The organism is Flavobacterium oncorhynchi (assembly GCF_002217355.1).
Classification (GTDB): domain Bacteria; phylum Bacteroidota; class Bacteroidia; order Flavobacteriales; family Flavobacteriaceae; genus Flavobacterium; species Flavobacterium oncorhynchi.
In genome coordinates, this window is the sequence record NZ_MUHA01000021.1 from 57,672 (window position 1) to 115,342 (window position 57,671).

37 protein-coding genes (1 of these 37 only partly in view) are annotated in these 57,671 nt (G+C 34.7%); 18 read left to right on the forward strand and 19 right to left on the reverse strand.

Features of this window, described 5'->3' with window-relative positions:
- The first annotated feature begins 54 nt into the window (after positions 1-54).
- The 11 genes from B0A75_RS13560 to B0A75_RS13610 all read left to right on the forward strand — a co-directional run bounded on the left by B0A75_RS13560 (position 55) and on the right by B0A75_RS13610 (position 25,591).
- Entirely contained in the window at positions 55-1,917 is a 1,863-nt protein-coding gene (locus B0A75_RS13560) for a sialidase/neuraminidase family protein (protein WP_089054813.1), read from the forward strand.
- 185 nt (positions 1,918-2,102) lie between these two features.
- Positions 2,103-4,883, forward strand: a complete 2,781-nt coding sequence (locus B0A75_RS13565; RefSeq protein ID WP_089054901.1) for a glycoside hydrolase family 78 protein — start codon at positions 2,103-2,105, stop codon at positions 4,881-4,883.
- A 150-nt stretch (positions 4,884-5,033) separates the two neighbouring features.
- On the forward strand, positions 5,034-6,452 hold the full coding sequence (locus B0A75_RS13570; protein WP_089054814.1) for an acetylxylan esterase: 1,419 nt from the start codon (positions 5,034-5,036) through the stop codon (positions 6,450-6,452).
- A 259-nt stretch (positions 6,453-6,711) separates the two neighbouring features.
- Entirely contained in the window at positions 6,712-9,162 is a 2,451-nt protein-coding gene (locus B0A75_RS13575; protein ID WP_089054815.1) for a glycoside hydrolase family 95 protein, read from the forward strand.
- Between the two features lie 201 nt (positions 9,163-9,363).
- Complete coding sequence (locus B0A75_RS13580; RefSeq protein ID WP_089054816.1) at positions 9,364-10,932, forward strand: MGH1-like glycoside hydrolase domain-containing protein; 1,569 nt, start codon at positions 9,364-9,366, stop codon at positions 10,930-10,932.
- Positions 10,933-11,153: 221 nt separating this feature from the next.
- Positions 11,154-13,904 (forward strand): glycoside hydrolase family 78 protein, encoded by a 2,751-nt coding sequence (locus B0A75_RS13585; protein WP_089054817.1) that lies wholly within the window; start codon positions 11,154-11,156, stop codon positions 13,902-13,904.
- Positions 13,905-14,047: 143 nt separating this feature from the next.
- Entirely contained in the window at positions 14,048-15,193 is a 1,146-nt protein-coding gene (locus tag B0A75_RS13590) for a sialidase family protein (protein WP_089054818.1), read from the forward strand.
- Between the two features lie 204 nt (positions 15,194-15,397).
- Entirely contained in the window at positions 15,398-16,282 is an 885-nt protein-coding gene (locus B0A75_RS13595; protein ID WP_089054819.1) for a sugar phosphate isomerase/epimerase family protein, read from the forward strand.
- Between the two features lie 105 nt (positions 16,283-16,387).
- Entirely contained in the window at positions 16,388-19,117 is a 2,730-nt protein-coding gene (locus B0A75_RS13600) for an alpha-d-galacturonidase (protein WP_089054820.1), read from the forward strand.
- 272 nt (positions 19,118-19,389) lie between these two features.
- Positions 19,390-22,908, forward strand: a complete 3,519-nt coding sequence (locus B0A75_RS13605) for a malectin domain-containing carbohydrate-binding protein (protein WP_089054821.1) — start codon at positions 19,390-19,392, stop codon at positions 22,906-22,908.
- 265 nt (positions 22,909-23,173) lie between these two features.
- Positions 23,174-25,591: a sugar-binding domain-containing protein gene (locus tag B0A75_RS13610; protein WP_089054822.1), complete on the forward strand. Its 2,418-nt coding sequence runs from the start codon at positions 23,174-23,176 to the stop codon at positions 25,589-25,591.
- 95 nt (positions 25,592-25,686) lie between these two features.
- On the opposite strand, the gene B0A75_RS13615 is transcribed toward B0A75_RS13610, so the two are convergent.
- The 7 genes from B0A75_RS13615 to B0A75_RS13645 all read right to left on the reverse strand — a co-directional run bounded on the left by B0A75_RS13615 (position 25,687) and on the right by B0A75_RS13645 (position 36,026).
- Positions 25,687-26,307 carry a hypothetical protein gene (locus B0A75_RS13615; protein WP_089054823.1) on the reverse strand — a complete coding sequence of 207 codons (621 nt, stop codon included), beginning with the start codon at positions 26,305-26,307 and terminating at the stop codon, positions 25,687-25,689.
- Positions 26,308-26,480: 173 nt separating this feature from the next.
- The gene (locus B0A75_RS13620; RefSeq protein ID WP_089054824.1) at positions 26,481-27,815 is read right to left on the reverse strand and encodes a hypothetical protein; all 1,335 of its coding nucleotides are present in this window, start codon (positions 27,813-27,815) and stop codon (positions 26,481-26,483) included.
- Positions 27,816-27,845: 30 nt separating this feature from the next.
- On the reverse strand, positions 27,846-30,224 hold the full coding sequence (locus B0A75_RS13625) for a TonB-dependent receptor (protein ID WP_089054902.1): 2,379 nt from the start codon (positions 30,222-30,224) through the stop codon (positions 27,846-27,848).
- Positions 30,225-30,542: 318 nt separating this feature from the next.
- Positions 30,543-31,550, reverse strand: a complete 1,008-nt coding sequence (locus B0A75_RS13630; RefSeq protein WP_089054825.1) for an FAD:protein FMN transferase — start codon at positions 31,548-31,550, stop codon at positions 30,543-30,545.
- 90 nt (positions 31,551-31,640) lie between these two features.
- Positions 31,641-33,824 carry a PepSY domain-containing protein gene (locus tag B0A75_RS13635; RefSeq protein WP_089054826.1) on the reverse strand — a complete coding sequence of 728 codons (2,184 nt, stop codon included), beginning with the start codon at positions 33,822-33,824 and terminating at the stop codon, positions 31,641-31,643.
- A gap of 102 nt (positions 33,825-33,926) precedes the next feature.
- Positions 33,927-34,409: a DUF2271 domain-containing protein gene (locus B0A75_RS13640; protein WP_089054827.1), complete on the reverse strand. Its 483-nt coding sequence runs from the start codon at positions 34,407-34,409 to the stop codon at positions 33,927-33,929.
- A gap of 117 nt (positions 34,410-34,526) precedes the next feature.
- Entirely contained in the window at positions 34,527-36,026 is a 1,500-nt protein-coding gene (locus B0A75_RS13645) for an ankyrin repeat domain-containing protein (protein WP_089054828.1), read from the reverse strand.
- Positions 36,027-36,750: 724 nt separating this feature from the next.
- On the opposite strand from B0A75_RS13645, the gene B0A75_RS13650 reads away from it, so the two are divergent.
- Together B0A75_RS13650 and B0A75_RS13655 are read left to right on the forward strand one after the other, a co-directional pair.
- Positions 36,751-37,725 carry a ribonucleotide-diphosphate reductase subunit beta gene (locus B0A75_RS13650; protein ID WP_089054829.1) on the forward strand — a complete coding sequence of 325 codons (975 nt, stop codon included), beginning with the start codon at positions 36,751-36,753 and terminating at the stop codon, positions 37,723-37,725.
- Between the two features lie 14 nt (positions 37,726-37,739).
- Positions 37,740-39,437, forward strand: a complete 1,698-nt coding sequence (locus B0A75_RS13655; RefSeq protein ID WP_089054830.1) for a ribonucleoside-diphosphate reductase subunit alpha — start codon at positions 37,740-37,742, stop codon at positions 39,435-39,437.
- A 237-nt stretch (positions 39,438-39,674) separates the two neighbouring features.
- Here the strand turns inward: B0A75_RS13655 and B0A75_RS13660 are convergent, their stop codons facing one another.
- The 4 genes from B0A75_RS13660 to B0A75_RS13675 form a co-directional block, all read right to left on the reverse strand.
- Complete coding sequence (locus B0A75_RS13660; RefSeq protein ID WP_089054831.1) at positions 39,675-40,529, reverse strand: fatty acid desaturase family protein; 855 nt, start codon at positions 40,527-40,529, stop codon at positions 39,675-39,677.
- 298 nt (positions 40,530-40,827) lie between these two features.
- A complete protein-coding gene (locus B0A75_RS13665) occupies positions 40,828-41,403 on the reverse strand; it encodes a Crp/Fnr family transcriptional regulator (protein ID WP_208861271.1) in 576 nt (191 codons plus the stop codon).
- A 1-nt stretch (position 41,404) separates the two neighbouring features.
- Positions 41,405-42,067, reverse strand: a complete 663-nt coding sequence (gene ribB, locus B0A75_RS13670) for a 3,4-dihydroxy-2-butanone-4-phosphate synthase (protein WP_089054832.1) — start codon at positions 42,065-42,067, stop codon at positions 41,405-41,407.
- 170 nt (positions 42,068-42,237) lie between these two features.
- Complete coding sequence (locus tag B0A75_RS13675; RefSeq protein WP_089054833.1) at positions 42,238-44,589, reverse strand: TonB-dependent receptor; 2,352 nt, start codon at positions 44,587-44,589, stop codon at positions 42,238-42,240.
- Positions 44,590-44,896: 307 nt separating this feature from the next.
- Here B0A75_RS13675 and B0A75_RS13680 point away from each other — a divergent pair, with 307 nt between their 5' ends.
- From B0A75_RS13680 to B0A75_RS13705, 5 genes are all read left to right on the forward strand, one after another.
- Complete coding sequence (locus tag B0A75_RS13680) at positions 44,897-46,498, forward strand: Na+/H+ antiporter (protein WP_089054834.1); 1,602 nt, start codon at positions 44,897-44,899, stop codon at positions 46,496-46,498.
- Between the two features lie 294 nt (positions 46,499-46,792).
- The gene (gene metN / locus B0A75_RS13690; RefSeq protein WP_089054836.1) at positions 46,793-47,824 is read left to right on the forward strand and encodes a methionine ABC transporter ATP-binding protein MetN; all 1,032 of its coding nucleotides are present in this window, start codon (positions 46,793-46,795) and stop codon (positions 47,822-47,824) included.
- Positions 47,817-48,470, forward strand: a complete 654-nt coding sequence (gene metI, locus B0A75_RS13695; RefSeq protein WP_089054837.1) for a methionine ABC transporter permease MetI — start codon at positions 47,817-47,819, stop codon at positions 48,468-48,470. Before metN ends, metI begins: the two co-directional genes overlap by 8 nt.
- A gap of 41 nt (positions 48,471-48,511) precedes the next feature.
- Positions 48,512-49,330: a methionine ABC transporter substrate-binding lipoprotein MetQ gene (gene metQ, locus B0A75_RS13700; protein WP_089054838.1), complete on the forward strand. Its 819-nt coding sequence runs from the start codon at positions 48,512-48,514 to the stop codon at positions 49,328-49,330.
- Between the two features lie 240 nt (positions 49,331-49,570).
- Positions 49,571-50,170 carry a murein L,D-transpeptidase catalytic domain-containing protein gene (locus B0A75_RS13705; RefSeq protein ID WP_089054839.1) on the forward strand — a complete coding sequence of 200 codons (600 nt, stop codon included), beginning with the start codon at positions 49,571-49,573 and terminating at the stop codon, positions 50,168-50,170.
- 206 nt (positions 50,171-50,376) lie between these two features.
- Here B0A75_RS13705 and B0A75_RS13710 read toward each other — a convergent pair whose 3' ends face one another.
- From B0A75_RS13710 to B0A75_RS13740, 8 genes are all read right to left on the reverse strand, one after another.
- A complete protein-coding gene (locus B0A75_RS13710; protein ID WP_089054840.1) occupies positions 50,377-50,823 on the reverse strand; it encodes a CopD family protein in 447 nt (148 codons plus the stop codon).
- Between the two features lie 52 nt (positions 50,824-50,875).
- Positions 50,876-51,604 (reverse strand): anaerobic ribonucleoside-triphosphate reductase activating protein, encoded by a 729-nt coding sequence (locus B0A75_RS13715; protein WP_244284401.1) that lies wholly within the window; start codon positions 51,602-51,604, stop codon positions 50,876-50,878.
- Positions 51,546-51,785, reverse strand: a complete 240-nt coding sequence (nrdD, locus tag B0A75_RS20855) for an anaerobic ribonucleoside-triphosphate reductase (RefSeq protein WP_394335287.1) — start codon at positions 51,783-51,785, stop codon at positions 51,546-51,548. Before nrdD ends, B0A75_RS13715 begins: the two co-directional genes overlap by 59 nt.
- Positions 51,694-53,817, reverse strand: a complete 2,124-nt coding sequence (locus tag B0A75_RS13720; protein WP_089054841.1) for a ribonucleoside triphosphate reductase — start codon at positions 53,815-53,817, stop codon at positions 51,694-51,696. Before B0A75_RS13720 ends, nrdD begins: the two co-directional genes overlap by 92 nt.
- 11 nt (positions 53,818-53,828) lie before the next feature.
- The gene (ric, locus tag B0A75_RS13725; RefSeq protein ID WP_089054842.1) at positions 53,829-54,560 is read right to left on the reverse strand and encodes an iron-sulfur cluster repair di-iron protein; all 732 of its coding nucleotides are present in this window, start codon (positions 54,558-54,560) and stop codon (positions 53,829-53,831) included.
- A 23-nt stretch (positions 54,561-54,583) separates the two neighbouring features.
- On the reverse strand, positions 54,584-56,098 hold the full coding sequence (nadB, locus tag B0A75_RS13730; RefSeq protein WP_089054843.1) for an L-aspartate oxidase: 1,515 nt from the start codon (positions 56,096-56,098) through the stop codon (positions 54,584-54,586).
- An 18-nt stretch (positions 56,099-56,116) separates the two neighbouring features.
- The gene (gene nadA / locus B0A75_RS13735) at positions 56,117-57,049 is read right to left on the reverse strand and encodes a quinolinate synthase NadA (protein WP_089054905.1); all 933 of its coding nucleotides are present in this window, start codon (positions 57,047-57,049) and stop codon (positions 56,117-56,119) included.
- 244 nt (positions 57,050-57,293) lie between these two features.
- On the reverse strand, positions 57,294-57,671 hold the final stretch of the coding sequence (locus B0A75_RS13740; protein WP_089054844.1) for a TonB-dependent receptor domain-containing protein. 1,617 nt of this gene lie beyond the right edge of the window; only the last 378 of its 1,995 coding nucleotides appear in the window; the start codon falls outside the window, past its right edge — the gene reads right to left on this strand; the stop codon is at positions 57,294-57,296.

A 57,671-nucleotide genomic window follows, 5' to 3' on the forward strand; every position in this document is an offset into this window, starting at 1 on the left:
AAACAAAAAAATCTTTTTAATCTGTGTAATCTGTGGCAAAAAAATAAAATACCAATGATTACTTTCCAAGACATAAAAACCAACATCATTACAGCCACAATCTTTTTAGTTTGCACTGCTGTAAAGGCGCAGAACGATACTGTGCGATATGTTGGTAAAACACTTTCAAACATTGATTACCATCACGGACAGTTAAGTCCAGCAGTTGGCGTTCACGCCACACAAATCATGCGTGCGAGCCGTGAACATCCTGAAAAAGCAGATGGATTTGGTTGGACATACAATCACCAGCCGATGATGGCATATTGGAATAATACCTTTTATCTGCATTATTTAAGCGATCCCTCTGGCGAACATATTCCGCCAAGCCAGACTTTTATTATGAATTCTAAAGATGGCGTAACATGGACAAAACCAGAAGTTATTTTCCCTATTTACCGCATTCCTGACGGATGGAAAAAAGAAGGAGTTGAAGGCGTTGCGAAAAACTTAGATGCGATTATGCACCAAAGAATGGGATTTTATACTTCAAAAGACAACAGACTTTTTGCTTTAGCGTATTATGGAATTGCAATGGATGAAAAAGACGATCCAAATGACGGAAAAGGAATTGGACGTGTCATTCGTGAAATCAAGAAAGACGGAAGTTTTGGCGAAATTTATTTCATTAGATACAACAAAACTTGGGACAAATCGAAATCGAAATTTCCATTTTATACCACATCAAAAGACAAAGGTTTGAAAAAAGCCTGCGAAGAAATTTTATCAGAACCATTAGTTTTACAGCAATGGGTAGAGGAAGCCGATCGTGACGATGAATTGATTCCGTTACAGAAGCCATACAAAGCATTTAGCTATTACCATTTACCAAACGGAAATGTAGTAGGTTTATGGAAACATGCTTTAACTTCAATCAGCAAGGATGGTGGAAAATCTTGGGATTATATGCCACTTCGTGCTCCGGGATTTGTAAACAGCAATGCAAAAATCTGGGGACAAAAAACGTCAGACAATCGTTATGCGACACTTTATAATCCTTCAGAATATCGCTGGCCATTGGCTATTTCAACAAGTGACGACGGTTTAAATTATAAAGATTTATTATTGGTTCACGGAGAGGTAAGTCCAATGCGTTATGGTGGAAATTACAAATCGGCTGGCCCTCAATATGTTCGTGGAATTACGGAAAAGAATGGAACTCCGCCAGACGGAAAAATCTGGGTGGGTTACAGCGTGAACAAAGAAGATATTTGGGTGGCATCGATTCCCGTTCCTGTTACTTCTGTGGTTACCGAAAATGTAAATGATGTTTTCAATAATCTTCCTGACGGACAAGAGTTAAAGTTATGGAATACCTACGATCTTTCTTGGGCATCAACAAAAATCGAAAAGAAAGCCGATGGTAAAAAATGGCTGACTTTAAGAGATAAGGATTATTTTGATTATTCCCGTGCTGAAAGAGTAATTCCTTTCGCATCAAAAATGGAAGCCGTTTTCACAGTAAAACCAGAGCAAAACAATCATGGTTTATTACAGATTGAATTCCAAAATAAACAAGGTTTACCATCGGTAAGATTGATTTTTGATTCGGATGGAGAATTAAAGGTAAAAAATGGTGCACGTTTGAGTTCGGTTACAAAATACGAAGCAAACAAAGCATATACAATCACAGTTAAATTAGATGCTAAAAACCGTCAGTACACTATAAAAGTAAACGATGGAAAAGAATCAACAAAGATATTTTATGCGCCAACAGACGGTTTTGAGCGAATCATGTTCCGCACAGGAGAGCAGAGACATTCACCAAACCCAGATACAGCGCCAGACACAGATGATTACGACGATCTGCCTCAAACCGGAAAATTAATCCCAGAAACAGTATTCAATATAGAATCTTTGGTAACTAAAAAATTATAATGATTTTTACCATTAAGAGATTAAGAAAATTAAGGCAGGATGTTTAATTAGACTTATCTTGAGAGCATAAAGCTTTGAGAACGAAAAATGAACGTAACTGAATGCTTAATGAACTTAAGACAAAGTTTCCATCTAGTGAGCTTAATTGACTTAATATCTTAATGGTTCAATTAAAAGTTTATAAAGTGAATATTTCAAAATCCATATTAGCCTTCATTTTTGTTTTTTTCTTTTTCATTTCAAATGGACAAATTCTGCCTGTACGTTTAACAACAGAAATGACAGAAAATCCATTAGCAGTAGTTGAGAATCAGCCGAGATTGAGCTGGCAAATGGTTTCAAAAGAATCCAATGCATCACAAATAGCTTTTATTATTTTAGTTGCTTCTTCAGAAGAAAAACTAAATAATGATGAGGGAGATATCTGGAATTCAGGAAGAGTAAATTCCGATAAAAACCTGCATATTGTTTACAGCGGAAATCCATTAAAAAACGAAACCAAATATTTCTGGAAAGTAAAAGTCTGGAATCAAGAAGGGAAAGTTTCAAAATGGAGCAAAATAGCTACTTTCAGAACCGCTTCATTAGAATCAGATTTAAATCCAACTTGGATTGGTGCGATAACAAAAGCCGATAGTCATTTGCCAGAAGGAAGAAATTATCACACGGCTACTTTCAACAGAGAAAAAAAGAACTCGTTTATCAATGCTTCCGATTCTTTAGCAAGAAGAAGTATTATGTTGCGTAAGCCTTTCGAAGTAAAAAAAGAAATCAAAGAAGCCGTAGTTTACATTTCAGGTTTAGGACATTATGAATTAACCATCAATGGTAAAAAGATTGGAAACAGTCAATTTGCACCACTTTGGACAGATTATGATAAAACCGTTAATTACAATATTTACGAATTAAGCGCAAAAGAATTTCAAAAAGGCGATAACGTAATTGGCGTTTTGTTAGGAAACGGAATGTACAATACGCTTGCCGAAAGATATACGAAATTCTTCGTGAGTTTTGGACCGCCGACTTTGTTCTTTAAAATGAAAATCAAGTATAATGACGGTTCAGAAGAAATTGTAAAGTCAGACGGAACTTGGAAATACAGCAAAAGTCCGATTACCTATAACAGTATATTTGGAGGAGAAGATTACAATGCCAATTTAGAACAAAAAGGCTGGAATAGAAAAGGTTTCAAAGATTCGGACTGGAAAAAAGTAGTCATTCAGGAAGCACCAAAAGGAGTTTTAAGACCGCAGACGGCACCACCAGTTACAATTCAAAAACAATACGAAGTTAAGACAGCAAAAGAGCTTAAACCGAATTTCTATGTTTTTGATATGGGACAGAATCTTTCGGGATTTCCAACCATCAAAGTAAAAGGAAAAAAAGGACAAACGATTCGTGTTTGGGTTGCCGAAGGATTAAATGAAGAAGGCACAATTGCGCAGGGAAGATCTGGAAAACCATACTATTACGATTATACTTTAAAAGGAAAAGAGGTAGAAGAATGGACGCCAAAATTCAGTTTCTACGGCTATCAATATGTTCAAATTGAAAACATTAATTATAAAGAAGATAAGAATAAGGAACTTCCAACTTTGGTAGAATTGAAATCGAATTTTATTTATAATTCTGCAGGAGAAGCAGGAAGTTTTTCATGCTCCAATGAGATTTTTAATAAAACGCACGAACTTATTAATAACTCAATCAAAAGTAATTTTCAAAGCGTTTTTACCGATTGTCCGCAACGTGAAAAGTTAGGCTGGCTGGAAGAAATTCAGTTGAATGGTCCCGGATTAATGTTCAATTACAACCTTCAGAATTTCATTCCTGCAACGATGCAGAATATTTCTGATTCACAACGTGATAACGGTTTAATTCCGACAATTGTTCCCGAATATGTAATTTTTGGAGGCGATTTTACTGATTCTCCAGAATGGGGAGTTACAGGCATAATCCTGCCTTGGATGTATTATGAATATTACGGAGATGCTTCATTGTTAGAGAAATACTTTCCTCTAATGAAAAACTACGTGGATTATTTAGGAACAAAAGCAACAAACCATATCGTTTCGCACGGATTAGGCGATTGGTACGATTACGGAACGCATCCGGCAGGATATTCTAAAAATAGTCCGATTGCGCTTTCAGCTACTTCTCATTATTATTATGGAGCTTATTTAGTAGCAAAAGCATCAAAATTATTAGGTAAAGCGGAAGATTTCGAGAAATACAATACGTTGGCTTCTGAGATTAAAACAGCTTTCAATAAGGAGTTTTTTAATGAAGAAACCAAACAATACGGAACAAATAGTCAGTTTAGCAATGCCGTTCCGATTTTTATGGATATCGTAGAACCGCAGTATAAAGAAGCTGTAATGCAAAATCTCTTAGCTGATATCAAAGATAAAGGAGATCGTTTAACAACGGGTGATGTTGGAAATCGTTACTTATTTCAAACATTGGCAAGAAACGGAGAAAACGAAACGATGTATAAAATGCATAATCATTATGATGCGCCAGGTTATGGTTTTCAGATTAAATTTGGCTTGACAACTTTAACCGAACAATGGGATCCGAGAAAAGGAAATTCATGGAATCACTTTATGTTAGGACAGATTGAAGAATGGTTTTACCAAAGTTTAGCCGGAATTATGTCCGATCCTGAAAAACCGGGTTTCAAACATTTCTTTATTCAGCCAGAAGTAGTTGGCGATATGACTTTCGCAAAAGCGGACTATCAATCGGTTTATGGAAAAATTGCTTCTTCCTGGGAAAAGAAAGACGGCAAATTTATTCTGACAGTTCAGATTCCAGTGAATACAACTGCGACAGTAAAATTACCAGTCGCTAAAAATTCAGAAATAAAAATTGACAATAAAAAGGTTAGGATAGGTTTTGATGAAAAAGTTCAAAAGCCTGTTTTAGAATTAGGATCAGGAATTTATACAATAGAATGCACAATATAATGGAACGCAGATGAAACGGATTTACTTTGTAAAGACGCAGATTTAAACGGATTTTCTTTTTTCAAAAACAAATAAAAAAATCCGTTTAAATCAGCGTTTTCGCAATAGCGAATCCGTTTCATCAGCGTACTAACACACAACAATATCAAAATGAAAAAAATAAAATACATCATATTAGTTTCCATTTTTGCTTTGACATTTGCCAATGCGCAAAGCACTTCTGATACGAATTTTAGAAAACCGGTATCAGAGACTTTAAAGAAAATAGAAACTGTTTTTAACGTCACTATAAACGATGACAGAGGTTTATTAAAAGGAAAAGAACTGGACTATGCCGATTGGAGAATTGAACCTGGAAATTTAGCAATTTCGCTAACGAACATTTTAGCGCCGTTTGAATTGATGTATTTCAAACAACCCGACGGAACCTACATCATACGCAAGTATGAAAACCATAAAGTTTCGGTAGATAAAGGAAAAGAACGTTTGTTTTACTTAGAAAGCCTTTATTCGACCAAAGAAGAATGGGAGAAACGCAAAACGGAGTTAAAAGCCTGTATGATTGCATCATTTGGATTAGAAAAGGCACCCCCAATGCCCAAGTCTAAACCACTTTTAACTCCAAAGAGAATTTACAAAGACTACAGTGTCGAAAATATTGCTTTGGAAATTTTGCCTGGTGTTTATGCGACAGGATCGATTTACAAACCATATCCGTTAAATAAAAAAGCAGCAGTTATTTTAACTCCTGACGGACATTTTGGTGATGGAAGATACAGAAAAGACGAGCAGTACAGATGTGCCATGATGGCAAAAATGGGTACAATTGTGGTAGGTTACGATTTATTTGCCTGGGGAGAATCGTTGCTACAATTTCCAGAAGAAACACATAGAAACAGCATTGCATCTACGGTTCAGGTTTTAACTGGAATTCGTTTCTTGGATTATTTAGCAACGGTTAAAAATGCTGATATGTCAAGAGTTGGTGTTACTGGAGGTTCTGGCGGAGGATCTCACACGATGTTTTTAGCAGCGATTGATGATAGAGTTAAAGTTTCAGCTCCGGTTGTAATGGTTTCGTCTCACTTTTCAGGTGGTTGTCCATGCGAAAGCGGACGTGGTATTCATTTATGTGGAAATGGAACCAATAATGCCGAAATTTCAGCTATGATGGCTCCAAAGCCACAATTGATTGTTTCTGATGGAAAAGACTGGACATTGGCAGTTCCGGAATTGGAATTTCCTTTTATCCAAAGAACGTATGAATTATACGGAAAGAAAGATTTAGTCGAAAACGCTCATTTTGCAAAAGAAGGTCACGATTTTGGAGTTTCAAAACGTATGGCTTTGTATCCGTTTATGGCGAAATATTTAAATCTTGATTTGAATAAAGTGAAGAACGATAAAGGCGAAATCGACGAATCGACTTGTGTGATTGAACCAAAAGAAAAGTTGTTGGTTTTTGGAGATAAAGGGGAAAAACTACCAGCAAATGCTTTAAAAGACATTAACAAATTATATGAAATGTTCGGAGAAAAAAATCTGAAAGTTTACGAGGTTAAGAAGTAATTGAGTTTGCCACTAATTTCACGAATTGGCACAAATTATTTTTTGCCACAGATTAACAGATTAAAAGGAATTTTTATCTCCTTAATCTGCTAAATCTGCGAGAGTAATTTTTTTTTCACGCAGATTTAGCAGATCTGGCAGATTTTTTAATCAGTGGAAATCCATTAATCTATGGCAAATAAATTAGAGAAATTGAAAAAAAAATTAAAAAAGAAATTAGTGCAATTCGTGTAATTCGTGGCTGAAAAAAAAATATACTATGAAGTTAAAAATTAAAATAACGGCAATCTGTATCGGAATTTTTTCCTTAACAGCAAAAGCTCAAAACGACCTGAAATTATGGTACGATAAACCAGCATCAATATGGAACGAAGCTTTGCCTTTAGGTAACGGACGTTTGGGCGCGATGGTTTTTGGCGATCCAGCAGTAGAACGTTTGCAATTGAACGAAGAAACGATTTGGGCAGGTTCTCCAAACAGCAATGCACATTCAAAATCAATCGAGGCTTTGCCAAAAGTAAGACAACTTGTTTTTGACGGAAAATTTGATGAAGCTCAGGATTTGGCTACGAAAGATATTATGTCACAAACCAATGACGGAATGCCATATCAGACTTTTGGAAGCGTTTATATTTCATTCGCAGGACATCAAAAATATACCGATTATTACCGTGATTTAGATATCAGCAATGCGACAGCGAAAGTAAAATACAAAGTAAATGGTGTTGAATTTACAAGAGAAATTTTAACTGCGTTTTCAGATCAGGTAATTTTGGTAAAACTTTCTGCTAGTCAGCCGGGACAAATTACTTGTAACGTTTTCATGAACAGCCCGATTGATAAAACGGTGGCTTCTACAGAAGGAAACCAGATTATACTTTCGGGAGTTGGAACTAACTTTGAAGGCGTAAAAGGAAAAGTAAAATTCCAAGGCCGATTAACAGCTAAAAACAAAGGTGGCCAAATTGATGCCAGCAACGGAGTTCTAAGCATCAACAAAGCCGATGAAGTGACTTTGTACATTTCTATTGCAACCAATTTCAAAAACTATCAGGATATTTCAGGAGATGAAATCGCAAAAAGCAAAGATTATTTAGCGAAAGCCGAAACAAAAGATTTTGAAACGATTAAGAAAGCTCATGTTGACTATTACCAAAAATTCTTCAACAGAGTTGCTTTAAACTTAGGTTCAAATGATTTGGTTAAAAAGCCAACAAACGAAAGAATCAGAGATTTCTCGAAACAATTTGACCCTCAATTGGCGAGTTTATATTTCCAGTTTGGACGTTATCTTTTAATTTCAAGTTCACAGCCAGGCGGACAGCCAGCCAATTTGCAAGGAATATGGAACGATATGGTTACACCACCTTGGGACAGTAAATACACGACAAATATCAATGCCGAAATGAACTATTGGCCGGCACAGGTAACCAATCTACAGGAAATGCACGAACCTTTTGTACAAATGGCAAAAGAGTTGGCTGTAACTGGTGCAGAAACAGCAAAAACGATGTACAATGCCAGCGGATGGGTTTTACATCACAATACCGATATTTGGCGTGTGACCGCTCCAGTAGACTCGGCTGCTTCGGGAATGTGGCCGACAGGCGGTGCTTGGGTTTGTCAGGATTTATGGGAAAGATATTTATATACAGGTGATAAAAAATATTTAGCAGAAATTTATCCCATCATGAAAGGTGCTGCCGATTTCTTTTTGGATTTCATGGTGATAGACCCTAATACAAAATATTTAGTAGTTGTGCCGTCAAGTTCACCTGAAAATACACACGCAGGCGGAACCGGAAAAGCAACAATTGCATCGGGAACGACAATGGACAATCAGTTGGTTTTTGATTTGTTTACGCATGTTATCGAAGCTTCGGCATTGGTTTCTCCAGATGCATCTTATGTGAAAAAAGTAAGCGATGCTTTGGCAAAAATGCCTCCAATGAAAGTGGGAAAACACAATCAGCTGCAGGAATGGCAGGAAGATTGGGACAATCCGAAAGACAATCACAGACACGTTTCGCATTTATATGGCTTGTATCCGAGCAATCAGATTTCGGCAATAAAAACACCTGAATTATTTGAAGCGGCAAAACAATCCTTGATTTACAGAACAGACGAATCTACAGGCTGGTCAATGGGTTGGAAAGTGAATTTATGGGCGAGATTATTAGACGGAAATCACGCTTATAAATTAATTCAAGACCAATTGCATTTGGTAACAGCAGATCAAAGAAAAGGCGGCGGAACTTATCCAAATATGTTAGATGCGCATCAGCCTTTTCAAATTGATGGAAACTTTGGATGTACAGCCGGTTTTGCCGAAATGCTGATGCAGAGTCAGGAAGATGCGATCCATTTATTGCCGGCTTTGCCAACTGTTTGGAAAGACGGAAGCATAAAAGGCTTGGTTGCCAGAGGTGGTTTTGTAATAGATATGACCTGGAAGAACAATAAAGTTTCGGAGTTGAAAATCTATTCGAAAATTGGTGGAAACTGCCGATTGAAAGTTGAGAATACGCTGAAAGGCTCTTCTCTAAAAAAAGCAAAAGGAAAAAATTCAAATCCGTTGTTTTATGATGTAGAAGTGAAGAAACCGATTATTTCTAAAGAAGCAAAATTGCCTAAAGTACAGTTGCCAATTTACAATATTTACGATGTGAATATGAAAGCAGGGCAGACGTATACTTTTACGGGGAATTAAAATAATGAATTAAACCCGACAGGTTTGTAAAACCTGTCGAGTTTACGTACAGTTTGTCATTTCGATCCCGAAGCTTCGTGAGAGAAATCTTCGTTAGAAGCTTGACAAAGATTGGTGACTTGCTTTGCGGAGTTACTTGCGAAGATTTCTCCTTCGTCGAAATGACAAGATTGAGTAAAAAGAATAAAATAAAAACAGAATATGTTACAACATTTCAAACATAAAATAATAGCACTTTCAATTGTAATCGCTTGTGTAAACAGCGGTTGCAAATCTGGTGCAGACCATTATCAAAAAGGAAAATCTGTTATTTTAAAAGAAAAAAACTTCAAACATTATGTTGATTATTTTAACACGATGGAAGATGAAAACTTAAAATTTGCGATTCCGAATGATAGTGCGTGGGCTTGGATGGAAGAGAATATTCCGTTGTTTGAATGTCCACAGCAGAATTTTGAGGAAATCTATTATTTCCGTTGGTGGAGCGTTCGAAAACATATTAAAAATACACCACAAGGGTTTGCGATTACAGAGTTTTTGGTTGACCGTTCGTATGCCGATAAATATAATATGATTAGTTGTGCTTTGGGACATCATATTAACGAATTCAGATGGGTTCATGATCCGAAATACATTGAGCAGGATCTGAAACTTTGGTATAGAGGAAATGATGGGAAACCAATGAACAAATTGTATAAATTCAGCAGTTGGACAGCCGATGCTTTATACAATCGTTATTTGGTGAATAAGGATGAGAAATTCTTATTGGATTTATACCCGGACATGGTTACGGATTATGCCGTTTGGGAGAAAGAGCGTCAGCGCAAGGACGGTTTGTTTTGGCAGCATGATGTGAAAGATGGAATGGAAGAATCCTTAAGCGGCGGGCGTAAGGTGCAAAATGCTAGACCAACAATAAACAGTTATATGTATGGAAATGCTGTAGCAATTTCTAAAATGGCTGAAATGAAAGGCGATAAGGAAGCGGAAGCAAAATTCAAGGCAAAAGCAGATGTTCTGCAACAATTAGTTGAAACCAAATTATGGAACTCAAAAAGTGAGTTTTTTGAAACTTTAACAGAAAAAGATACTTTGGCTCAGGTTAGAGAAGCGATTGGATTTATTCCGTGGTATTTTAATCTCCCTGAAAAAGGGAAAAGTTTTGAAAAAGCCTGGGAACAAATTAAAGACGAAAAAGGATTTTCGGCTCCGTTTGGTTTAACAACGGCGGAAAGAAGAAGTCCAAGATTTAGAACACACGGAACCGGAACCTGCGAGTGGGACGGGGCGATTTGGCCTTTTGCAAGTTCTCAGACGTTAACAGCTTTAGCCAATGTTTTGAATAATTACAATCAGAATTATGTTGCCAAAATAGATTATTTCAAACAAATGGATTTGTATGTTCAGTCGCAATATTACAGAGGGAAACCTTATCTTGGCGAATATTTAGATGAAACAACAGGGTATTGGTTAATGGGCGACAGAGAAAGAAGCCGTTATTATAATCATTCGACTTTCAATGATTTGGTGATTACAGGTTTGGTTGGCTTGCGTCCTAGAGTGGATGAAAAAATTGAAGTAAATCCGTTGATTCCTCAAGAAAAATGGGATTGGTTTTGTCTGGATAATGTTCTGTATCACGGCAATATCATTACGATTCTTTGGGACAAAACAGGAGAAAAATATAAAAAAGGAAAAGGTTTTAGAATCTTTAAAAATGGGATAGAAATTGCGGTTTCTGAGAAGTTGGAACGAGTGATTTCGGAGTAAATATTTAGCCACAGATTTCACGGATTAAACGGATTTACACAGAGTTTTATTTCTCATTTTTGTCATTTCGACGAAGGAGAAATCTTCGCAAGTAACTTCATAAAGTGAATCGCCAATCTTTGTCGAGCTTCTAACGGAGATTTCTCCTTCGTCGAAATGACAAACAAGACTTAAACTTTGAGACAAAAAATAAAGTCTCAAACAGCTTAAAAAACAATACCATGAAAAAGTTTTTTTTACATCTAACAATAATATTTTCACTTTTCACATTTTCGGCGAAAGCCCAAACTAAAATCACTGTTTTGGATTTAAAATGCGAAATGCTGACCAATCCGGAAGGAATTGATGTTTTACAGCCAAGATTGAGTTGGAAAATTAAAGCAAACGTAAATGATGTAAAACAAACTTCGTATCAGATTATTGCTTCTTCAAGTTTAGAGAAATTAAATGCTGGAAATGGAGATTTATGGGACAGCGGAAAAGTAAAAAGTGATGCTTCTGTAAATGTAATTTATAACGGTAAAAAACTAAAAGACCGACAAGATGTTTATTGGAGAGTAATTGTTTTTACAAATAAGGGCGAAGTAAAATCGCTAGAAACAGCGCATTTCAGCATCGGAATTTTGACTTATGCCGACTGGAAATCAACTCGCTGGATTGGATATGAAAAAACGTCTCCTGGAGATAGTATTTCGCAATATTCCAGATTATCAGCCAGATATTTAAGAAAAGAAATTGACTTAAAAAAGAAAGTCAAAAGTGCCAAGGTTTATATCATTGGAATGGGCTTGTATGAGTTGTATATCAACGGAAATAAAATTGGAGATCAGGTTTTAGCTCCCGTTCCAACGGATTATACAAAGAATGTAAAATACAATGTTTTTGATGTGACTTCGCAATTGAAAGAAGGAAAAAACGCATTAGGAACGATTTTAGGAAACGGACGTTTTTTCACCATGCGTCAGGATTATAAACCGTATAAAATCAAAACTTTTGGTTATCCGAAAATGGCTTTGCAGTTGTTTGTAGAATACACAGATGGAAGTAAAGATGTGATTAGAACGGATGATACTTGGAAAATAACAACCGAAGGTCCAATTTTATCGAACAACGAATACGACGGAGAAGAATACGATGCTCGTAAAGAAATGAAAGGTTGGAATGCTATCAATTTTAATGACAAAAAATGGCTTTCAGCAGAATATGTTCAGGAACCAGGCGGATTCTATGAAGGACAGATGTCAGCGAATATGAAGGTGAAACGTGAAGTAAAACCGATTTCGATCAAAGAGACTTCAAAAGGGACTTATATTTTAGATATGGGGCAAAATATGGTTGGCTGGTTACAATTGAAAGTAAAAGGAAATGCAGGCGAAAAAATCACAATGAAATTTGCAGAATCGCTTCAGCCAAATGGTTCGTTGTATATTGCCAATCTTCGTGATGCCAAAACGACCGATATTTATACATTAAAAGGCGAAGGCGAAGAAGTCTGGGAACCTCGTTTTGTTTATCACGGATTTCGATTTGTGGAAATTTCAGGTTTCAAAGCCAAACCAACTTTAGAAAATTTTGTTGGAAAAGTGGTTTATGATGATATTGCCACAACAGGAACTTTCGATTCTTCTAATCCAACTATGAATCAGATTTTTAAGAATGCGTGGTGGGGAATCAGCGGGAATTATAAAGGAATGCCAATCGATTGTCCACAGAGAAATGAGCGTCAGCCTTGGTTAGGAGACAGAACAACGGGCGCTTACGGAGAAAGTTTCTTATTCGACAATCAGACTTTATATGCAAAATGGTTAGATGATATTAAAAATGCACAAACTATCGATGGCGGAATTCCTGATGTGGCACCTGCTTTCTGGCGTTATTACGGCGATAATGTGACTTGGCCGGGAACGTATATCACAGTTGCAGATATGTTGTATCAGCAATTTGGAGACAAAAAAGTAGTAGAAAAACAATATCCATCTATGAAAAAATGGATGGATTATATGGAAGAAAACTATTTGGAAAACGATATTATGACCAAAGATAAATACGGTGATTGGTGTGTTCCGCCTGAATCGCTGGAATTAATTCGTTCCAAAGATCTTGCTCGTTTAACTGACGGCGAATTGATTTCGAGTGCGTTTTATTACCAGCTTTTAAATATCATGAAGAAGTTTGCTGTGATTGCAAATGCTGAAAAAGATATTAAACATTATGACGAATTAGCTTCAAGAATCAAAAAAGCATTTAACGCTAAATATTTTAATGCATCAAAAAACAATTACGCTAATAATACTGTAACAGCCAATTTATTGCCTTTAACATTCGGAATGACTCCAGAAGGATTACAGCAAAAAGTTTTTGAAAATCTGGTACATGAAGTGGAAGTAACAAAAAATGGTCATGTAAGCACAGGTGTTATCGGAACGCAGTTTTTAATGCGAACGCTGACTAATTTCGGTCGTGGCGATTTGGCTTTCAAACTGGCATCCAATAAAACGTATCCAAGCTGGGGTTATATGGTCGAAAACGGCGCCACTACGATTTGGGAACTTTGGAACGGAAACACTGCCGATCCTGCTATGAATTCACAAAACCACGTCATGCTTTTAGGAGATTTATTGATTTGGTATTACGAAAATATGGCTGGAATTAAAAGCAATCCTGAAACTCCGGGTTTCAAGCAAATCATTATGAAACCAGATTTTAATGCTGGATTGACTTATGTAAATGCTTCTTACGAATCGGTTTACGGAACAATTAAAAGTGACTGGAAAAAAGATAGAAAAGCTTTGGTTTGGAATATTACCATTCCTGCGAATACTTCTGCGATTGTGTATCTTCCATCAAGCGATATTACGACTATTTCAATCAATAAACAGATGCTGAATAAGTCATCTTATGCTTACTCTGTAGAAAAAAATCAAACAGTTGTAACTCTTTCGTCAGGAAATTTTGCTATAAACGTTAAATAATTTACATTTTTAGTAATTCGGGACAGTACAGGATACATTGTTAATTTTTTAGTGTTATTTTTACACTTAATAAATGTTTTAACCTAAAAAAATGTTAGGTATGTATTTATAATCGAAAATTTTAATTCATAATAAAATTGAGAATGAAAATAACAAAATTAGCATTTGTCTTGTTTGGACTTTTCTTTTTAGGAAGTTGTAAGTCGGCTTTAGAGAAAAAGACTTGGAAAGAAGGAATTCTTGTAGATGAATTTATTTATGATAAAGCACCTTATCCGTCTTGCCACGCTGTTACAATTGTTGAAGTGACAAATGGTGATTTAGTTTCATCTTGGTTTGGAGGCACACATGAAAGAAACCCTGATGTTTGCATTTATGTAAGTATTAAACCTAAAGGAAGCGATAAATGGAGCGAAGGAGTTAAAGTAGCTGACGGCGTTATGAAAGACGGACCAAGATTACCAACTTGGAATCCGGTTTTATATCAAATTCCGGGAGGCGATTTAATGTTATTCTACAAAATAGGACCAAAACCATCGGAATGGTGGGGTGTAATCAGAACTTCATCTGATGGCGGAAAAACGTGGTCTGAAGCACAAAAAATGCCAGAGGGTTTCTTAGGGCCAATCAAAAACAAACCTGTTTTATTAAGCAACGGAACATTGTTATGTCCGTCAAGTATCGAAGGCGACGGCTGGAGACTTCGTATGGAATCTACTCCAGATTTCGGAAAAACCTGGGTAATGGGCGATACGCTTCCGAGAGGAAAACAAAAAATCAATGCGATTCAGCCAAGTATCTTATTCCATAAAGACGGAAGTATTCAGGCTATCGGAAGAACAAGAAACAGAGCTATTTTCAGCACATTCTCCAAAGATAACGGAAAAACTTGGTCGGATGTAGAATTAATCGGACTTCCAAATAACAATTCAGGAACTGATGCGGTTACACTTAAAGACGGCAGACATTTATTGGTTTACAATCACGTACTTCCTCCAGGAAAAGAAGCAAAAGGACCAAGGACACCATTAAACGTTTCGGTTTCTAAAGATGGAATCAATTGGAATGCTGCATTGGTTTTAGAAGATTCAAAAATCAGTCAATATTCTTATCCTTCAATGATTCAAAGTTCTGATGGAATGGTGCATATTGTTTACACTTGGAGAAGAGAAAAACTGAAATATGTAAAAGTGGATCCAAGTAAATTGATTGCACTTCCAATCAAAAACGGAATCTGGCCGGGCGACGAAGGAAAAGTGGTAACGGCAGTAAAAGCGGAAGAAGAATAATAAAGATATAGCCACAGATTAAAAGGATTAAAATGATTAAAATGATTTTTTATTCTAGTTAATCTCCAAAATCTGCTACCCGAGCGATAGCGAACAGGCGAAGCAAATCTGCGAGAGTAATTTTTTTTTACGCAGATTTAGCAGATGGAGCAGATTTTTTTTATCCATTTAATCTTTATAATCTGTGGCAAAAAATATATAAGTATGAAATCTAAAAGAAATTTAATTGTTGCACTAATTGTTGTTCTATCAACAACATTTAATAGCTGTGCAACGGCTCAGTCTTCCAATAAAAAGCAAAAATATAAAGTGGCGGTTTGCGACTGGATGATTTTAAAAAGACAAAAATTAGGTGCTTTTGGTTTGGCAGCAGAAATAAAAGCGGACGGAATTGAACTGGATATGGGAGGTTTAGGAAACCGACCAACTTTTGACAGCAAACTTGGTGATCCAGTTGAAAGACAGAAATTCTTAGATAAATCGAAAGAAACTGGTGTTGGAATAAGTTCTATCGCGATGTCTGGATTTTATGCACAATCATTTGCTACTAGAGAAATCACACCAATGATTACGGATTGTATTAAAGCGATGAAGGATATGAAAGTAAAAGTGGCCTATCTTCCGTTAGGAACGCAAACCGATTTAGTTAAAAATCCAGAATTGCGTCCAGAAGTAATTAAAAGATTGCAATGGGCAGGAAAGGAAGTTGGGAAAATTGGCGGTGTAATTGCGATTGAAACCTCTTTAGATGCGACAGAGGAGAAAAAACTTTTAGACGAAGTAGGTTCAAAATACATTAAAAGCTCTTTCAATTTTGCAAATGCTTTAGATAATAAAAGAGATATTTCATCAGAATTGAAAATATTAGGAAAGAAATATGTAGCGCAGATTCACGCTTCTAATACCGATCAATTTTGGTTAGAAAATGACAAAGCGATCGATATGCCAAAAATCAAACAAACTTTGGACGAAATGAAATGGAGCGGATGGCTTATTATTGAACGTTCTCGTGACGTAACACAAGTGCACAATGTAAAAGCCAATTACGGCGCAAATGTGGCTTATTTAAAACACATTTTCCAAAACTAAAATCAAAATATCTGCCAAATCTGCTAGATCTGCGGGAAAAAAAATACTCTCGCAGATTTAGCAGATCAAGCAGATTAATCATTTTCCAGAATAAATCATATTACCATGAAATATTTACAATTACTTTTTTTATGTCTTTACGTCTCTTTAGCAACAGCTCAAAACATCACTGTTGTTAGTGATCCGAGTTCACCGAGAGCAAAATTTGGAGCAGAGAAATTATCAGAAACGCTTTCATCTAAAGGTTTCAAAGTAGCTTTTGCTGATAAATTCAAAAAATCAAAAGATAAAGTAATTGTCATTGGTGAAAAAGGAACTGATTTTTGGAAACAAAATGCTAAAAGCGCTAAAATCGACGACAATAAACTGACTAAAAAAGAAGGTTTTCAGATTCGCACTCAAAACAATGTAATTTATATTGAAGGAACAGATGCGAGCGGAGCATTGTACGGAGCATTAGAATTAACAGATAAAATTAAAGCTTCAGGTCAGCTTCCTTCAGAAATTAATGTTGAAGACAGTCCGGAAATGGTTTTGCGTGGAGCTTGTATCGGAATGCAGAAACCTGTTTATCTTCCGGGACGTGATGTTTACGAATATCCGTATACACCAGAAACTTTCCCTTGGTTTTATGATAAAGCTTTATGGGTAAAATACTTGGATATGCTGGTAGAAAACCGCATGAACTCGCTATATTTATGGAACGGACATCCGTTTGCTTCTTTAGTAAAATTAAAGGATTATCCGTTTGCAGTTGAAGTAAGCGATGAGGATTTCAAAAAGAATGAAGAAATTTATAAATTCCTTACAGTTGAAGCAAACAAGCGTGGAATCTGGGTAATTCAAATGTTTTATAACATTCTTGTTTCCAAACCTTTTTCGGAGCATTACAACATTAAAACACAAGATCGTTCAAGACCGATTACACCTTTATTGTCTGATTATACAAGAAAATCTATTGCAGCTTTTATCGAAAAATATCCAAACGTAGGATTAATGGTTTGTTTGGGAGAAGCAATCAATACTGTTGATGATGACGTAGAATGGTTTACAAAAACGATTATTCCAGGTGTTCGTGACGGTTTACAGGCATTAGGGAAAACGGAAGAACCGCCAATTATCCTGCGTTCTCACGATACAGATGGGCCTTTGGTAATGGAAAAATCACTCCCGTTATATAAAAATCTATACACAGAAAGTAAATACACCGGAGAATCGTTAACGACTTATACGCCAGGCGGTCCTTGGGGAGAAACGCATAAACAATTAAGCGCTTTAAAATCAATTCATATTGAGAACGTTCACATTTTAGCAAACTTAGAGCCTTTCAGATACGGTTCGCCGGACTTTATTCAGAAAACCGTAAAAGCCATGCATAGTGTACACGGAGCTAATGCGCTGCATTTATATCCGCAGGCATCGTATTGGGATTGGCCATATTCAGCAGATAAAACAAAAAGTGGCGAGCGTTTATTAGAAATGGATCGTGACTGGATTTGGTACAAAGCTTGGGCGAGATACGCTTGGGACAGCAAAAGAGACCGTAACGAAGAAGTGAAATATTGGGATAAAGATTTAGCTGCGAAATTCGGAACTTCTCAGGAAGCGGCAAATAATATTCTAAAAGCTTACGAAGAAACTGGAGAAATTGCACCAAAAACATTAAGACGTTTCGGAATCACAGAAGGAAACCGTCAGACTTTATTGTTAGGAATGTTCGAAAGTCAGTTGGTCAATCCATCAAAATGGAGAGTTTATCCAGGATTCCACGAATCTTGCGGGCCTGCAGGTGAGTTGCTTTTGGAATATGCTAAAAAAGAATGGAATAAAGAACCGCATTCCGGCGAACTTCCAACGCAGATTATTGCCGAAATTACAGAACACGGAAGATTAGCTGTTGAAGCAATTGACAAAGCGGAAGCCAGCGTAACCAAAGACAAAGAAGAATTTACACGCCTTAAAAACGACATGCATGCTTACAAAGCTTTCGCCGATTTTTTCTCAGAAAAAGTAAAAGCCGCTTTATTGGTTTTAAGATACAGTTATTCCAATTATATTGCTGATTTAGACAAGGCAATGCCTCATTTAGAGAAAAGTATTGAGTATTATGAATTGTTGGTAAAACTAACAAAAGATACCTATTACTATGCCAACAGTATGCAAACAGCGCAACGCCGAATCCCAATTGGAGGAGATGACGGAAACAACAAAACTTGGGCAGAATTGCTACCGCATTACGAACGTGAATTGGCTAACTTTAAAAGAAATCTGGAGAAGTTAAAATCTTCTAAAGATGGTAAAATTGAAACCAAAGAAGGAAAACCTTGGAAATCTGCAGATGTAACTTTCATCGACGAAAAACCGGGAACGTATCTAGTTAAAACAGGAACAAAAGTGTATGGAACAGATATTTCTGAATTAACTAAAATTGCTCCTGAACTTCAAAACCTTAGAGGATATTCGTTTGTAGAAAACGATCAAAACGAAAAAGGAACCCATTTGAAGTTTAGAAACACAAAAGCAGTTAAATTAGTGGTTGGATATTTCAATTCAGATCAAAAGAGATTTTTGCTGCCGCCAAGTTTAGAAACTGATGCTGCAGGAAATGCTCACGGTCAAGCCGAAGTGATTCTGGCAAGTGCGATGAATTTAAAAGAATTACCTCGTGTAAACATTCATACATACACATTTCAACCAGGCGAGAATAAATTAGATTTAGGAAAAGGAAAAGTATTGATTTTAGGTTTTATCGATGCAGATCAAACGATAACACCACGTGATGTCGGATATATCGATGCAGGAGAAAAAGCGGCGATCGACTGGTTGTTTTATTAAGAATAGTGATAAAGTTAAACATGATGGGTTTTTAAAACCTGACAGGTTTGCTCGTAAAATATAAACACAATATTGTCATCCCGAGGAACGGGGGATCTTCGCAAGAAACTCTATATAGTTTGTCATTTGCACGTAAGAAGAAATTCCGTCCAGAAATTTAGCCAATCTTTGTAGAGTTCCGTGTGTGATTTCTCCTCCGTCGAAATGACAAAAAGTTGAGTGAAATAAAAACTTAAAAACAACCTTATAATCACTTATATGGTTTTGAAAATATGAATAGATTAGTTTTTTTTATTTTTTGTTTTTTTTCAAGTATATGCTTTGTTTGGAGTCAAAGCACAAAAGGTTCGGCGAAAGTTCGAAAGGAAGTTTCGCTGAACTCATCTTGGGAAACCATTATTTTGGATAATCCCCAAGACGAGAAATCTTTTGTGGAGAATCCAAAATCAAATCAATGGTTAAATGTAAATATTCCGCACAACTGGGATCAGTATTATGGTTTTCGAAGAACAAAACATGGGAATTTGCATGGTACAGCTTGGTACAAAAAAACACTAAAACTTGATAAAAAAGACAGTTCAAAACAGCATTTTCTTTATTTTGAAGGCGTAAGTTCGTATGCAACTGTTTGGGTAAATGGTAAAAAAGTTGGCGAACACAAAGGCGGAAGGACTACTTTTACTTTAGACATTACAAAAGCAGTTTCTTTCAACAAAGAAAATACTATTTTAGTAAAAGCATTACATCCGTCATTTATTGCCGATCTTCCGTGGGTTTGCGGAGGTTGTTCAGGAGAATGGGGATTTTCTGAAGGTTCTCAGCCAATGGGAATTTTCAGACCAGTTACTTTGGTCGTTACAAACGACGTTAGAATTCAGCCGTTTGGAGTTTATATTTGGAATGATAAATCGGTTTCGAAACAAAAAGCGATTCTTCATACCACTACAGAAATTAAGAATTATGGCACTTTAGATCGAAATGTAACGATTGAAAATATCCTTTTTGATGCTTCAGGAAAGAAAGTTGTTATTATAAAAAGCAATAACAAAATCAATTCGGGAGAAACAAAAAAAATAGCACAGACACTTCCTGAGATTGTAAATCCAAAATTATGGTCGCCATCCAGTCCGTATTTGTATAAATTAGTTACTTCAGTTTATGAAAATGGAAAAATAATAGACCAATTAACAACGCCTTACGGAATTCGTTGGGTGAGCTGGCCTGTTAGTCGTGACGGAAAAGACAATCGCTTTTTTATCAATGATGAACCTTTATTTATCAATGGAACTTGTGAATACGAACATTTAATTGGAAATAGTCATTCGTTTTCAGATGAAATGATTCATTCTAGAATTGAACAGATAAAAGCGGGCGGATTTAATGCGTTTAGAGAAGCACATCAACCTCATAACTTAAAATATCAGGAAGAATTAGACGAAAACGGAATCCTGTTTTGGAGTCAGTTTTCGGCGCATATTTGGTACGATACGCCAGAGTTTAAAGAAAACTTTAAAACTCTTTTAAGAGAATGGATTAAGGAACGCAGAAACAGCCCATCAGTAGTAATGTGGGGATTGCAGAATGAAAGCACGATTCCAAAAGAATTTGCCGAAGAATGCACACAAATTATCCGTGAAATGGATCCGTTATCGGCATCGCAAAGAATCGTAACAACTTGTAACGGTGGAGAAGGAACAGATTGGAATGTCGTTCAAAATTGGTCTGGAACTTATGGCGGAGATCCGTTAAAGTATCATCTGGAAATGACTACTCAGTTATTAAACGGAGAATACGGCGCATGGCGTTCTGCCGATTTACATACCGAAGGAGAGTTTGACCAAAAAGGGACTTTAAGCGAAAATCGTTTTTCTCAGTTAATGGAAATTAAAGTCCGCGAAGCCGAATCGGTAAAAGATAAAATTGCAGGACAATTCAACTGGCTTTTTGCTTCACACGAGAATCCGGGACGTGTTCAAAACGGAGAAGGATTTAGAGATATTGACAAAGTTGGTCCGGTAAATTACAAAGGACTTTTTACAATTTGGGGAGAACCTTTGGATGCTTTCTATATGTATCGAGCTAATTACGTTTCGAATAAAACCAATCCGATGGTATATATTGTTTCGCATACTTGGCCAAGCCGTTGGGAAAAACCAGGAATCAAAAACGGAATTGATATTTATTCGAATTGTGATGAAGTAGAATTGTTTAATGATGTTAATAAATCTTCTTTAGGAAAACTGAAAAATCCAGGAATCGGACAGCATTTTCAGTTTAACAATGTCAATGTTCAATACAATGTTTTGTATGCCGTGGGATATGTAAACGGAAAAGCAGCTGCGAAAGATTATATTGTTTTGAATAACTTGCCCAAAGCACCAAATTTCGATGCTTTAATAACTGATAAAGCCGATATTACAAAAGCGAAAAGCGGTTATAATTATATTTACAGAGTAAATTGCGGCGGTTCTGAATTGACAGATTCATCTGGAAATATTTGGCTTTCTGATACGCACAAAAATGGACAAAATACATGGGGATCATTATCTTGGACAGATAATTTTGAAAAATTGCCAGACTTTTTTGCCAGTCAAAGAACTACTTTCGATCCAATAAACGGAACAAAAGATTCAGAATTATTTCAAAGTTTTAGATATGGAGTTGATAAACTGCGTTACGAATTTCCAGCACCAGACGGCGAATATTTAGTAGAGCTTTATTTCACAGAACCTTGGTACGGAACTGGCGGAGGTTTAGATTGCAAAGGCTGGCGTTTGTTTGACGTAGCAATTAATGATAATGTAGTTTTAAAAGATTTTGATATTTGGGCAGAAGCAGGGCATGACAATGCATTAAAGAAAACTTTTGTTGCAAAAAGTATAAACGGGAAAATCGTGATTTCGTTTCCTAATGCAAAAGCTTCGCAGGCAATTATTTCTGCGATTGCGATTGCGACAAAAAATAAAAATGTAAAACCAGCAGAGGAATCACCTAGAAGTATTCAGAATGTAAGTTTAGATTCTAAAGATTTTAAAATTGCTTCTTGGTTAGATATTAATTCGAAGCAATTCACAAACTCAGAAGTGATTTTTACTGAATTGCCTTCGGAAGTTTTTGGAGCAGATTATTTACAGTTTTCATTTAATTCAAAAAACAAAGGTTCGTTTACTCCTAAAGAAGATTCGGAATTATATTTTTTTATAGATAATAAAAAATCCAATTTAAAGTCATTTTCGGAGTATAAAAAATTAGAAGAAAATGCAAAAAACAGCAATGGAATTTCATTTGATGTCTTCACTAAAAAAGTAAAAAAAGGTGAGAAGGTTCTTTTTGATAATTCGGAAACAATTTCTACAATTACCGTTGTTCCAACATATGATATGGGCGAAAAAGACGATTCTAGACCAGTCGTAATTATCGAAGCCGAAAAGACAAAAACAATGGGAACAGGAATCGAAAAAGGAAATTTCAAAAAAGCAGATTATATTGAATTCACAAAAAAGACAAACAATAGCATTGAGTTTGAAGTAAAACCTGGAGTTGCCGGAATTTATTTAATGCGTTTCCGTTTTATGAATAGAAATGAAACACCATTAAAAGTCAAATTTAAAATGGAAGATGCCTACGGAATTTTAATGCGAAATGATACGATTGATTTTCCTTCTTCCACAGAAAAATGGAAGATTTTGAATACAACATCAGGAGGATATATTAATGCAGGAACGTATAAAATTACGTTGGAGGGAGATGATTTGAAGGGATTAATGTTGGATAATTTTGAGTTTCAATAGGTTTTTTTGAAGCGCAAAGAGACAGAGAGGCAAAGGAACAGAGGTTTTCATCGTTTGTCAGGCTGAGCGAAGTCGAAACCCACGTTAGTTAATTCCTCAATGTTTATCTCATTAAGTTTGTCATTTCGATCCCGAAGCTTCGGGAGAGAAATCACACTAGAAACTTGACAAAGATTGGCGATTTGCATTGCGGAATGCCGTGTGTGATTTCTCCCTTCAGTCGAAATGACAGAGAAGTTAGTAGAGTAGTATAAAAAACATATTTATGATTAAACATAAAAACATATTTCAAAAAATTACAATTGCCTTATTGTTTTCAGTATCAGTTTTTGCACAAAAACAAGTCAGAATTGTAGAAGACTTCAACAAAAATTGGAACTTCAAATTAGGAGATCATCCAGAAGCGACAAATGTTAATTTTAATTCTTCTGATTGGAGAACACTTCAATTACCGCATGATTGGAGTATTGAAGGGACTTTCGATAAAAACAGTAAAACAAAGCAAGCACAGGGATTTTTACCAACTGGAAAAGGCTGGTATCGTAAAGTTTTTACTGTTTCTGCGAATTGGAAAAACAAAACAGTTTCAGTTGAATTTGACGGTGTTTTTAAGAACAGTGAAGTTTTCATTAATGGAAAATCATTAGGAGTTCGCCCAAATGGTTATATTTCTTTTGGTTATGATTTAACGCAGTATTTGAACTTCGGAAAATCAAATACGATTGCTGTAAAAGTTGATAACGATGCACAGCCGAATTCAAGATGGTACACGGGTTCTGGGATTTACAGAAATGTGCGTTTGGTTGCCAGCGAAAAACTGCATGTAGGGAAGTGGGGAACTTTTGTAACAACGCCTGAAGTTTCAGCAGAAAAATCAAAAATACATTTAGAGGTTACGATTGATAATGATAATGCTTCGGCGAAAGAATTTAAACTGGTTACTTCGGTCGTAAATTCTGAGAATAAAGAAGTTGTCAATTTTACTTCAACAGAAAAAATCGGTGCTAAAACATCAGAAAAAAAGGTACATGATTTGGTTTTGAATCAGCCGAAATTATGGAGTACAGAGAATCCGCATTTGTATAAAGTCATTACCAAAGTTTATGAGAAATCGAAATTGGTCGATAATTATGAAACGCCTCTAGGATTTAGATTTTTTAATTTCGATTCAGAAAAAGGATTTTCTTTAAATGGCGTTCCAACTAAAATATACGGAGTTTGTCTGCATCACGATAATGGCGCTTTGGGTGCGGTTGAAAATATTCATGCGGTTAGAAGAAAACTGACTTTAATGAAGGAAATGGGAGCAAACGCTATCAGAATGTCTCATAATCCGCATTCGTTGGAAATGATGCAATTGTGCGACGAAATGGGATTCATTGTTCAGGACGAAGCTTTTGACGTTTGGAAGAAGAAAAAAGTAACCAACGATTATCATAAAGATTGGGATGCCTGGCACAAACAGGATTTAGAAGATTTTATCAAAAGAGACCGTAATCATCCATCGGTTATGATGTGGAGTATTGGAAACGAAATCAGAGAACAGTTTGATTCGACTGGAATTGCGATTACCAGAGAATTGGCTAAAATTGTAAAATCGTTAGACAAGACACGTCCAGTAACTTCGGCTTTGACCGAAAATGTAATTGAGAAAAACTTTATTTACCAATCTGGTGCTTTAGATCTTTTGGGATTCAATTACAAACACGAAGATTACAAAGATTTTCCAACACGTTTTAAAGGACAAAAAATATTGGCATCTGAAAGTGTTTCGGCTTTAGAAACACGAGGACATTATGATTTTCCAGACGGAATTAAAGCTTGGCCGACAAAACACGGCGCTCCGTTTGACGGAAATGCTGATTGGACGGTTTCGGCTTACGATCAGGTGAAATCGTATTGGGGAGCGACGCACGAAGAAAATTGGAAAACGATCAAGAAACAAGATTTCATGGCGGGAACTTTTATCTGGACTGGATTTGATTATATCGGAGAACCTGATCCATATCCGTTTCCTGCAAGAAGTTCGTATTTCGGAATTGTTGATTTGGCTGGACTTCCAAAAGATGTGTATTATATGTACCAAAGTGAATGGTCGAAAAAAGACGTTTTGCATATTTTTCCGCATTGGAATTGGAAAAAAGATCAGGAAGTTGAAGTTTGGGCGTATTACAATAATGCTGATGAAGTGGAATTATTCTTAAACGGAAAATCTCTTGGAAAGCAATCAAAACAAAATGATGATTTGCATATTTCATGGAAAGTGAAGTTCGAACCAGGAACTTTAAAAGCAATTTCAAGAAAGAATGGAAAAGTAGTTTTAGAAAAAGAAATCCACACAGCGGGTGAATCTTCAAAAATTGATTTAAAAGCAGACAAAACAATAATCAAAAATGATACTTACGATTTGGTTTATGTAACCGTTTCTATAGTTGATGCAGCTGGAAATTTATTACCAAACGCAACTGATTTAATTAATTTTGAAGTGACTGGCGGCGGAAAATTGGTTGGAGTTGATAATGGTTATCAAGCTAATTTGGATTCTTTTAAAGCTAGTTCCTGCAAGTTATTCAGCGGAAAATGTATTGCTATAATTCAATCGAATGGGAAGAAAGAAAATATTCAGTTGAAGGCTGCTACAGGCAGTTTACCAGTTTCTGTTATTGAAGTAAAAGTACAGTAAACGCTCTCTCGCAAAGTTTTTGAACCATATAAGTTATGTAAGTTGTTTTAAGTTTAGGCTTGATTGAACTTATATAACTTATATGGTTTGTTTTTTTAGCTTATCCAACTTTGCCATTGTACAATTATTTTCCATTTACCGTTTGTTTTTTTTAAATATATGGCTTGTCCACTTCCGCATAAACCACCACATTCGTAATCTAATTCTACATATGCATTTTGTTTGTCAGCAGAGAAAATAGGTATTGTCATTTCATAAAATCTTGATCGTTGCCCGTTTTTGCGTCTAATTTTGGTTTTTTCAATTGTAGTTGTGTTTAATTTTTCAACAATAGATTTTCCAATTTTTAGTTTATCTGGATTTGAATTTTGTTCTAACAGATACAGAGAATCTTTAGAGGAGAAAAAAGTTTGCCCTTTTATTTTACTAGGTATTAATTGAGTAATGTATATACCGCCAGAAAGGGGAGGGAGTGCTATAAAATCTTTGCTGTTTTTTTTGTGAGGAATCCATATGTTAAGCTTTCTAAGTTCACTGTAAAACATTATAGAATCTTCGCTTTTGGAAAAAACATCTAAACTATCCTGAATTATAATTGCTTCTACAATTTCGTTGATATCTTTAATTTGCTCAGAAGCTATGCTGGTTTTCTCTTTTTTGTTTTGACAGCTGCAAACTGCAAAAATGATCACTATGTAAAGAATTGGTTTTTTCATGTCTAGATTTTAACGTCTTAAAGTAAAAGTAATGAATTAATGTTATCTTCTTCAAGCAAATATATTCGAATCAAATTCTTGTATAAAAAAATATTCCGCCCCAAAATAGGAGCGGAATATTTACCATTTTAAAAAAAAATCAAGAATTATCGCTATAACTCAAGTTATCGTTCTTAGAAAACACCAATGTAGTGGTTTCCTGCTTTGTTAACCAATTTAGCACCTTTGGTAACAGCGCCAGTTGCAGCATTAATAATGTAAATATTTCCATCTTTACCAACTGGTGTAACTGCAATGTATATTTCGTTTCCGTCAACTACAAAACCTTGGTATTGACCAAAATCTAAAGCTGTATCATAAGCAATACCTTCAACTAGTTTAGCTGTTTTTGCATTAAGATCGATTCTTGCTACATAACCTTGGTTTGTACCTTCGTAAGTATAAACAGCATAAGCAATTCCGTTTCCTACGTATCTCCATGCATCAATATAAGAACCTTTAACTCCAAGGGCAGTATCTAAACTGAAAACATAAGAGTTATCGTATTCATTGCTTTGGTTGATTTTTAAGATATAAGAACCTTTTTTAGTATCTCTTTGAGTTGCTTGGTAGATGTTTCCATCATTTGCTACAAAACTGTTGAAACTTCTGTATCCGCTTGTATCTCCAAAACCAACTGTCGAAGTAATTACTTTAGGGTTTTGTAATGAAGGATAATCAACAACAACAGATTTAGAACCTAAACGTTCAAAATCACTTTCGATCAATCCTGTAGAAGGATTCGTTTTACGCATCCAAGTTCCAATGATTAATTTGTTTCCTGCTTTGTTTAATGTTGGTGCATCTAAACGGAAAATATGGTGACCTAAAGCTTCTTCAGCTGTAGTTAATGCAATTTCATATTGTCTGTAATCAGAAATTAAGAACTTTTGTAAATCAAGGCTTAAAACGGTTGCAGAACCTCTTGTATATTTATATGTTTTTCCATCTGCTTGTGTAACAACTGCTGGAGTAGTCACGTTTACTGCTACACCTGTTTTATCACCGTCAAAAAGTTTTACCCATCTAGGAGATGTTCCTGCATATTGAGAGATATTTACTGTTGTTCCTGATTGTGTAAAGCTTTTTCCTCCATTAACTTTATAAGTCATGAATTCACCACCATTAGCACCAGTATAGGTAATATTAAAAAGTGTGCTTCCATCAACAGACGATTGTAAACGAGCTGTTCTTGTTGATTGTACGGGCTCACCATTATCGAAAGCATTAATAGAAATGTTTGGGTTCTTTGCATCTTCTTTGCTAACAGAGAAAACTCTTGTACCACCGTTTCCGTCTCCAGGATTCGTTTGCATTAAAGCTCCTGCAACCGTTATCCATCGGTTTTCAGTAACTGGAGGCAATACAGATGGTTCCTCTTTATTATCATCACTGCTGCAGCTTGTAGTAAGTGCAAATGTGGTTAAAACCAATCCACATGCAAGTAGTTTAAATGTACTTTTTTTCATATCTATGTGTATTAAAAAATTAATTATTTACTAAAATTTATTGAGAGTGTAGTTTAATTTTAAATAGAAACCTCTTCCAGGTTTTTGAACAGCAAAGTTGTCGTAGACCTGAACATTTGTAATGTTTTTGACATCAAAACTTGCTATAAATTTCTTGTTTGGAAATGTATAAGTTATCCCTAAATCCTGCGGAAATTGATTTGGTGTTTGATCGTTTTCAGTTTCTTGCCATGTTGTATAAAATGCACCTACGTAGCCCGCATTGTAATAGAGATTTAATTCTGAATTTTTTTGCAGGATGTCTTTAAAATTATACTGAATGTTACCGTTTACAGTAAAATACGGCTCATTTGGTAATTGCTGATTGTAGTATTCTAACAATAGTCCTTTCTCATCGTATTTCGTTTTATACAGTGAATTAAACTTCGACATGTTCATCGATACAAATAATCTGTTATTATTAGAGTATTCAGCCGAAAATTCATAACCCAAAGATTGTGCTGTTCCTAAATTTACAAATGGAGATGTCTGCAAGGCTTCATTTACACGATTACTAAATGCAAGTATAATTTTATCTTTAGAATTTCTCCAAAACCCAGAACCGTTAAAACTAAATTTATGATTGTTAATTTTATACGGACCAAATCGTAAGCCTATATTTAAGTTATCACTTTGTTCTGGTCTTAATCCACTATTTGGTGTTTGATTTTCACTTGGATTACCAAAGATTTCACCTTCTGAAGGAAGTCTTATTGCTCTTTCTGCAGATAAATTAAACATCATTTTTGGAAAAATAAAATAAGATGAAGCTAACCCGTAACCGTAAAAAGTGGTATTGTTCTTTTCTAATTTTTCTTGAATAGTGGTTTGCTCTCCAGAATTAACTATTACTGGTGTTCTTTGTTCTGTTTTTTGATTGTATCTTTTTCCAAACAAGCTTGTTCTTAAGCGAGAATTAAACGCTTCTAGTTCGTAAGCTAATGATAAAACGCTTTTTTCAAGGTCTCGTTTTTGCTGAAAATTTCTTTCCAGTTCAGATTTCATTTCGTCATAATCGTCTCGCTCAAAAGAGTAAAGCATACTGCTGAATACAAACTTATGATTCTCATTCAGCGAATAATTTAAACCTCCTCTGGTGCTAAAAATTTTACTGTTAATGTGCAAGATAGTAGGTGCACCTTGTTGCGCTCCGTAAGGTGATAAAATAGGTTCACCGCGAAGCCCCAATGTTTTTTCATTAAACCAGTTGTAATTCCATTTAACCGTATCGCTCAGTACTTCGTTTCTTTGACTGAAAACAGAATTAACCGTAAACTCAAGTCCTTTTACAAGAAAATCTTTCTTGCTGTAATTAATGCTTATTACTTTGGCATCAGACTCGGTAAATCGACCTTTGTAAGGTCTTGACATCGCCTGTCCGTGCTGAATTTCATTATAATCATCAGAAGTATTAAAACCTATCAAGAACGTATCTGCCCAATTAACGTTTGTAAAACCCGCTTCGATTCGACCTCCGTAAGAACGGTAAGCATCTTCAAAACGTTTTGCTTTAATAGGTGTTTTTTGTCCGTTTGATAAAATGTTGTAGGCAAATTTTCCCCAAATTTCATAGTCATTATCAGAGTAATTATAAAAGCCGGAACCTTTTAAAGTAAAACCATTTTTATCTCGATAAGTAGTGTTAAAATTAGATTGAATAGTATTAAACGAACCATAAGATACAGATGCGTTTAGGGTGTTTTTAGCTCCTTTTTTTAGTATTACATTAATTGCACCGCCTAAAGCGTCATCTGCCAAATATGCTGGAACAACACCTTTGTAAACTTCAATACGCTCAATTAATGCTGGAGGAATACTGTTTAAACTAAACGATGAACCGTAAGTTGAAATTGGAATACCATCAATAAATATTCGGATTGAATTACCTGTCATTCCGTTTAGGTTATAATTTACACTTGAGCCTAAACCTCCGTTTTGACGAACACGAACACCAACTGATTGCGCTAATAAATCATTAGTTTGAATGTTTCTTTTTGCTGCTTCTTGCGTTTCGATTACGTTTACAGAAAATCCTTTATCTATAATCTCTTTTTTAGCCGTCTTTTTAGTGATTACTACTTCATTTAAATGTTTAGTATCATTTTTTTTCTCTAATGTAATTGCAACTTGTTGTGAAGTATGATTCAAATGAACTTCGATCATTTTTGTATTTGCTTCTAGTGAAGAAACTTCTAAAGTGTATTTTTTAAAAGGAAGACCTTTGATTTGAAATTTACCGTCATTGTCAACAATAGCGAATTTTTGTGTTCCTGAAACTAATACTGTTGCTCCAAAAGCTGTTTCATGTTTGCCAAATGTCACTTTTCCTGTAATTGTTCCGGTTTGTGACCATCCCGTAATTGTTACCATGAAAAAGATAAAATAAATAAACCTCATAACTGCGTGTAGTAAATAAATTGTGCAGCAAACTTATGAGTTTATTTAAATTTAATCTAAATAAACGAATTAGAAAATCATTAGATTTACATTAGAAAATCATTAGAATAACATTAAAGTTTCTAATGTTGAGAAGACAAGGAAAACAGAGGTCTTAAGACAAGGTGTAAGTGTCTTTTTGTTAGTTGTTTACTTGTTTTGTGTATGGTGAAATAGAACAGATAAAACGAGAAGACAGCTTAAAAAGTATCAATAATCGAATATTTTAATCTTTAAAATTAGAGACTATCCTTAAAGTTTTACCTTGAAATGTTTAATGTTAAAGTTCTTCGATTTGATCACTTTTCCGTTGTCTGTAATCATAAGACAGCTGTATTCAGGAAATTTTTGCAGTAAGAGCAGGCCGTCCTTCTGACCTAATACCATTAACGAAGTGCTTAATCCGTTTGCAGTTTCTGCATTTGGACCAAAGATGGTAACACTGCATAATCCAGTTACAGGATAACCAGTTGCAGGATTTATAATGTGAGAATATCGTTTGCCATTAAAAACAACAAACTTTTCATAACTGCCCGAAGTAGTTACTGCACCTTGATTTAAAGGTACAACTGTCAAGAGTTTTTCGGGTTTAAACGGATTTGTAATGCCTATTTTCCAGTCTTCTCCATTTGGTTGTTTTCCCCAAGTACTCATATCTCCAGAACCATTAATAATGCCGGCTTTAATGCCTTTTTCAAGCATCATTGTACGGCATTTATCGGTAGCGTAGCCTTCGCCTAAAGCACCAAAACCAATTTTCATTCCCTTTAGTTTTAGAAAAATAGTCGATTGCACACTGTCTAGAATAATGTTTTTGTAACCTACTTTTTCTACAGATTTTTTTATGGCTTCCGCCGAAGGCATTTCGGTCATTGATCCGTCAAATTTCCAAATTCTATCCATCGCAGCAAAACTTACGTCAAAGCCGCCATTTGTTAGTTCAGAAAATTTGATTGCTTTTTGCGTTAGTTCAAAAACTTCTCGATCCACTTTAATTGGTTTAATTCCTGCATTCTGATTGACTTCAGAAACCTGCGAAGTTGATTTCCAATCTGAGATTAAATTCTCAATTCGGGTAATTTCGGCAATTACTTCGGTTATATTTTCTTCGGCAGTTAGAGAATCTTTGGCAACAATACTAATATCAAAACGACCGCCCATAAGCAGTGTCGTTCTTTTTCGTAAAACCTGCGAATGTGCTGATAAACCACATATTAGGACAAAAAGAATTAAATATATGTTCCCGTTTTTTCTAAGCATGAAAAATCTTTTTTGATAAAAATTTTATATTAAAAGTTGCTGTGGAGCACTATTTATAAAAACAATAATGAAGTACTAAGAATCTACAATCTAATAGCAATCCGTTAATAATTGTCCGTTATTTTTATAATGCATGAGATTTTTGGTTCCATTTACCAGACACAATTCATCAAGAATAGTTTCAACATCTTTTTGCATGGCAAGTGAACCGCAAATCATAATAACGCCGCCTTGTTTTAGTAAATCTATAAAAAATGCAGCATCTCTTTTTATAAGATCCATTACATAAATATGTTCAGCTTCTCGTGAAAATGCCAGATGAAAACTTGACAACTTTTGTTTCTGAATCATTTCATCTGTAAACTTTTTGTAACCCGTTACAGTTTCTGTCTCCATTCTAAAACCGCAATACAAATGTGTTTCGGTTTTTTTCTTGTTTTGCTCAATCATTCCTAGAAAAGGAGCAATACCAGTTCCGTTTGAAATTAAAGCCGTTTTTGGAGCTTTTGTTGGAAAATGAAAAGCTTTATTATTGATAATTCTAGCCTTAATTACATTTCCAGGAGTAAGATTATTTAAATAACCAGAACCTAATCCGTGTGGATGCAGTTTTACAACTAATTGTACATTTCCAGAATGATTTCCAATCGAATAGAGACGCTCTCGAGTGTCATTAGCAGGATAAATGGCTAATAAATCGCCAGAGTTAAATTTGGCGCGCATATTAGCACGTAATGTTACAAGAAAAGTATGTTCTTCCTCAGAAATTGCAGTTTTATCTAAAACCATTAATTTCTGCAAACCTTTTGGAACATGATTGTATAAAGATGGTGTGGTGGCTAAAGAAATTCCAGTTTTGGCACTCCATAATTTTACCCAGTTTACAAACTCAACAGCCGATTTATCATTTACAGTCTGCATTTCTAAAACACGTTCTGTCCAGTTTTGATTTTCTAAAAGCTGATCAATTTCAACAGCAAATTTGCAAAAATCAGGATAAGCAGTAGAACCAAAACCAACTACTGAAAACTTAATTTTCTGTTCTTGATTTTGCTTTTGCAGCAAGGCTTTAAATTTACTTCCGTTTGACGGCGGATCTCCCAAGCCATGTGTTGAAGAAAAAACTATAATATGTTCTGCTTTTGGATAAATCGAAAAACTATTCAATTCTGTAATAAAAGCTTTTTGACCTTGATCTATTAATTGTTTATGAATTGCATTTGCAAATCTAAAAGAGCTTCCATTTTCAGAACCTACTAAAAGTATGTAGTTGCTTTCGTGCGCTTTGAATTTGTTTTTGATTCGGCTTGATCTGCGTTTTAAAGTAATCGCAAAACCCGAATAAATAAAGAAAAGAATATTAATACAAGCAATGGCCAATATTACAGCCCAAACAGCATTAATTCTTCCTGTATGAAGATCAAGACTTAAAGCGGCAAATTGAGCAGTAATTGGCGACTGTTTTTCTGTAATTACAGCACCAGTAACTTGGTTTACTTCAATTTCTTTATTTTTTAATGCTATGATATAGTACTCTTCAGGATCATCAGTAAAAGGGAATTCGATTTTCTTTACATCTGAAAGAAGTGTGCTTTTAAAGATTGAAGTTTTTTTGGCTTCTGCCGAAAGTTCCGTTTTTACAGGTTTGGCTTTTTCATCGCCCATAAAGAAGTTGAATCTTTCAAGCGTTAAATAAGTTCCTGTTAATGCTATAATTAATATCGGAATTAAAGTCAATCGCCCTAAAACAACATGGTAATACTGTGTGAAGTATTCTTTAATGACTTTGGAGAAAAAATTACGAATTCCTCTTTGTCTATTCAAAACAAGAGCAAAGCCCGAAATAGAAATAAGGACTAATAGAAAAGAAATAACGCCAACAAAAAAACGCCCTGCTTCATGCAGGTTTAAAGAACGATGAAAAGCAGTTACCCATTGAATAAATTCGCTTTTTTTTGCTGGTGTACCTAAAGTTTTACCTGTTCTTGGGTCAATATAAGCGTTAATATCATTTCCGTCTTCATCAATTGCCTGAAGTGTAACAAATTGATTATAATCGACACTTAATTCTGTAATTTCAGGATATATTTTTTTTAATGCTGGCAGCGTTTGCTCCAAGGTTATCGCATCAAAATTTTCGACTTTGTACGGAAGTGTTTTTTCCTGCACAGCATCAACGGCAAGAATAATACCTGTTACAGAAGCTAAAAGCAGAAATATCGAAGAAAATAGGGCTAAGGCCAAATGTGCGTAACGCCAGAATGAAAGAGTCATTGAGTGTAATCTATTGAAATGTAATCAAATGTTTTAAGCTTTGTCAAAGTTTAAAAACCTTGACAAAGCTTGAATTTCGAGCAAATTAAATGCTTGAATAAATTATATTTTATTTAGTCGAACGTATCTGATATAACCTTTACCATCTGTTTTTGCGGCTAAACCTTCAGTAGTAAGAGGAATTTCAAGATCGCTTACATAGTATTTTTGATCTTCAACAGCTGATTCAAATCTTAATTTGTAACCTTTGTTTATTTTAGAATTGTCAATTTCTATTGTTGTTATGCTTCGATCTCCGCCAGTTACAGAAGCACCTGTTTTAGCACTGATATCTTCGTTTTTCTTAGTTTGAAACTTATTCCATTCTTTTAACGATTTGTACCATTTTTTATCATCTCCCATTACATAAAGAGTTTTTTCGTAGTCGCCGTTTGCATTAACAAGCGATACCACAATATAAGCTCCTTCGCCCATATAATTTGCCATTTGAAGCATGCATTTGTATTTGCTTGTTTGCGCGTTTGCCTGAAATGAAATTAGGCAGATAAGAGCGCTTGTAAGAGCGATTTTAAGTATTGATTTCATTGAAATATGAGTTATTATAAGTTATGAATTATAAGTTTTGAGTTTTGAGTTCTGTTTGAGATGAAAAATTTGAATCTATACGCAAACTTACAACTCAAAACTGAAAACTTTTAAGGGTTATTTTAAAAATTCTACTGAGACGTTGTTTTTTGTAAGCGACTCGTTTTCTTTTGCTAATGCGTAAGCGCTTTCATCAAATTCTGTGGTTACCTCTTTTTGGGCACCTGCAGAAACAAGATATTTTAGAATAGAATCATCTTTAGCAACCATAGCCGCTCTGTGTAAAGCTGTTAAACCATCTTTGTTTTTAGCATTTACATCTACTTTTAAGTCCGTTATTTTTTTAAGTAGAGAAATATCATTTTTTGGAATTGCTAAATGATATAAAGTATTACCGTCTTTTTGAGCAGCAGCTAAATTTAATCCTTTGTCTTGAAGTAATTTTGCTTTAGCATCAAAAGGATCTTGTTTTGGTGCAGCTTCTCTATCTCTTCCAGCTGGTCTGTAAGATTGAACAAGGTAAACACCTAGATTGTTTCCGTCTTTATCAGTAACATTTACATCAGCACCTTTGCTTAATAATAAAGATACAGCTTCAGGAGTTCCTGAACGCACAGCATAAGTTAAAGCCGATTCTCCTTTTAGGTTTTGAGAATTTACATTTTTTGCAAGAGGAAGTAATAATTCTAATATAGAAGTGTCTCTTGCCGAAGCCGCGATCATTATCGGAGTCGTACCTTCTTTATTGGCTTTATTAGCATCAGCACCTTTGCTTAAAAAGTATTTTACAATTTCAGTTTGATTTGGTTTTCCAGCCAAGAAATAAAGTACATTTTCGCCTGATTTGTTTTCTGCAGTTGCTTTGATTTTTACTTCTTCAACTAAATATTTATAAGTTTCCAGCGTATTTGATTCTCTACGACTTCCTTGCGCTGCAAAAAGTAAAGCATTATCAGTTGGTTTTACACCTTTTGCTAAAAGTTTCTTTAAAAGATCTATGTTTCCAGTTCTTGCTGCATATGTAAAAGCAGTGTTTCCGTCGTTATCAACATCTTTAAGAGACATTCCTTTAGTAGTAAAGTATTCCGCTGCTTTTAAATTTTTATCAGCAGGAATTGCTAAAAGTAATAAGTTAGCTCCGCCTTGGTATTTTTTCTTCGGATTAACCCCAGCTTTAAAGAAAGCTTCATACAAAGCAGGATCAGATTGACCATTAGATGCTGCAAAATCTACTGGAGTTGTGCCATGACTGTCTTCATAATTTACATCAGAACCTTTTGCAATCAAATATTGTACTAATTCTGTATTGCCTCTATAAGCCGCCCAATGCAGGTAAATACGGTTATCATGAGTCATTTTATTTATTGGATTCCCAGATTGATCTAGCAAGAATTTGATGGTTGCGATAGGAGCATCATTGTTAATAGCTAAAGTGGTAACATCAAAAGCATTTGCATTTGCTTCTGCTGGATTGCTGCCTTTTGCTATTTCTGCTTTTACTACAGTTACGTCAGGTGAGTTTTTCCAGAAAGATTGCTCTAGTAAAGTGTTTTTTTGCTGTGCATTAACAAACAAAACAGCTGTTAAAGCCAATGAAATAAAAAGATTCTTTTTCATAATTTATTATTGTTGTTTAACGTCCCTTTATATATGGGGGATAATGATCTATTTAGAATAAATAAAAATAAAGGACAAATGTAAAGATTTATAGTTTTAAATCAAGTTTTATTGTTGTCAAAAAAAATAATTCTAATGATTTTTTAATGTTGCCTTTTTAGACGCTTTTGTAAAACTGTCGCTTATCTTTTTTAGAAAGCTTAGATATCAATATTATATTTTGGTTTAAAGTGATCTATAGGTTTTTGGTTTTTTGGGGTTTAAATGTTTGATAAATAGGTAATTGTTTTTTTGTTTTTTTATTATGAGGATTGCATTTTTTGTTTTTTATTTTGAAAAAGGGGCATGCTTTTTTTATGAATTATTGACTTTTGTGTTTTGTTAAATAGTAGATTTTTGAGGCAAAATTTGGAGTTAGATGTTGATAAGTGCTTTTGAAAATTTGATATTATTTGAGTTTTAATTGTTGACAACTCTATTTAGATTTAGTATAAATAGCTGATAATTCAGCAAGTACTGAAAATTATGCACCTGTTGATAAGTAGTTTTTTTACCACTTTTTTGAGTTGCTTTCGGCTGTTGATAATTGATTGGTTTTTTAACATCAATCTTTGGTCAAAAATAGAACTGTGGGTTAATTTTGTAAGTATAAAAAATAAAGTAATTACCACTTCAGACTTTCGTTTTTTATCTTTTTTTAGTCACCACTTAAATAGTATATATTATGTCTATATTTGATAAAAGAGTCAATTATAAGCCTTTTGAATATCCAGAGGTTTTACAATTTACCGAAGCTATAAATAAAGCGTATTGGGTTCATACAGAAGTTGATTTTACTGCTGATACTCAAGACTTTCATGCGCATTTAACATCAGCAGAAAAAACTGCAGTAAAAAATAGTTTATTGGCTATTGCTCAAATTGAGGTAGCCGTAAAAAGCTTTTGGGGAAATATTTATGAGCACTTTCCAAAACCTGAATTCAATGGTTTAGGCAGTACTTTTGCAGAGTGCGAGTTCAGACATTCAGAGGCATATTCCCGCTTGCTTGAAGTGTTAGGATACAATGATGAATTTGAGAAACTTTTAGACGTTCCAGTTATTCGCCGACGTTTAGAATATTTGTCAGATGTTCTTAAAGATACTCGTTCGCAGGACAACAGAAAATATATGGTTTCGCTGATTTTATTCAGTATTCTAATCGAGAACGTTTCACTTTTCAGTCAGTTTGCAATTTTGCTTTCATTTACACGATTTAAAGGTTACATGAAAAATGTGAGCAATATTATAGCGTGGACTTCAATCGATGAGCAAATTCATGCTAACGGCGGAATTTACATCATCAATAAAATCAGAGAAGAGTTTCCTGATTATTTTGACGAAGCAACTTTAACTCTTGTTAGAGAAACAGTAAAAGATTCAATTGCAGTTGAAGCAGATATTTTAGATTGGATCTTTGAAGAAGGGGAGATTGAGAGCATCAAAAAAGGCGATTTAGTCAACTTCATGAAGTTTAGAATTGATGAAAGTTTAAAACAAATTAATATTCCGACCATATTTGATGTAAAAGTTGAAGATTACAAAGCTTTGGCTTGGTTTGAAGAAGAAGTTTTTGCTAACAGTTTGGATGATTTTTTTGCTAAACGTCCTGTAGAATATACAAAACACGACAAAAGTATAACAGCAAACGATCTTTTCTAAAAGCAAAAATACATATGAATACAATAGACATAAATGAAGCAAATGATCTTCCGCAAAATGAAAATGGATCTAAAATGTGGTGGAAGAACTCAGAGAGTGAACAAATTTTAAATCGTGGTTATCTTTTAAAAGGAGAAACTGTTGAAGGCGCAATTGACAGAATATGTACTGCAGCGGCTAGAAGACTTTATAAACCTGAGTTAAAAGAATCTTTTGTTGAAATGATCGAACGCGGCTGGATGAGTATTAGTTCGCCGGTTTGGGCAAATATGGGAACCGAAAGAGGACTTCCAATTTCTTGTTTTAATGTACACGTTCCAGATAAAATTGAAGGAATTACGCATAAACTGGGCGAAGTGATTATGCAAACCAAAATTGGAGGAGGAACTTCTGGTTATTTTGGTGAACTGCGTGAGCGCGGAAGTGCCGTAACTGATAACGGGAAAAGCAGCGGGGCAGTAAGTTTCATGAAGCTTTTTGATACCGCAATGGATACGATTTCGCAAGGCGGAGTTCGTCGTGGCGCATTTGCTGCATATTTAGATATTGATCACCCTGATATTGAGGAATTCTTGAAAATTAAAAGCATCGGAAATCCTATTCAGAATTTGTTTACCGGAATTTGTGTTCCTGATTATTGGATGCAGGAAATGATTGACGGTGACAGTGATAAGAGACAAATCTGGGCAAAAGTTTTAGAAAGCCGCCAGCAAAAAGGACTGCCGTATATTTTCTTTAGTGATAATGTAAATAAAAGTAAACCACAGGTTTATAAAGACAAGAATCTTAGAATTAACGCTAGTAATTTATGCAGCGAAATTATGCTTCCGTCAACAAGTGATGAATCATTTATTTGTTGTTTATCCTCAATGAATTTGGAGCTTTATGAAGAATGGAAAGATACTGAAGCTGTAAAACTGGCTATATTTTTCTTAGATGCTGTTTTGCAAGAATTCATCGAAAAAACAGAAGGGAATTATTATCTTTCTGCGGCAAATAAATTTGCAAAAAGACATCGTGCACTTGGGCTTGGTGTTTTAGGGTGGCATTCGTATTTGCAGAAAAATATGATTCCGTTTGAAGGAATGGAAGCTAAAATGAAAACGACAGAAATTTTCAAACATATAAGCGATAAAGCAGATAAAGCAACGCAGGAATTGGCTAGAATTTATGGCGAACCAGAATTGTTGAAAGGTTACGGAAAACGTAATACAACAACAATGGCAATTGCTCCTACAACATCATCATCAGCGATTTTAGGACAGACTTCTCCAGGAATTGAACCTTTTAGCAGTAATTATTATAAAGCAGGTTTAAGTAAAGGTAATTTTATGCGTAAAAATAAATATCTGAAAAGGCTGCTTGAAGAAAAAGGTTTAGATAATGAAGAAGTTTGGAGAGAAATTATGCTAAATGGCGGAAGTGTTCAGCATATGACACAGCTTTCTCAAGCTGAAAAAGATGTTTTTAAAACGTTTAAAGAAATCAGTCAGCTTGAAATTGTACAGCAGGCAGCAATTCGTCAGAAATTTGTAGATCAAGGACAAAGCTTGAATCTTAATATTCCGGCAGAACTTCCAATTAAAGAAGTAAACCGTTTAATGATAGAAGCGTGGCAGTTGGGAGTAAAGAGTTTGTACTACCAAAGAAGCCAAAGTGTTTCTAAAGAATTAGTAACAAGTTTAGTTAGCTGCAGCAGCTGCGAATCATAAAGAGCAAAGTGGCTGTCCTTACTTTTCGGACAGCCTCTTTTTATTTAAAGTCGTCGAAAGGTTTCACGCAGATTTTACAGATTTAAGCAGATTTTTAAGCAAAAGTATTTGCATACTGTTTGTCATGTCGACTAAGGAGACATCTCCAAAAGTAACTTCGCAATTATTATTTTTCAATTAAATTCATGCAAAAAACAAGAAGAAGTAGTAATAATATTCTAATAAAAATTACTCTTTCTATTTTAGTTTATAAAAAGTAAAAGACTTATCAAATAAAATACCTCTTAAAGTCTTTATCGGATTAGAATTTTTCTCACGTTTGAATAAACCAATTGTTAAGGTAAGCCATGAAAGATTAGGATGTTCGTGATGTACATCGTGGTTTCCAATACCGAATCCTAAAGGAAACCAGTAGGTGTTTGTCTTATGTTCTAAAGAAGTGCCCATGTGTTCACACCAACTTCGTACTGCCGAAATAATATTCAAAACAAAAAGGGTAAGCAATACAAAATAGATTGGAGGTTGTACGATTAGAAAAAAAATAACACTGATACATATCGAAAATATAAAATACAGTTTGTTGATTTTTAATACGTTGTTGATTTTTTTTGAATTCTCTCTTTTGTTAAAATCAAGGATTTGATAAAACGTATATAAGGCCGGAATTGATTCCAGTAATATATAAAGGTATCTGTATTTTTGATATATTATTTTTGACGTCGGTGATGCAAGCGGATCTAAATCAGTGTTAGTATATCCATGATGAATTAAGTGATATTTTCTATAATGTTCTCCATAAAAAGGCAAAAGGACCAAAGCAGAACTTATATTTAAAATCAAACGATCAAATTTGGTTTTGGTTATTGCTTTATGAGACCCATCATGAACTGTAATTATTAAAAAAGAGTGTACAAGAAGACCTGCTGGTAAAAACGCCCAATAAAATCCTGTTTCATATAAATGCATGCAATAACCAATTAAATAGAGCAAAATAAAAGCAAATAAAAAAGTGATTAAAGGTATTAGCAAAGGATTTTTTCGCATTTTTTTTTCGATAGAAATCTCTTCTATCAATTGTACATGATTTTTCATTTTGTTCAAGTAAGATTGTCAAAGTTCTATTAGCTTAATAGTTTATAAGATTAAGCACAAGTACAAACTTAAATGTCTATTTGTGTCAAAGTGGTTGCTATAAGTTTTAAAAATATAGAGATAAGACATATTTACTCTTTTTTTTTTGGAGTAAATAAAGCGGCTTAAAAAGTAAATTTAATCTTTGGTTTGTTATTGCAGCTGCGCTAAACTAGAGAAAAGGAATTTTGTAAATAACTTATACTTAGAGGATTTTTTATTAAATAAATTTGAAACCTAGAATTTGATATTAGAAAAATTATGAAATTTTAGACTTCAATCTGCTTAAAGTTTCCTGTGAAATATTGATATACGATGCCACAATTTTGTTTGGAAGCCTTTTTACAATAGTTGGATTAATTTTTAAAAGCTGATTGTATCTTTCCAAAGCATCCATAGTGGTAAACGACATTAATCGATTGGCATTATTTACATACGCTTTCTCTAAATAATTGCTGTAAAATTCCCGCCATTGCGGAATGATTTTCATCAAATGATTGAAATCTTCATGTGTAATTGCAAGTAATTCAGATTTTTCGATTACCTGAATATTTTCTACGGCAGGCATTTTAGTTATAAAACTAACTAAAGCTGTGGCAAATTGATTTTCGAAAGCAATATATCGAGTGGCGTCTTTTCCTTCTTCATTAATAAAAAAGATTCGGACACAGCCTTTACCAACAAAAAAGGTCTGCTGACTAGTTTGTCCTTGCTCTAGCAGTATCTCATTTTTGTTTTTCTTTAAAGGCTTAAAATAGGAGGATATCGTTTTTAAATCTTCATCAGAAATAGCAATGCTTTTTCTAATATAATTGCCAAGCTGTTCGTATATCATTTTAGTTGTAATCTCGCACGAATTTACGGTAATAGATAATATCTTCTATCGATAGAACTACTAAATCATGCTGTTGTGCAAAGCTAACGATTTTGTCAAGTTTTGCCATGCTGCCGTCTTCATTCATTAATTCACATAAAACAGCTTCAGGTTTTAAATTGGCTAATTTCATTAAATCGACACTTCCCTCAGTGTGGCCATTTCGTTCTAGAACTCCATTATCTTTGGAACGAAGTGGAAATATATGACCTGGTCTAGCTAAGTCTTCGGGTTTTGCGTTTTGCGCAACAGCCGCTTTAATTGTTGTAATTCTATCAGCAGCAGAAACTCCTGTTGTGACACCGATTTTTGCTTCAATTGTAATGGTAAAAGGCGTTTGAAAACTGCTGGTGTTTTCTTTTACCATGTAAGGAAGATCTAATTGATCTGCTTTTTCATTCGGAAGGCAAAGACAAACAATTCCGCTGCATTCGCGAATCATAAGCGCCATGTCTTTTACTGTAATATGTTCGGCTGAAAAAATTAAATCGCCTTCATTTTCTCGATTTTCATCATCGGTTACAATAATTCCTTTTCCGCTTTTAAGCTGTTCTAAAGCATTTTCTACACGTTCTTTGCTTGTCATTCCAAATTGCACTAACGGACTTAATTCTGTACTAATCATTTTACTGTATTTTGAAATTGTTTTAGAAATAATTGAATCAGCAAATCTAAAGTTGTTTGTAATGTAAAAGTTTGATATAAGTCAATAAATTCAAAGGATATAAAATAGAAAATCTCCAGAATCAGGCAGCGATTCTGGAGATTTCACAACTAACTAATTCACAACTAATTTTAAAATTTAATAGCCAAAGAAGCTTTAATGGTTCTAGGTGACTGCGGATTGAAGTAATCTCCCCAGTACACTTCGTCAGTAAGATTATCAGCTTTAATAGCAAAGCGATATCTGGCTTTTTCGTAGAATACAGAAGCGTTTAAAAGATGTACGCTTGAAATTGTTACATCATTTGATGAACTTAAAAAACTATTATCTCTGTAATTCCCGCCGAAACCAATTCCAAGACCTTTTGTTTTTCCTTGTTTTGCCGTATAACTTATCCAGTAATTAATGGTGTTTTTTGGAGTATAAGCAACATGTTTTCCTGCATCAGTTCCGTTCAAAAAAGTGGCATCAAGATTTGCATATCCTAGCATAATATCTAATCCAGCAATTGGACTGGCAAATAATTCTAGTTCAAAACCTTTATTTGCCTGAGTTCCGTCTTGTAAGCTAAACAGCTGATTGTTTGGATCCATTCGCAGTTTATTATCAACTTTAATATCAAAATAGCTGGCCATCAAGGTTAAGCGATTCTGAAATAAACTCGATTTAATACCCAGTTCCCATTGTGTTGCTTTTTCGGGATCAGCTTTTTGCATAACGCCATTTCCATTTCCGTCATCTTTCAAGAAACTGTTGATGTTTTTATTTCCGCCCAGATAATTTCCAAATACCGATAATTGATCAGGAAGAATTTTGTAAACTAGTCCAAATTTTGGTGTCCATGCACCTTGATTGTATGAAGCATCTGGATTTTTAGCATTTGGAACTGTTGCGCTGGGAGATACTTCTTTAGAATATTCATAACGAAGACTTGTCATTAAGTGCAGCTGTGGCAGAATGTCTAACACGTTTGAAAAATAAGCACTGTAACGATCGTTTACATATCCGCCAGTCCAGAATGTGCTGGCTTCGATAGCCTTGTCAAAATCTTGTTTAGAAAGATAAGGTGCAATTGCAGTATATTGAAAGGCGTCATAAGCTGATGAACCTCCTACATAAAGTTCGTCATCTCTTAAATAATCAACACCAACCAATAAACGGTTACGCATTTTTCCAATTTTAAAATCACCATTTACATATTGCTGAATAGTTGTAAAATCGATATCATAACGTGCCGTTCCAACAGAACGCTGCACAGTTTGTCCTGTCACACCGGCACTGATATAATTTGGATTGTATAAACTATAAGAATGTCCATATGAAGTGGTTGAAGTCCATTGATCATTTAGTTTATAAATGGCATCAACAGAAAATATAGAAGAGGCTTTTTCATATATAATTTCATTTGTCGTAAAAGACAAATCATGAATAGGGTTCAGCTCATTTACATTTGTTATGCCTCCTGCACTTAAGAATGGTCTTTGAGTTCCTTGAATTTTGTAGATGTCAGCTTCTAAGACAATTTTTAGTTTTTCACTCGCATTATATGTAAATGCTGGAGCTACAAAATAACTTTCGGCCCAGCCGTAATCCTGAAAACTTTTTTCCTTTCTATAGGCTGCATTTACACGACCTAGAAAAGCTCCGTCATCACTTAGCGGCGTATTAATGTCGGCAGTTAAGCGATTGTAACCGTAACTTCCGGTAATGTAATTAATGTTTCCGCCAAAAGTTTCATACGGTTTTTTGGTAATACGATTGATAACTCCGCCGTAATTAGCACGTCCATGACCTCCAAACAAAGTTCCTGAAGGACCTTTAATCACTTCAATGTTTTCGATATTTGCCATATCATTTTCGGTCCAGTTTCCAAGCATTTTTCCATCTCTAAAAAATGCCTGTTCATCAAACCCTCTTAAATAAGAACCTGATCTTACTCCAGGTTCTGAACCGCCAGAAACTACTCCGGCTGCGCTTCTTAAAGCATCATCAAAATTGGTTAAAACCTGCTGTTCGATTATTTTTGAATTTATAACTGAATACACTTGTGGGTTTTCGAGATTTTTTAGAGGCATTCGGGCTACATAAACACTTTCTTTAGAAGACAGCTTTTTTCGATTATTTGTTACAATAACTTCTTGTAATTCTTTATTGGATACCTTTAATTGCAAGCTTAGTGCAGTTGTATTGTTTTCTGTTACTGAAACTTCATCTTGTAAGGTTTCATATCCAGTAAGTGAAACTTGGATAGTGTATGTACCTTGTTTTACTTTATTAAATTCAAAAGTTCCATCTTCATTAGTTATAGTTCCAAATCGGGTGTTTTTTAAAATAACGTTTACAAATGAAGCGGGATCACCATCAGATGTGGTAATAGTCCCTTTAATTTTTCCATTGTTCTGCTGTGCTTGTGCAATCAGTACAGAAAAAAATAAGCATACTGAAAATGCGAATTTGGTAATTCTTAGATTGTTAATATTCATGGTTTATAATGGTTTGATTTTAATTAAAATTATTTAGACTAAATAAAAACAGTGCAAATGTAAAAATTAAAATAAATCATCCTAATGTTTTTTTTGATTAAATGCAGAATATGATTAATGAGTTTTAAATCTGTATATTACGTTGTAGAAAGGGTGTAATAGTTCTATTACAATTTGTGTACTTTAATGTAATAATTGATAAAAAATTCAGCTTTGATTTTCTTTGTGATATTTTTATTTAATTATCATAAAATCTTAATTTAGCACCTAGAAATTATAATCCAAAACCACTAAAAATCAGTAATAAATGGAAAACGTCACCGTAATTATAATGCTGCTGTTTGGCGTCGCTTTTTTGAGTCTTGTAAGCAAAAGATATAATTTCCCCGTTCCAATAGTGCTTGTTCTCTGTGGTGTAATTATCAGTGTTTTTCCAGGACTTCCAGTAATATCGCTTAGTCCAGAAGTTGTTTTTATTATATTTTTACCTCCTTTGTTGTATCATGCTGCTTGGTACACAAGCTGGTCAGATTTTAAGCAATCTATCCGACCTATAACTTTGGCAGCAGTTGGACTTGTTTTGTTTACAACACTTGCAGTTGCAGTCGCAGCGCATATGCTCATAGATGATGTTTCGTGGCCGCTGGCTTTTTTGCTTGGAGCAATTGTTTCTCCTCCGGATGCTGTTTCTGCAACTTCGATTACAAAAGGGTTAGGATTGAATCCGAGACTTATTTCGATTCTTGAAGGAGAAAGTCTTGTTAACGATGCTAGTGGTTTAGTAGCTTATAAATATGCACTTACAGCCATCACAGCTGGAAATTTTGTGTTGTGGCAGGCAGGATTAAATTTTGTGCTGATGTCGCTAATTGGAATTGGAATTGGTTTAGTCGTTGGTTTTATAATGAGTTACATTCATAAACAGTTTGTTTGCGATGAAATAATCGAGGTTACTCTTACGCTGCTAACACCATTTGCGTCGTATTTGCTGGCAGAGCATTTTCATGGTTCTGGAGTTTTGGCGGTTGTTGCTACAGGGCTTTATTTATCGGCACGATCAGGTACTATTTTTACGCATGAAAGTCGAATTATGACTGGGACAATTTGGAGTGTTTTAACTAATATTTTAAACGGTTTGATTTTTATTTTAATTGGACTTCAGTTAAGACAGATTATGGCTGGTATTAGTAATTATTCTGGAACTTCATTATTTATTTGGGGAGCAGTTATTAGTGCGGTTGTTATTTTGGTTCGCTTTTTATGGGTTATTCCTGCAACTTTGATTCCTAGATGGCTTAGTAAACGAATCAGACAGAAAGAGGAGTTTGACTATCGCAATATGATTATTTTTGGCTGGTCTGGAATGCGCGGCGTTGTTTCTATGGCAGCAGCATTAGCACTTCCTCTTATGCTGAATGAAACGGAAGCGTTTCCGCTGCGAAATTTGATTATCTATCTGGTTTTTTGTGTTATACTTTCGACTTTAGTAATTCAAGGTCTTACGCTTCCTTGGGTGATTAAGAAGTTAAAAATTGAGCGTTATTCTATACTTGCCGAGGAATATAATATTCGAAATGTAATTGTGTCAGAAACTATCGCTCATATTGAAGATAATTTTTCATTATTAGATGGTGATTTATTGCACAATATAAAAAGTAAATATGAAGTAAAATTTAACCGTTTGCAAAAGACTGAACTGCCGGCTAATTTTTTTGGAAATGGTAAAATGCTGGGAGGAGAAATTTTTAATGACTTTACAAAACTTCAAATTGATCTTTTAAATGTAGAGCGAGGGAAACTTGAAGTTATGCATAAAGGAGGATCTGTTAATGAAGAGATTTTTAGAAAAATTGAAAAAGAACTTGATCTTGAAGAAACCAGATTATGGATGGAAATGTATGAAGAGTAGTTTTCTTTAAGAAAAACAGAATAACCTATTATTTTGATAGGTTAATAAAAGTTTTGATGTTTTTTGCTTTTTATTTCAAAATAACTCTTTAAATTTGCCGCACCAATGAAAAATTATAACCAGAGAAAAAAAAATATAGCTGCAGCATGATGATGTGCTGTGTTGTTGCTGTAGGATTGATTGATCTGGCTTGGATATAAAAATAATGATATTTATTTGAAGGCCTTTCATGATTTAATTGAAAGGCTTTTTTATTTAAAATTTCCATATTCTAAGTAAAATTGAATAGACAAAATGATTGAATTAAAAAATGTAACTAAAACTTTTCATCAAAAAGACAGGATTGTAACTGCTTTATCTGATGTTTCGCTTACAGTTCCACCAGGAAAGATTTTTGGTGTAATTGGAACTTCTGGAGCAGGGAAAAGTACGCTGATTAGATGTGTGAATCTTTTAGAAAGACCGACTTCAGGAGAGATTATTGTAGATGGAAAAGCTTTGATGCAATTGTCAAATGCTCAATTGGCGATTGAAAGAAGACAAATAGGAATGATTTTTCAGCATTTTAATCTACTTTCTTCTAGAACCGTTTTCGAGAATGTTGCTTTTCCGTTAGAACTTGTCGGCACTTCAAAATCAGTTGTAAAAACACGTGTTTTAGAGTTACTTCAGTTAGTAGGTTTAGCAGAAAAAGCAAACGATTATCCTGCAAGTCTTTCCGGCGGTCAAAAGCAAAGAGTTGCCATTGCAAGAACATTAGCTAATAATCCTAAAGTTTTGCTGTGTGATGAAGCTACAAGCGCACTTGATCCCGCAACAACACGATCAATTTTAAACCTGCTGAAAGATATAAACCGTCGTTTAAATATTACGGTTCTATTAATTACACATCAAATGGAGGTTGTAAAATCAATCTGCGATGAAGTAGCAGTAATTAGTCACGGAAAATTGATAGAGCAGGGAAGTGTTGGAGAAATTTTTGCAGACCCGAAACACGATTTAACAAAGGAGTTTATTGATTCATCATTACATCTTGATGTTCCTGCTGTTTATCTTGAAAAATTGCAAAAAGAGGATAACGGAAATTTAAATCCACTACTAAGACTTGAAATGACTGGAAAATCAGTTAATGAGCCAGTTATCTCAGAAGTTTCTAGGCTTTTCGACACTAATTTTAAAATTGTCAGCGCTCAAATGGATCAAGCGGGAGATGTTAATTTTGGCGTAATGCTGATTGAATTATCTGGTAAACGGGAGAACTACAATGCTGCTATCGAATATTTTATTTCAAAACATATAAAAACAGAAATCATAGGTTATGTCTGAATCCATTATTGACTTATTATTAAAGGGAACTCTAGAAACTATAGTGATGACATTTGTGTCTGGCTTTTTTGGTTTTTTATTAGGTCTTCCAACAGGGATTTTACTTTTTCTTACCCGAAAAAATCAAATACTAGAACAACCTGTTTTAAATAGAATATTGTCTGTTTTAGTAAATGTTTTTCGTTCTATTCCATTCATTATTTTAATCGTTTGGATGATTCCGTTTACACGTGCAATTGTTGGAACTTCGATTGGTGTAAGTGCTGCTTTGGTGCCATTGAGTATTGGTGCCGCACCGTTTATTGCCCGTCTTGTAGAGAACAGTCTTTTAAGTCTTCCATCAGGATTAATTGAAGCTGCAAGAGCTTTAGGAGCAACTCCTTTACAGATCGTATATAAAGTATTACTTCCAGAAGCATTGCCGTCCTTAATAAACGCTGCATCTATAACATTAATTACGCTTGTGGGTTATTCTGCAATGGGTGGTGCAGTTGGTGCCGGCGGTTTAGGACAAGTTGGTTATCAATACGGATATATTGGTTATGATGCTGTAACAATGAATTCAGTATTAGCATTACTGGTACTATTAGTATTCTTGATTCAGTTTGCTGGAGATGCTTTATCGAAACGATTTGATCACAGATAATTTCAATTAAAAATTAAGTAGTAAAAATTAAAAACATAGGAATGAAAAATATAAAAAGTTTTATTAAAGCAGGTGGAATTATTGCATTGTCATTAGTTTTATCGAATTGCGGAAAAAGCAAAAATAATGACCCGCATCATATCAAAGTGGGCGTAGCAGCGGGACCTGAATTTGCTGTTGCTCAGGCAGCGCAAAAAGTAGCAAAGGATAAATACGGTCTAGAAGTTGAACTCGTTACATTTAATGATTATGTGATTCCAAATGAAGCTTTGAGTCAAGGGGATATTGATGCAAATGCTTTTCAGCATAAACCTTATCTTGACGAACAGTCTAAACAACGTGGGTATAAATTGGCAATAATTGGAAAAACATTCGTATATCCAATTGCCGGTTATTCTAAAAAAATAAAAAGTCTTTCTGAATTGAAAAACGAAAGTACAGTTATTATTCCAAATGATCCAACAAATGGAGGTCGTTCATTATTGCTTTTAGAGAAAAATGGTTTGCTTAAACTTAAATCTGGTATTGGTTTATTACCTAAAGTAACAGATATAGTAAGTAATCCTAAAAATCTGAAAATATTAGAATTAGAAGCGCCACAATTACCTCGCGCTTTAGACGATCAAAATGTAACAATTGCAATTATCAACAATACATTTGCTTCTCAGGCTGGTTTAGTTCCTGCTCGTGATGCATTGTTTGTAGAAGATAAGGATTCACCTTATGTAAATCTTGTTGTAAGCCGCGAGGACAATAAAAATGAAGAAAAAGTAAAGCAGTTTTTACAGGCTTTTCAATCTCCAGAAGTTGAACAGGCTGCAGTTCGCGAATTTAAAGGCGGAGCTGTAAAAGGCTGGTAAAAAAACATAAAAAACTATTATTTTAAAGGCCTTTAGAGGCCTTTTTTTATGTTCTTATTTTAATTTTTGAAAAACAGAACTATTTGATCTCGAGTGAAATAAGTCTTATTTTGTTGTTTTTCAGACGTTTGAGGATTATTTAGATTAAGGTTTACATTTATTTTTGCTGCTGAGAAAAATGATTTAGAATATTCTGAATCATTTGTTATGAAGTAAAAGGTATTCTTAATTAATTCTGTTATGAAAATATTCAATTTAACGCTATTCTTTATTGTAAGTTTTTTTAATGCTCCTGTAGAATATATAAGTGACAAGCCAACTGTAATTATTGAAGAGGCAAGACTGACGCAGCAACTTGATGAAGTAAAAGCATTGTTAAAGAATCGGGCTGGATATAATGATAAGATTGTTTTTCTGGTTGATATGAAAATCAAATCTGGGTACAATAGGTTTTTTGTTTATGATATAGCCAATAATAAAATTTTAGATAAAGGACTTGTGGCGAATGGATCAGGATCTGAAACAGCTGTAAAAGGAGATTTGAAATTTAGTAATGAACCCAATTCTAAATGTACTTCGTTAGGCAGATATTCTGTAGGTAAATCGTATAAAGGAATGTTTGGAAAAGCCTATAAATTAAGCGGTCTTGATGAAACTAATAGTAACGCGGCTAAAAGAGCTGTCGTTTTGCATTCGTATTCTGCTGTTCCAAATGATGAACAGGATTATTATATATTCAATAGTCAAGGATGCCCTATGGTAAGTGAGGTTTTCTTTAAAAGATTAGAAAAGATTATCGACGGCTCAAAATCGAATATCATCTTGCATATTTTTTATTAATTGAAAGCTTTGAGGCTTTTTGTTACGGAATTTCGTGTGCGATTTCTCCTTACGTCGAAATGACAAAATTTGAGAAGTATGTATTAGAAAATAGTTTCGTTCAATTAACTTTTATTGAAAAGAAAACCCATACTGATCTCGAAACTTAGGGATAAGACTGTCTTTTTAAATAAAATAGTTAGAGCCAGTTAAATTGCATCTAAGTATTATATGCCTCCATATCGAACGCTTGATCCAAGAATAAGCATTGTTACACCTATTAAAGTAACACTTACGATTAATACCGCCATTTTATTGATATTATGTTTGCTGAGATTTGGTATTACACTAAATTGAGCAATGAGTGCCAGTAAAAAAGTAAAGAGTAATAATAAGAGTTTTACGGAAACTACTTTTTCGATTCCGCTGGAAAAACTAAACCAAGAATCAAAAGAAACTCCAAAATCATACGCCATCATGATTCCTGTAATAATTAGTAAAAGGAGAGAGCTCATGCCTAGAATTTCAAATTTTTTCTCGTAGTTTAAAATAATTGCAGGGTCTTTTTGCTTTAAAGCTAAAGGCAGGTATCGAATACTTAAAACAAGATGTCCGCCCACCCAGATTGTTGCTGAGATAAGGTGAATTATCAAAAGAAAGTGATGCAGTTTCATGAGTTTTTTAGTTTTAGATTGGTAAAAGGTAAGAGCGAAGTTTTTTTAGAAATTATTCTCTAAAAACAATTTTTACTTTTGATGGAGAAAAATCGGTGCTAGTCATTTTTTGATCAGAACGACCTAGAGATGTTAGTGTTGGCACATTATTTCTAAAATGCTGGATATAATAGTTTCCTTCAAAATTTTGAGTTTCAAGATAGGTTCTCATCTTTAATAATTCAGATTTATTGATAAGATTAGAATGGATTGTAGTGCGCACTTCAAACTGAATTGAAGAGGCTATTAAAAGTAATAAACTTTCTTCAAATTCTGAGAATAGATTTGATTTTGTAATCTGTTTAAAGGCGTCAGGAAGGCTTTTAAAATCTAAAGCAACATAATCGATCAGTTTTTCAGAGAGCAGTTTTTTCAGAACATTTGGTTTCGAACCATTAGTATCAACTTTGACTGTAAAACCAAGTGCTTTTATTTCTTTTATAAATGTGATTATGTTTCTATGAATCGTACATTCTCCGCCGCTAAGTACTACACCATCTAATAATCCTTTGCGTGTTTTTAGAAACGCAATAACAGTTTCAAAATCAGTATTTCCTTTACCAAGAACAATATCAGGATTGTAACAATATAAACACCGCATATTACAGCCTGCAAGCCATACAATGCAGGCTGTCTTATCCGGATAATCTAATAAAGTAAAGGGCGTAATGTTGTAAACTGCCTTATTGGATAGTGGATTCCTTGAAATGGGTACGTTGTTGATGTTCGCCTTTTTTTCCAATATTAAAACTTTCTACGGGTCTATGATAGCCCATTACTCTTGTGTAAACTAAACATTTACTTCTCTTAACTTGCTGCTGTGCTAGAATTTCATGACATTGTGTTTTCATATATTTCGGATTTTTGATTATTCTCGCTGAGTAAAATTTCGTCGCATTTTGGGCAGTATTCATGTTCGCCATTAAGATATCCGTGAATAGGGCAGATACTGAAAATTGGTGTAACAGTTATATAAGGCAGTTTAAAATTTGTCAACACCTTTTTTACAAAGTTTTTACAGGCTTCGGGACTGCTTATTTTTTCGCGCATGTAAAGATGCAGTACTGTTCCGCCGGTATATTTACATTGTAATTCGTCCTGAAGTAATAAGGCCTCAAACGGATCTTCGGTATGATCTACTGGAATTTGTGAACTGTTAGTATAATAGATATTATTGTTTTGACCTGCCTGCAAAATTTCTGGAAAACGTTTTTTATCTTCTTTTGCAAAACGATAAGTAGTTCCCTCCGCAGGAGTAGCTTCTAGATTGTATAAGTTCCCTGTTTCTTCCTGGAACTCTTTCATTCTTGATCGAATATGATCTAAAACTTCAGTTGCAAAATGAATCCCAGAATTAGTGGTAATATCTTGTTTTCCATCAGTAAAATTAAGTACCATTTCGTTCATTCCGTTCACGCCGATGGTTGAGAAGTGATTTCTGAAATGTTCCAAATAACGCTGTGTATAAGGATAAAGTCCGCGATCGTACATTTTTTGAATAAAGATTCTTTTTTTCTCCAAAGTCGATTTTGCTTTCTGCAGCAGTTCATCTAAATGATAAAATAGTTTTATAATATTCCCTTTATGCAAATATCCCAAACGAGCCATATTGATCGTTACTACGCCAATGCTTCCAGTCATTTCGGCACTTCCAAACAAACCGTTTCCTCGTTTTAATAATTCGCGTAAGTCAAGCTGAAGTCTGCAGCACATACTTCTAACAGCATTTGGTTTATAAGCTTCTGGATTTTCTATTCTGTTGCCATTTTCATCTAATATATACTGGCTTCCAATGAAATTTTGAAAGTATGAAGAACCAATTTTAGCTGTGTTTTCAAACAGTAAATCTACATTTTCACCCTCCCAGTTAAAATCCTCTGTTATATTAACTGTAGGAATTGGGAATGTAAAAGGCTGACCATTTGCATCGCCTTCGGTCATGACGGTATAATAAGCCTTATTAATCAAGTTCATTTCCTCTTGAAAATCGGCATATTTTAAATTCGTTAAAGCTGAAACTCCTCTTTCGTTTGCTTTTTTAACCAAGGTTGGATCATTTGCAGTAAGAAATAAATGTTCGTTATTTCTAGTAGGAATCTGCTCTTTTAAATCATCAGGAGCAGTCCAATCTAAAGTAATATTCGTAAAAGGAGATTGTCCCCATCTTGCAGGCACATTTAGGTTGTAAACAAAACTTCGAATCGCTTTTAGAATCTGCTCGTAACTAAGCTGATCCTTAAAAACGTAAGGCGCAAGATAAGTATCAAATGAACTGAAAGCTTGAGCGCCAGCCCATTCGCTTTGCAAAATTCCTAAAAAGTTAGCCATTTGTCCAAGCGCTTCTCTAAAATGCGATGGAGGTCTGCTTTCGACACGACCGCGCACGCCGTTGAATCCTTCGTTTAGTAAAACACGCAGACTCCAACCAGCGCAGTAACCAGTTAAACAATCGAGATCATGAATGTGTAAATCGCCATTTCTATGTGCAAAACCTTCTTCTTTATTGTAAATTTTATCCAGCCAGTAATTTGCAATTATTTTTCCTGCAGTATTATTAACCAATCCTGCATTAGAATAAGAGGTATTGGCATTGGCATTAATACGCCAATCAGATTGGTTGATATATTCTTCGATAGTTTGTGTACTGTCGACATACGTTGTACTGTCATTGAAACCATCAATATGTTCTCGCTGCAGTTTTCGGGTATGGCGATAGATAATAAAAGAACGCATGGTTTTAAAATAACCATTTTCAAAAAGAACTCTTTCTATAATGTCTTGAATTTCTTCTACCGGCCATGAATATTTTGATTCAAGACCTAAAGAAACCAGTTTGTATATCTTTTTGTCAACTGGCAGATTTACGCTCTGAAATGCTTTTTCAATGGCATCTTTAATTTTATAGGCTTCAAAAGGTTTGTAATCGCCGTTACGTTTGATCACATATTTTTCCATGTTTTGTATGTTTAAGAAACTTTCTCAAATTTTTTCTCGAGATTAATAGCTTTTGGAAACAGTATATTGTTTTCCATATGAATGTGTTTGTGCAGATCGTTTTCAAATTCCTCCAGCATAGCAAATGTCACTTTGTAGGTATTGCAAGCATCAGCAGGAGGTGAGTAATTGTTGGTCAAAGCAGCAATTTTTTTAAAACGATCACCTTCTGTATTATGTTCTTGTTTCATCATTGCTATTGGGTTTTCGATAGTTCCAAAGTGCGGCATTTCTAGAAAATCACCTTTTATTTGAGCCGTTTTCATTTTTCGGATAAAAGGAAAAAGTATAACTTCTTCTTTTCTCATATGCGCCGAAAGATCGGCAGCTGATGCAGAGAAAAGAGAATTAATATCGAATAATTCTGGATGTCTTTCGCCGTGAACATTACATAGTTTATTTAAAAACTGAAATATTACGGGCGTTTTTTCTTTTACATAACGATGATGCGTTTTTTCGATATAATCTGTAAGCAAGTCAAGCGGCCAGGTTTTATAATCAAACGATTGATTTGCTTCGCTTGCTCGTGTTCTTTCAATTTCTGCAATTAATAACTCTTCATCAATAGCTCTTTTTTTGCATACTTCTTCGATCGTGCGGTGTCCTTTACAACAAAAATCAATACTGTATTTAGAGAAAGTTGCTGCTGTTCTGAAATCATCTGCCACGATTTCGCCAATTGTATTTTTTGGTGTTATTTCCATTTTCTTTGAGAGGTTTTAGTCATTCAATTAGTTAGAATGGGTTCTTTTATTTTTTTACATTGTTTAATGATAATTAGGGCTGTGATAAGCATATTACTGAATTCAATAAAAGGAATTGTGATTTTGTCTTTTTCGATTAGAGAAACCGCTGCATTTTTCAGCATTTTAATTTTTTCTAATGCGTGATCTTTATTACGATTTTCGCTGGTATAAAAAACGGTAATTAATACTTGCAGTTCTTTTTTTAGAATAGCAAAAGCTTCGTATGTGCTTGTGTCTGTTTCGGAAAACTTTGGGCGAGGTATTTTTGATGAAAATGCAAAATTTTGTATTGTTTTATCTATTTGTTCTGAGGCTTGATGTGCAAAAACTAATGCTTCTAATAGCGAATTGGAAGCTAAACGATTTTTTCCATGTAATCCTGTTCTGGCACATTCTCCTATGGCATATAGATTTTGAATTGCCGTTAAACCGTTGCGATCAACTTTTATCCCGCCGCATTGATAATGCGCCGCCGGCACAATTGGAATTAAATCTTTTTCGGGCTTTATACCCGCTAGATTGCATTGTTTTGCAATTACAGGAAACTCTTTGTAAAACTCGACTGGATCTAAGTGGCGACAATCAAGATAAACGTGCTTTTTATTAGTATGCAGCATTTCGCTATTAATGGCATGAGAAACGATATCACGTGTTGCTAATTCGCCCCGTGAATCGTATTTAAAAAGGAATCTTTTTTGATCTTCATTAACAACATAAGCGCCAAAACCACGAACTGCTTCTGAAATTAGAAAAAACGGATTTTTACTGCCGGCATACAAGGCGGTGGGATGAAACTGGATGTATTGGAGGTCTTCAATTTCGATCCCAGCGCGGGCAGCCATTGCAATACCGTCACCCGTGGCAATTTCAGGATTGGTTGTGTTCTCAAAAAGCTGGCCGCAGCCGCCTGTACTCAATATGATGGTTCGGGTTTGTATATATTTTACAGAGTTGCTTTTTTTGTCATAATAAAAAGCACCAGTGCAAAGATTTTCTTCTCCGATTTTTTCGGTATTCAAATCAATAACTTGATGGTTTTCGAGTAACTGTATGTTTGAAAGTTCTTTTATAATACTTAGAAGTTTTTTTTCAATTTCTAAGCCAGAACTGTCTTTATGATGCAATATGCGATGATTAGAATGACCGCCTTCTAAACCCAAATTCCATTGTCCGAGTTCATCTTTATCAAAGGAAGTTCCAATGTCTAAAAGTTCTTTTAACCTTTCGGGCGCCTGCTTAATTACCATATTTACAATAGTTTCATCACAGCTTCCTTTGCCTGCTTGGAGTGTATCTTTAATGTGCTGGTCAAAGCTGTCTTTTATCAAATCGGTTACAACCGCAATACCGCCTTGTGCTAATTGTGTGTTTGTATTTTGAGCACTTTCTTTGGTCATAATTACAATTGACAAATCGGGTCTTTTTTGAGCTGTTTTCATAGCTAGAAAGAGTCCCGAAATACCTGAGCCAATTATTAAGATGTCAGTTTTAAGCATTTTGTTGGTTTTTTGGTTCTATGATAATTCAAGCATTCTTTCAATTGGCTGCAAGGCTTTAACCCTTAAAGGTTCAGATATTTTAATTTCTGGACTTTCACTACTTAGGCATTGCAGGAGTTTTTCAAGTGTATTAATTTTCATAAAAGCGCATTCACTGCAGGCACAGCTGTTGTCTTCTGTGGATGGGGCCGGGATCAACGTCTTATCAGGTACAGTTTTTGAAAGTTGATGCAGAATGCCGGCCTCCGTAGCCACGATGAAAACGGAAGCAGGATCCGTTTTAATAAAGTTAATAATACCCGAAGTAGAGCCAATATAATGCGCCGTTTTCAAAATATGAGTTTCCGACTCCGGGTGAGCGGCAATTTTTGCCGTTGGATTTTTTATATAAATTTCAATTAACTTGTCTAATGAAAAAGCTTCATGAACCACACAGGAACCTTCCCAGAGTACCAAATCACGCTGAGTTTCTTTTTTAAGATAATTTCCCAAATTTTGATCGGGAGCAAAAATTATCTTTTTGTCTTGAGGAATTGATCCTATTATTTTTTTTGCATTAGATGATGTACAAACGAGATCGCTCATCGCTTTTATTTCGGCAGAACAATTGATGTAGGTTACCACAACATGATCCGGATATTTTTCTTTGAATATTTTAAAATCTTTCGGATCACAGCCATCAGCAAGTGAACAGCCCGCGTTTAAATCAGGAACGAGTACTTTTTTTGAAGGATTAAGGATTTTTGCGGTTTCTGCCATAAAATGAACTCCAGCAAAAACAATAATATCAGCATTGGCTGCTTGTGCTTTTTTGGATAATTCTAAACTGTCGCCAACAAAATCTGCAATATCTTGAATGTCTTCATTTTGATAATAATGAGCTAGAATGACAGCATTTTTTTGCTGTTTTAGGCGGTTTATTTCCTGTATCAAGAATTGTTTATCCATTTTTTTTAATCTGTTTTTTTGAAAAAAATCAAGCTGTACTAAAGAAATGCTGCAGTTGGTAAGACTGAAGAATTTAGAGAATTTGGTAGTTTTTAGGATGCTTGATTGTAAATTTTGATATCGTAAATATATTGCCATCAAAAATTTCAAACTATGATTCCAGTCATACTGTATTATTTTTATTTTTTTATGTTCAGTTTAAAAAATGAAACGTAAAACTGGAAAAATGTAGTTCAAAAAAGGCTTATCTAAAGTTGAAAGTAAGATTGACAAAGACGTTACGTCCCATTCGCGGAATTTTATTCCAATCTGAAAAAGAGGTGTAATATTTATCAAAAATATTTTCGACACCCGTTTGCAGTTTTATTAAATTTTGATTGTAATGAAACACATATCCAGCATTGAAATTAAAAATCAAATAATCCGGCGTTTTTGTCTGACCGTATGTTGCTGCAAATTCTTTTTGAGCAAGATTTCCTAAAGCCGAAATTCCTAAATTTAAATTCTGCTTTTTATAGTCAATTCCTGCACTGTATCGTATTGGACTTATAAAAGGAAGATTCTTTCCTTGATTGTCTTTGCCTAAACTATAAACCAGCTGCGTTTTTAAAAGCCAGTTTTC

Bases quoted from the DNA above. Each gene is read 5' to 3' on its own strand.
- B0A75_RS13560 (WP_089054813.1), top strand. From the start codon at position 55: ATGATTACTTTCCAAGACATAAAAACCAACATCATTACAGCCACAATC.
- B0A75_RS13570 (WP_089054814.1), top strand. From the start codon at position 5,034: ATGAAAAAAATAAAATACATCATATTAGTTTCCATTTTTGCTTTGACA.
- B0A75_RS13575 (WP_089054815.1), top strand. From the start codon at position 6,712: ATGAAGTTAAAAATTAAAATAACGGCAATCTGTATCGGAATTTTTTCC.
- B0A75_RS13580 (WP_089054816.1), top strand. From the start codon at position 9,364: ATGTTACAACATTTCAAACATAAAATAATAGCACTTTCAATTGTAATC.
- B0A75_RS13585 (WP_089054817.1), top strand. From the start codon at position 11,154: ATGAAAAAGTTTTTTTTACATCTAACAATAATATTTTCACTTTTCACA.
- B0A75_RS13590 (WP_089054818.1), top strand. From the start codon at position 14,048: ATGAAAATAACAAAATTAGCATTTGTCTTGTTTGGACTTTTCTTTTTA.
- B0A75_RS13595 (WP_089054819.1), top strand. From the start codon at position 15,398: ATGAAATCTAAAAGAAATTTAATTGTTGCACTAATTGTTGTTCTATCA.
- B0A75_RS13600 (WP_089054820.1), top strand. From the start codon at position 16,388: ATGAAATATTTACAATTACTTTTTTTATGTCTTTACGTCTCTTTAGCA.
- B0A75_RS13605 (WP_089054821.1), top strand. From the start codon at position 19,390: ATGAATAGATTAGTTTTTTTTATTTTTTGTTTTTTTTCAAGTATATGC.
- B0A75_RS13610 (WP_089054822.1), top strand. From the start codon at position 23,174: ATGATTAAACATAAAAACATATTTCAAAAAATTACAATTGCCTTATTG.
- B0A75_RS13615 (WP_089054823.1), bottom strand. From the start codon at position 26,307: ATGAAAAAACCAATTCTTTACATAGTGATCATTTTTGCAGTTTGCAGC.
- B0A75_RS13620 (WP_089054824.1), bottom strand. From the start codon at position 27,815: ATGAAAAAAAGTACATTTAAACTACTTGCATGTGGATTGGTTTTAACC.
- B0A75_RS13625 (WP_089054902.1), bottom strand. From the start codon at position 30,224: ATGGTAACAATTACGGGATGGTCACAAACCGGAACAATTACAGGAAAA.
- B0A75_RS13630 (WP_089054825.1), bottom strand. From the start codon at position 31,550: ATGCTTAGAAAAAACGGGAACATATATTTAATTCTTTTTGTCCTAATA.
- B0A75_RS13635 (WP_089054826.1), bottom strand. From the start codon at position 33,824: ATGACTCTTTCATTCTGGCGTTACGCACATTTGGCCTTAGCCCTATTT.
- B0A75_RS13640 (WP_089054827.1), bottom strand. From the start codon at position 34,409: ATGAAATCAATACTTAAAATCGCTCTTACAAGCGCTCTTATCTGCCTA.
- B0A75_RS13645 (WP_089054828.1), bottom strand. From the start codon at position 36,026: ATGAAAAAGAATCTTTTTATTTCATTGGCTTTAACAGCTGTTTTGTTT.
- B0A75_RS13650 (WP_089054829.1), top strand. From the start codon at position 36,751: ATGTCTATATTTGATAAAAGAGTCAATTATAAGCCTTTTGAATATCCA.
- B0A75_RS13655 (WP_089054830.1), top strand. From the start codon at position 37,740: ATGAATACAATAGACATAAATGAAGCAAATGATCTTCCGCAAAATGAA.
- B0A75_RS13660 (WP_089054831.1), bottom strand. From the start codon at position 40,529: ATGAAAAATCATGTACAATTGATAGAAGAGATTTCTATCGAAAAAAAA.
- B0A75_RS13665 (WP_208861271.1), bottom strand. From the start codon at position 41,403: ATGATATACGAACAGCTTGGCAATTATATTAGAAAAAGCATTGCTATT.
- ribB (WP_089054832.1), bottom strand. From the start codon at position 42,067: ATGATTAGTACAGAATTAAGTCCGTTAGTGCAATTTGGAATGACAAGC.
- B0A75_RS13675 (WP_089054833.1), bottom strand. From the start codon at position 44,589: ATGAATATTAACAATCTAAGAATTACCAAATTCGCATTTTCAGTATGC.
- B0A75_RS13680 (WP_089054834.1), top strand. From the start codon at position 44,897: ATGGAAAACGTCACCGTAATTATAATGCTGCTGTTTGGCGTCGCTTTT.
- metN (WP_089054836.1), top strand. From the start codon at position 46,793: ATGATTGAATTAAAAAATGTAACTAAAACTTTTCATCAAAAAGACAGG.
- metI (WP_089054837.1), top strand. From the start codon at position 47,817: ATGTCTGAATCCATTATTGACTTATTATTAAAGGGAACTCTAGAAACT.
- metQ (WP_089054838.1), top strand. From the start codon at position 48,512: ATGAAAAATATAAAAAGTTTTATTAAAGCAGGTGGAATTATTGCATTG.
- B0A75_RS13705 (WP_089054839.1), top strand. From the start codon at position 49,571: ATGAAAATATTCAATTTAACGCTATTCTTTATTGTAAGTTTTTTTAAT.
- B0A75_RS13710 (WP_089054840.1), bottom strand. From the start codon at position 50,823: ATGAAACTGCATCACTTTCTTTTGATAATTCACCTTATCTCAGCAACA.
- nrdD (WP_394335287.1), bottom strand. From the start codon at position 51,785: ATGGCGAACATGAATACTGCCCAAAATGCGACGAAATTTTACTCAGCG.
- B0A75_RS13720 (WP_089054841.1), bottom strand. From the start codon at position 53,817: ATGGAAAAATATGTGATCAAACGTAACGGCGATTACAAACCTTTTGAA.
- ric (WP_089054842.1), bottom strand. From the start codon at position 54,560: ATGGAAATAACACCAAAAAATACAATTGGCGAAATCGTGGCAGATGAT.
- nadB (WP_089054843.1), bottom strand. From the start codon at position 56,098: ATGCTTAAAACTGACATCTTAATAATTGGCTCAGGTATTTCGGGACTC.
- nadA (WP_089054905.1), bottom strand. From the start codon at position 57,049: ATGGATAAACAATTCTTGATACAGGAAATAAACCGCCTAAAACAGCAA.